Origin of the sequence: Nostoc sp. LEGE 12447, from assembly GCF_015206985.1 — a bacterium.
Lineage (GTDB): Bacteria > Cyanobacteriota > Cyanobacteriia > Cyanobacteriales > Nostocaceae > Nostoc.
Genome location: NZ_JADEXT010000051.1, coordinates 1 through 44,244 on the forward strand (window position 1 = coordinate 1; position 44,244 = coordinate 44,244).

Genomic DNA, 44,244 nt, shown 5'->3' on the forward strand with positions numbered 1-44,244 from the left:
ACTCAGCAGCGATGATTTTAGCGTTTACAACGGCTATCCAGCTTTTGCCCAGCAGAAATGTTTGGCTCATCTACGCCGACACTTCAAAAAACTAATTATTCTTCCAGGTCTTCACAACCAAGCTATTGGCGAAGCTTTTGTTGATTTAATTGATGAAGCTTTTAGGAATTATGCTCGATGGTTTGAGACTCTTGACTCCACCAGTTACAACGATTGGGTCAATCAATTCAAATCTAAATTGTATTCCTCACTCCATCAGTGGATTGACAAAGCAGGAGCTACGGCAGGCCAGCTTTTACGTTCTTTGCGCGATAAAGCAAATCAATGGTGGTATTTTCTTGACTACCCTGAAGTCCCTCCTGATAACAATCTCGCTGAACGATCGCTGCGTTTAGCTGTCACAAAACGTAAGGTTAGTGGTGGTTCTCGTTCAATGGAGCGGTTTCAACATACTGCCAAATTGTTGACTGTGGTGCAAACCTGCCGCCGTCAAGGTAGGTCTGTGATTGAGTTTTTTGCACAAGCTCTAGTTGCTTACTCCAATAATTATCAGTCTCGCCCTTCTTTACTTCCGCAATATTAGACCTGAATCCTTACTAACTACGAATATCACCAAGCCGAAGAAATTTGTTCAATTGGTTCTGGGTCAGTTGAATCTGCCGTTAAACAGATTGACCGTCGAACAAAGATTTCTGGGGCACAATGGAAACGAGAAAATGTCCCTCAAGTCCTGGCTCATCGCTCTGCTTACCTCAATGGATTATTGTCGGTTTGAGCTACTTCAAAAAGTGGGATGCTCCCAAGAATGTTTGCACGGGTTATGCTTCTTGCTTTGTGCTTACCTTTTTTAATTATCGATTGCAGTTGAGAAACTTCATCTTCATTCAAGTCAACAATATACTTTTTCGCCATGTTACACCCCGTTTTTGGCTATTTTACCAATTAGAGGTTTTACTTAGCAAAGTTACCTTGGCAGACTACTAGAGGAATCACGAAAGTGAAAAAACGGCGGAACCAGGGCTGGTAAATCGCTAGAGGATACTGATGATAAAAAACACCATCCAGGATTTGCCGTTTTGTCCAACGAGGCGGTCTAGTTTTCTTCTTTTGGGGCAATAATGGCTCAATGATTTCCCACTCTTTATCACTTAAGCTGCTAGAGTACGGCATTTACTTCTAATCTTAGCTCGTTATCAAAGATCCCAAATGGGTTCTATATGAGAACGCTATAAATTTTCTTTTTGGCGAACAGCGAGGACGGCTAACTGAGCGATGAAAAACGAAAAGTAGGTATGGAGTGGCAACCAAAAACTAACCCCTCCAGAATGATATGATTATTGCTAGATATTTATTATACAACAGAGTATAAATAGATTTTGATCGCGCTTGTTCACTGTTAATTAACTGAAAGTATGGTTAACTGGAGTCGAGTCATAATGAACCGTGAAACGGCAAAGCTACTAGATAATTTGCCGTACCAAAAATGGCGAGTAATGGAAATTTCGGGAAATTCTTGGCACAATTTTGGCTTCCAAGAGTATAAAAATATTAACTATCCAGAATATGATATTTGTTCTGCACCCTTACGAGAAAATTTTGATTTAATTATTGCCGAGCAAGTTTTTGAGCATCTGTTGTACCCCTATCGAGCTTGTAACAACATTATTTCAATGCTTTTCCCTGGAGGATATTTTCTTATATCGGTACCTTTTCTTGTGAAAATTCATAACCGCCCCATAGATTGCACTCGCTGGACGGAAACTGGACTCAAATACTTTCTCCACGAATGTGGCTTTCCTCTAGATAATATTCAAACTGGCTCTTGGGGAAATCGCCAATGTATCATTGCTAATATTGCGAACTCCTCTGAATGGGTCAAATATGATCCTCTCTCTCATTCTCTAGAAAACGAAGCTGAATTTCCCTACCACGTATGGGCATTGGCTCATCTAGATTTTAGTCTGGCTTAGGCTGAAAAATTTAGCTTAAATGAGTGTCAAACAATTTATCAAATCAAGCATAGATTGTTGTTAAATTATTTAATTCAAAAACTAAAACGTCCAGATGTTCCCATGTTTATCGTTTACTTTTTAATTACTTGGTGAGAGAGCGAGTATCATTTTTTTGGTAGTTGCGTAAGTCGGGACCAATCATCTCCCAATGATGCAACGCCTTTACAAGACGAGTCATACTTGCATTTAAGTAAGGTAAGTCTGTGTTAAAAAATCAATTTATGCAACAAAGAGTAAACTCAGTAAAGAGCTTATAAATGAATTGTTCCAGGGTTTTTACAAAACTCAACACACTTTCGTTTTATCGAGTCACAGTTCAAGAACTTGATACCATTGCCATTGAGCGAAACTCTTTTCATGGTGAGTGGAACTATATTATCAAACCCCAAATTTCTCCCTAATTGTTCAAGTTATTTTTACATGATGCCTTAGTTCCACTGCGAAAAGAGAGCCGGGAAGTTTTAGTAAAGTATTTACAATTGCGCCAACAGCAAGGAGAGGTGTTAAACAGCCTTAGAGCCTGTCAAGAAACAACTTTTACAATTTATTATCTAGAAAGCTTACTGAGAAAGCATTTTTAGCTCAAAAGAGGCAAGGTTGTTACATGACTTGCTCTTAGCCCACTGATGATTTCACACCATGCTTCATACAAGGGTGAACGCTTGAGTTATCACGGCATTTACAACGCTTTGGAAAAAATCGGTGAAATAGCTCACATTGAGGATTTGCATCCTCACTCCTTTCGTCACACCTATGCCACTGACTTATTGCTATTGGGAGTTGACCCCAGCCATGCACGAAAACTAACAGGACATCAAAGTGAGAAAGCGTTTCGGCGCTATACCCTTCGCAGCGAACAAGAAGCCGCGATCGCTGCCTACTATCGTGCAATCGGTGAAACTCAAGTGGAGTAAGGTATGCCCAAGCCACTTGATCCCAAGTGTCAGCTATGTTCCAAACTACCAACTGCCCAAGCCAAAGTTTTACATGGAACAGCAGGGGATGGGTGTTGGAATCCAAAAGTCTGCCACAATCGCCGCTCATTCTATCGCCACCGCTCCTTTCATAATTCAGCAGAAATTGATTCAGTAACAGTCGAACCACCAGCAACATATTTTGCAGTGCTGTATTTGTATAAAGAACCAGGGGATAAACCATTACACGCTATGTCGGCAGAACTCTGGCTGGGGCAAAAGCCTATTTGTCGCCTGGAACCAATTCACTGCTTTGGGCTAACGGCTGTCAAGATCCGCGCCTATACAGATCAGGTGTTGCAGGCTTTTGCAAAACAATACAGTGTTTCACTATATCAATATAAGGATATGTTTGAGATTAGCTCAAGCTACTGCCCAGTGCGCCCTTGCCCCTTGCATCCACAATCTTAGAGATGACTACATATCGTCAATTAACAATCTGGGATGTGCTTGATGAGTTGTCCGAATCTCCAGCGACATCAACACTAGCACCGATGTGGGAATGTTTAGATGCGGAGCTTGAAAAATTACCCTTGGAGGCACAGTTATCAACCGCAGCGCTTGCCTTCAGTCAGATTGCAGATATTCTCAAGTCTCGTGCCGAAATGCTGTTGCAAGATACCCGCGATCGCAATAGTCTTTTGGGGCCAGTTGTTAGCACCGATCTCTTTGCTGGTCTAGTGCGGACAACAATGCACCTAGATTTAGATGATTTGATTGAACCGCAAACACCACAAATCTTTAAACCACACGGCCCACACCAATTTTCATATCCTACTGAGTCGGGCGATTCTGTAGTAGCACCCGTTGAGAAAGCGAATGTTTTGGCAATGCTCGATGAGGTGACAACTTTAGAAGATGTCCGCAATTTGGCATCAGATGAGGATGTAGAAAAATGGCAGAGCGCGATCGCTAACCATCTGATAAATGTCAAAGATGAGATTTCTTTAGTTAAACTGCAACGTGTGTTGCAAATGCCAATGGTAGAAGTATGGTTGGGATTATTGCTGGGTGGGTTTACCTTGGAGCAACGTGGAGATTTTTATAACAGTCGGAATATTTGGGTAAAAAGTTCTCCAATTGTGGGTTTGCAGATGTGGGTTTGCAGATAAGATGAAATTTGAACAACGGAGTTACAGGAGTTCCAGGCGACGGAATTCGCACATAAAGTGAAATCAATTGTGGGACAAGGGTTTGAGGAAGCTAGCGAATTCGCACATAAAGTGAAATTTTGCATCTACTCACAGAAATTCATTATATTTTGTTCAATATCAATTACAATTTATACCTAAAATCCCGAATTTTTCATAGTCAAGCTGCTTGGCTACCTATGACACGAGGCGATCGCCTGGGCGTGGGGCGTAAGCCTATCACACTTCAAAAGTACGTTTTTAAAAGCATTCGGGCTGTCGTTAAATCAAAGTCGGAAAATTTCAATTTATGTGCGAATTGAATATTTGGCTCAAACCCAGACTCCACAATGAATTTTACTTTATGCGCGAATATCGGTACCTGGAACCCTTATAAATTCGTTGTCAGAATTTCATCTTATCTGCGAACCCACAAAAGTGCCATGCAAACCATAGGGGACGTGATGCTTTAAGTGCAGGCGAGCTATGGGTCCTTGGCTGAGGCATTTCCCATCCAAAATTACAACATCAGTGCGGTGGTGGGCGGCATCATAAACCAGGGTGATAATCCAACCATCATCCTCTGCTAAGGGTGTAGAGCTTTCTTTTACACTTGAGCGCGGTACAAAAACAGGTTCTCCTACAAACCCCTTGGGAGCCGCACTCCAAAACTCTTGCTGTCCCGATTCTGGGTTGATTTTCAGTATCGCTTGCAGAGGCGCATTGCCCCCAGCTTGATCAGCAGCACCTAAAAAAATCCAGCGATGGGGTTGTCCAATTCGCTCAGAACAGACTTGGGGAAATTCTACACACCGAGAATCAACCAGCTCCCGTCTAGCAGTTTTCTGACTTAAATTCAGGTGAAACCGCCAAAGTTGACCAGGAGGTAATTGGTCAAAGTCAGTATTATCTGGGTAACTACGTTTGTGGTCAAGACCAACAAAGTCTTGATAACAAACGGAATCTACAATTATCTCATCTCCCTGTTCAAAAGCATTGGCGTGATGAAAGACAAAGCAAGAATCAGTTTCTATAACCTGCACGGCTTCCCCTTCGTGGCGAGGAATTATCCAGACTCGCGTGGGTCGATCTGGCTGAAGCTTAATAGACTCCGCCGCCCCCCGAAAGCCGAAAACGTAGGGGAAGGGATTGAAGGATACCGGAGGCTGAAAAAACAGGCAATAGTTAGGGGTAATTGCAAAGTCATGAATAAACAGAAACCCTGGAACTCGATGTGTCAAGTGTTGAACTACAGTTCCAGCAATATCCAGCTCATAGGTATGAATTTTCGAGAATAGGCCAGCATTAATAGCAAACGCTACCAAACGAGGAGATTGAGTGGAGTTCCCTGGAGAAATCTTCGGATGAGCGGCAATAGGAGAACCTTTACGGAGCAGTCCATCAAAAGTTTCAATACCCAAAGTCTCCAGAGTTTTGGCGTTGAGGCGGTAAGGATTTGCAGCTTCCCACAGCGCCAGCAGTTTCTCTCCCCAATATATTACTTGCGTATTAGCAACATTTTTTAACCGCAAATCAAAGATATTAGCTAACCAACCACCTGGTTTTTGTGTGCCAAATACGCCTCGATAAAGCATACGTTTAGCAGTGCGTTCTGCCAGATAACCCTCAGTTTCAATAAATCGATTACGAAAATGGGCTTGTCCTTGGGAAAAAGTAATGGCGCAAATCATACCATCTCCATCCCAAGGATGATGGAGTTGCTGACCATTCACATCTAGCAGTCCAGGCCCATTGCGAAATAACGTACCATTTAGCTCTGGTGGAATTTCTCCCTCAATATCATCAATTAAGTAGTCAAACTCTTGCTGAAGAGAACGCGCCCCTCCCTTCCAATCTTCAAAAGTGTAAGGTCTGTCTTTATGCAATAAAAATTTCTCAAAATTCTCCTCTAAAGTCTGCTCGGTAAAATAAGGAAAAACTATATCATAAAACAATTCTTGAACTGCTTTGCCTTTCTTCTCAATCAAATGTAGATAATCTTGCTTAACAGATTTTTGTCGTCTTTGACGGCGTTCCTCTGCTGAACACTGCTGCTGACGAATATCAGGTAGCCAAGTGGAATGTATTGTCATGGCAAGATTCAAAGGTTCCTTGTTTGAATCTTCACTAGCACTCAGTCGATAAATTGGTTTATTCTTTAAATCATCGGCATGGAAAATCCAAAACTCATCTGTAGCACGGTCAGATTGACTAGGGTCTGGGTCTAACATTACCGCGCATACAAGGAAGCCATGAATCGACTCATCTATATCTTTAGGACAGGGAAGAGAACTAGGAATAAATTGCGTTGAACTTACATAAGTTCCAGAGGGGAATTGATAAGAATCAACAATTTCCATTTGCTGTGTATCTAAACGCAGTAGAGTAATTGGTTTGTTCTCCTCTTTCCGTGGTAATTTTTCAACCGGAACAACTCTACGTGGATCTGCTTTATAAGCATCATAGATGCGCTGAGGTATCAGTTCCCATGTAAACCCTAAAGATAACCAGTAAATATTTTTAACTTCTTGGGCTGTTTCTTGTAGCGAATCGCGGTTGAGTTCCCGATGGGTATATAAAGATAGCGCCCAAGTTGATTGAATATCTTGAACAGTTTCGCAACTTTCTATTTTTCCTGTTTCGCCATCAACCACATATCGTCCGAGAGAACCTAAATCAGTTGAACCAACCATCATTCCCTCTAAATCTTCACGAAATGGCTTATCAGGAACAGGCATATCATGGCGCGTAATCCATTCTGTAACATCCCAACCGTTAACATGACCAACGTGAAGTGTAATTTTATTTTCAGGATTACTATAGTCAGCTGTAAAATGCGAAATCTCTCTAGGTAGTCTCACCTTTTGAACGGTAATTGTTGTTCGATTACCAGGTAAATCTGCTATAGAATATCCTATATTTCCCTGATCTAAATCTTGACGATTAACAATATATAAGCTGGCAAATGGAAGAGGTTTAATTGCCTGGAAAAAGACGGCATAAATCCAACTACCTAGTGAATAAGTTCTATTAAATTTCCACAATCTTAAAAATCCAAACAAAAAAGGAGTAAATATTTGTGAAAACTCCATTTTGAAGGCGATATCAGCAAGAATAATATATTTCTCGGTTATTGCTAATTGATGAAGAGATTGGTCAACCAGTACTGGCTCACCATCAGGCAGTACCAATCGCCAACGCTCCATAGTAGCCTGTAACCCTTTTTGCTCGTCTGCAAATCTATAACGAATTAAATGAGTAAAACGTCCTAACTCTTGCTTGGGATTGAACTCTATTTGTAACAAGGCATAGAATGATTTTACTACTTGGCGGAAACAATTACTATCTAATACCCAATTGACAATTTTTTTAAAATTTCCATTGTAACCTGTTGAATAATTTGTTGTAAATAGCTCATCTCGCTTACCATTTAAGCTATTTAAATCTGTAACATAATGAGCTGAACTAATATAAGTCTCAAAAATATTAATCCATGTAAGCTTAGAAATAACCGGAAAAATGCCGCACCATTCTTCAGTGGAACCTACTGGTTCTAATAGTTCCATACTGTCTGGGTCAAGTTGGTAGGCGCGACCCGCATCCATTGTTAGTAAAAGATGATCTCTAGTCTTTAAAAAAGCTGTATTTAATTGATTTCTCGATCCCAAAACAATACTATAACGACTAGGCCCGCCATTGCGAAAAGCTGAGAAGTAGGAGAAACACTTATATTTTTTAACAAAATATGAAAGTATTTTGTTTCTAAAAGGGGTAAATGGTATGGGTTCTATCGCATAATCTCCTAGATAGAACTGCGTAGCAGGATCTGCATAGTAGCAAGGAGTTTTAGCGATTCTGGTTTTGAGTATTGCTTTGCCATCTTCAAAGCCCAAACGATAGACCATACCATCGCCTGTGTAAAGTTGCGTTCCATCTTCTTGAGGTTTCTTTTCAGATTGAAACAAAGCCCCAACGATAAAAGCATAGCCATGCAACCCTGCGGGTAATTCGGCTAATTGTAGCTCTGCTAGAGGAATGATTTCATTTTGCCTATCTTGATTTTCTTGTTTACGAATTTCAAGATGCCAACAGCCTTCATGACGACTAGTTTTGATAACAGATTTCGGAATATGAAAACTCTTGGAAGGTTGTCCTTTAGAACTAACGTCTTTACTCACCATTTAAATATCTCCCCCAAAATTGTTAAAAATAATCATTAAAATAGCCATATACAAGATGGCAGCCTTTAATGACAGATAAGACCGGATTTTTTGCCAATTCGTAATTATTTTGAAGATGAAATTAAATATATATCGAATTTACATTATTACTAGGTTTTTCGAGGAAATAATGAATGATGCGTAGATGCAAAGAAAGCGGCTTGCTTTTGCCATCACCTGCCTCAAAATTTTGTTTAATACCCCAATTTTTGACAAAAATTAAAGTATAATTACTTATTGACAGAAAAACTGTGATTTTACCTTGTAACTGACAAGTAGTTTTACTACTTTAAAATCGCACTGATGTAAATTAGCATACTATAGCTCTGTAATCTTATTAAGGAATTATAAAGAATTGTTACCACGGTTGTCGTACTCCAAAAGAGAACCCATTCCCCGCAGTCCAGGGTAGGTATCAGAACTTTTTTGATTTCTTCAAGCCGCACACTCGTAACTTCCAGTCATGAGTTAGGCGCTCTATCTTAGGTGTCACTTTCTGTTAAAATTGAAAGGTATTCAGCAAATTTAAGAAATTGTCATCCATCCAAAAAGCATTTAAAGTTACTCTCATACCCACACACAATCAAGAAGTCTTAATCAACAAGACGATCGGTTGTGCCAGATATGTATATAACCGCTTTTTGGCATTAAGACAAGAGTTATATGCCACTGAACAGAGGACTTTAAACTACAACGCTTGCAGTCAGCAACTAACTGTACTAAAGAAAGAAATTTTATCCATCATCTCAGACTTGTAACTGTTGTGGTTTTGTAAACCCATTAGTTAAAGATTTAAATCTGCGCGAATGGGATTGTCCTGGTTGCAATAGTCACAATTTGAGAGATAAAAATGCTGCCCTCAACATACTGAGTGAGGGATTGAGATTACTAACCGCCGTCGGTACGCCGGAGGTTATAAAAAGCGCCTGTGGAGAACTCGTCAGTCCTGGAGCAATTCAGGCAGAGATCGTTGAAGCAGGAATCACGCGACTTCAAGTCGTGTGAGGTTCAAGGATTTGTTCTAAGAATAAATTAGACATCTCCTAAATCTATCAAAAAGACCCGACCTTTTTCCGACCATCAAACTTTATACCAAGTAGTATGATATTTAAATAAGCAGTATTCTTATCGCCAACTTCTTAGAGGGTATATAGGAGAACCAATGCCTGCTGAGTTTCGTAGAAGCGATCGCAGAATCTTATGCAAGTTAAATGTGGAATAGCTTACTTAAACCTCAGCCGTGCCCCTACATTTGGCGATATAATTTTGTACTGCATCTGAATGGGAATCGTTATAAATCACTAGTAGTTCGCTTTCCCCAAAATTGCGCTTGTGGAGGTCGGCGCTTGTGCAAGGGAGCAGAGGAGAGATTTGTACAAGTTCTTTCCCCCTTGCCCCTGGGCACCTCTGCCCAAGAGCTTGCCACCACGCAAAGTTTGTGTGGCAAAGCACTAGACTGCACCTAGTTCTCTTAACATTGCTAACTGAGCTTGGGTCAAACCTTTAGCTCCTGTAATTTTCATTTTTTCGTATGGTCTTTTGGCTTTCAGTATCCGCAGACAATTTCCCAATCGCATCTCCCATAGTCTAATTGTTTCATCCTCACTAGCACTAGCCAAGATTGAACCATCTTGAGAGAAAGCGACTGACCATACCCAATTTGAGTGACCAGACAGAGTGTTGAGACAACTTCCTTTTTCAATATCCCAGATTTTTATAGTTTGGTCGCATGAAGCGCTAGCAATTTTTTGACCATCTGGACTAAAGCTAACAGCCATTACCCAGCTAGTATGTCCTTTTAATGTCTGCAAACACTCGCCTGTAGTGACATCCCAGATTTTGACTGTTTGATCCATACTTGGACTAGCGAGTAAGCTACCATCAGGATTAAATGCGATCGCTCCTACTCTTCCTGAGTGTCCCTGCAATACTTTGATACATCGGTTGTCTGATATATCCCAAAGTCTAATCGTGCAGTCATCGCTGCCACTAGCCAGAATTTGTCCTAGAGGGCTAAAGGCTACCGCCGCTACTCGATCTGTATGTCCATGTAGAGTAAAACGACACTCACTAAGACTGAGATCCCATATTTTGATAGTATGGTCAAAACTGCTACTAGCTAGCACCTTACCATCTGGACTAAAGGCGAGTGACCAAACTTCATCTGTATGGCCGATGAAAGTATGACTGCATTCACCACTTTTAAGATCCCAAAGTTTGATCGTGGCATCTTGGCTACCCCCCGCAACTATCTCCAAGTTTGGGTGAACAGCCACTGCTGGCAAACCTTGAGAGTATGCTTTCAACTCGTGCAGACATTCACCACTCTTCATATCCCAAATTCTTAAAGTATTATCTCTGTGCCCACTGGCTAGCATTTGAGCATTGGGACTAAAAGTTACAGTCTTAACCCAGTTATTATATCCGTGGATGCAAGCAATACACTTGCCGTTACTAACTTGCCACAGCCTAATAGTTTGGTCTTCACTGGCACTGGCAAGAGTTTGGTTATCTAGACTGAAGGCAATACCCCAGATTTGATGGTTGTGACCTTTGAGAGTATGAAGGCAAGTACCAGTCTTTGCATCCCAAATACGGATAGTCTGGTCTGCACCACAACTAGCAATTAGCTGGTTGTCCGTACTCCAAACTGCATTCCATACCCATCCGGTGTGACCTTTAAGAATTCCTAAACACTGATAATTTTCAGCGCTCCAAATTCTTACCGTATTATCACAGCTGGCACTGACTAGGAATTCGCCATTAGGACTGAAGTAAGTTGTCCTAACCAAGTTCTCATGCTCCGTAATCGTATAAAGGCATTCTCCAGTCTCAACGTCCCAAATTTTGATCAGACTGTCAAAGCCACTGCTGACCAATTGTTTGCCATCTGGACTGAAATGAATAGATGTTACGCTACCACTGTGTCCGTGCAGAATTTTTAGACAATAGCCCTCTGATACCTGCCAAATCCTAATGGTGAGGTCGCTACTTCCACTGGCAAGCATTGAACCATTTGGACTGAAGGCAACTGAGTACACACTGCCCGTATGCTCGGATAAAGTATACAAACATTTACCAGACTGTAGTTGCCATACTTTAACGGTTGAATCTTCACTAGCACTAGCAAGCATCTGTCCATTTGGGCTAAAGGCAATCCGGCGTACCCAATTAGTATGTCCTTGCAAGGTTAAAAGACGTTGTTGATCTGCAACTTGCCATAAATGAATCTCACAATTGGCATTACCACTTGCTAAGGTTTTACCATCAGGGCTGAAGACAATTGACATCACCCCATTGAAAGATTGAGTGAAAATAGATTTAGAAAAATAGCAGTGGGAAAAATTAACATTTTGTAAATTTACATCCTGTAAATATGCTTGACAAATTGTTAAATCAGAAAAATCATAACTACTGAAATTAGCTTGAATTTGTCTGAGAAGATTCAGGATGTTGCCTGCTGCATATCCTGAATGGGTTGAAGCCTCTTGTTTCAATTTTTTGAGGAGTTCCTGCACCTGAAGCTGAATCTGGTTGGAACTACCCAGAGCTAATATTAAATTATCAATAACAGGGGCTAGGATGAGACGAATTTGTGCTTGTCTTACATAGTCTTTGCTCTGAGCTTTAATTAGGGCATAATTTCTCAAAAGTTCATGGCTTTGATTGACGATTTCCTGATAAGCGAAAGCTACTAATTGATCGGTAACGTACTCCATCAACACAGGCTGAAGCGTAAAGCGATCTCCTGTACGCTCTAAGGGAATCTTGCGTTGCAGCACTCCCAAAGTTGCAGGTAGTGCTGCCTTAGCAGTTGATAACATCAAATCTTCCCGTAACTCTGCTAGGGACACTGGTTCCCGATTGATTGCTAACCAATACAGTACTTCACAGCACTCTTTGGGGAGCCGTTGAAAGTGCCAAGATAGGAGTTCTTGCAGGTCGTGAAACACTGGCTTGCCTTCCCTTAAAAATTCGGCAATACTGCCAAAAAATACTTCCAGTATGTGTTTACTAACCAATTGCAGTGCTAGAGGATTGCCATCATAAAGCTGAATCAACTGCTGCCAGTCTTCTTCACTAGCTGTAAAATCGCCAAGCTCTGCAATAATCTGTTTTCCAGCTTGGATATCTAACCCCTGTAACACCAAAGAGCGCACCGGACGACTTGGCCCATCCATTAAAATGAGTTCTTGGGGTTTTTCGCGGCTTGTCAGCAGTAAGCAACTTTGATGTGCCACTTCCCCAACCTGTTTAATTAACTGTCCATAGTCTTCATAATCAGCTCGATACCGACCGATGGGATCTCCTGCTTGCAGAAGAGTTTCGGCGTTATCTAGGATTAAGAGACATCGGTGGGTTTTCAGGTGATGGAGCAACAAAGAGATGCGTTCGCTAATTGTCTCTGGTAGTGTTGTCTGCTGTTGTCTGGAAAGTACTTTAATTAAGTCTGCAAGTAGGTCAGAGAGGAGAGGGGCATTGAGAAGCGATCGCCAGATGACAAACTCAAACTCATCCTGGATACCCTTGGCTAACTGAAGTGATAGGTCTGTTTTGCCAATCCCACCCAATCCCAGTTTTAGTGAAAGATGGGTCTTTCCAATCCCCCGCATTCCGACAATCGCCACACATCGAGTGCGATCTCGAATAATCCAGTTTTCTAGAGTTTCTAGTTCTTCTGTTCGTCCAAAGAACACTTGCACATCAGGAGCGTCTCCCCAGTCTGCGTGGAAATTAGAGGGTTGGCAATTTAGAGTCGATGAGGCGGTTGTACCATTTTGTTGCTGTGCAGTTCGTTTTAGTACTCCGTGCAGATTATTCTTGGTAACTTTTTCTCCTAAAGCTCTCGAGAGCGATCGCCATAATTCAGAGCCAACATCTTTAATGTGACCATGATCGTAATCGGAGTCTACAGCCATATCTAAGTATGTCTGTCCTGCCCATGACTGACTGAAGACAATCTTTTGAACTTTTGTTAAGCATCCCCCTTCCAATAATTGCTCGATTAGTGCGATCGCCTCTTCTACTGTCATTTATCTTCCCACGTAAAAATACCAGGTTAACTATGATATTCCCACCATAAACTTGATTTTCTCAAAAAATTTACGTAAATCTACTAAAAAGATCCGACTTTTTCCGACTTTTTTCCGACCTTTTCCCGACCGTAAATTATTACACTTACAGCTACAGTTATGGAACAATATGCCTTGGACGAGAGTACATGTATCGTTACATACTGCCAACATTCCCTTTTATTTATTTTCTTGCCAGCTTGACTGCATTAATGACACAACCAGCTTTTGCAGCTAATTTTACTCTCACAAATGGGAACTCTACAGCTGATTTTGACAATAGTTTAGGGACTGGCTTTGTCAGTTGGAAGATAGATGGTGTAGATCAAATTGATAATTCTGTTACAGCCGGTCAAACAGCCACTTATTTTCGCATTGGTGATAGTACCGAACAAACACTGGTGGAAGAATTTAGTCCAGATTTATTTGAAGAAGTCCTTTCTCTTAGTGGAAATAAAGCATCGGTAAAATACACAGATTTTGCTGAGAATTTTACGATTAATTTTGATTTTCTTTTGAAAGGTGATTCGTTAGGAACTAATCGGGGTAGTTTGAGTCAAACTATGACCGTAACTAATATCAGTAATGCGCCTCTTGACTTTCGTTTGTTTCAATATAACGACTTTAATATCAACGGGACTGTAGCCCCAAACAAAGTAAAAATTGATGAAGACACTTTTACTGCTACACAAACTTCTCCTTTGGGTCGAGGAATTGCCACTTTCGTCACACCTACTCCAACCGCAGCCATAGCTGCTTTAGTACCAGATTTAGTTGATTTTTCACCCTTAGCTCTCAATAATACAGTAGGCAATCCCGTTAACTTGTCCGGCCCTCTAGTTTTAAATGGTGGCGATGCTAGTTTTGCTTATCAATGGAACTTTAATCTAGCACCCAATCAATCTGTTGTAGTTATACAAACTGCTACTACAATCCCTGAACCATCAATATCTTTAGCTACCTTGATTGCGTTTGGATTTGGATTTCTTAAGTCACGGAAACGCAGCTAGGCAATATTTTGGTTGGTATTTGACGAAATCATGGGTCAATTTAGAATCTAAATCACCTCTCAGTTCACGCTCAATATTTTAGAGATTATCCCAAATATGGAAACAGATTTATTGAAATTAAATCGAACGAATTTAGAGACTTTAACGAATAATCCAGAAACTTTATTATCTAAAACCTTTTTGGCAGATTCTACTCTTTCCTCACTAGCAAATACCAAAACAGGTAGTATGCTACCTTCATCTGCTCAGTTTATTAATCAATTATCTGCATTCACTCAAGCAACTCAGGTAGGTTTGATACTGGAAGGAAATGAAAGTAATAACGTCTTGACCGGAGGTAACAGTAACGACTTCTTACTGGGATTGGGTGGAAATGACAAACTGACTGGAGGCGATGGCAAGGATCTCCTTATCGGGGGTGATGGTCGAGATTTGTTAGTTGGTGGTTTGGGACAAGATGGCTTTGTTTATGAAGCATCTACCGAGTCTCTTGCCGATCAACCTGATCGCATCGGTGATTTTAACTTGACTGAAGGGGACAAAATTCAATTATTCGATTTACCGAATAATTTTTATTATCTAGGTAATCTCACTGGAAATAGTCTACCAAATGTATTGTCTACAGCTTATGGGGATAAGGATGTAATAACCCCTGACAAGCAAGCTTTACAGGTCAATGAAGCAGTAATGTTTAGTTGGCGTAGTCGTTTTTATGTATCACTTAACTACAACTCTCCTGCTTTTGACCCTCAAAATGATCTAGTAGTTGATTTGACTGGAATCAAGGGAGCTTTGCCCAACAAAGGATTGGTTTATGAGGAAGATTTCTTTACTACTCAAAATCCCTCTTTATTGGAACGAGTCTCTAAACGTTGGTTTGAACAGGTTAGTGAAGATGCTTACCCCTTAATCGGAATTATTGATAGTGGCTTTAGTGCTTCTAATCCTGATATTGACTATAGCCGTCTCATTCTTGGTAGCGATCGCATTGATGGAGATGACAATCCTCTGTTTATCGACGGGTACATGTCTGACGCAGATGAGCATGGTACTCGCATTTTAGGAATCATTGGAGCAATCCGAAATAATAATATTGGGATTGATGGCATCAATGACCGCGCACCAATTTGGCTGGGTCGCGCCTTGGGAAGTGGAAATTGGGCAGAGTCAGTCATTGAGTTTGTGGACAAAGCGAAAGAGCTTGGTAAGGAAGATGCAGTTCTCAATCTCAGTTTTGATCTGACTCAGATAAATCTCGATGGAAGTGTAACTACTCGCTATCAGTTGACTGCCGCAGAACGAGCCGCTCTGGATTATGCAGAGCGCAATCAGGTGCTGGTTGTTGTGGCATCTGGTAACGAACGAAGTGAATTGTCGGCATTGGGTCAGGCAACAAAAGAATTTGACAACGTGATTACAGTAGGTGCTGCCGATGGAACACAACGCGCCTACTACTCTAGCTACGGTGACGGTTTAGATATTTTGGCGCAGGGAGGTACACCGCAAAATCCTCTCTATTCACTAATTGATACAGCTTCCTATTCAACTTATGGTTCGTCTCTGGCAGCCGCTAAGGTTACTGGAGCTATATCTCTTGCTTGGGCGGCAAATCCTGATTTGAACTACACCCAAGTTTTGGAAGTTATTAAGCGCAGTGCAAAAGACATTAGTACGCTTGGTTGGGATGAGGAGACGGGTCTAGGGTTATTAAATATTGGGGCATCAGTCGATTTAGCAAAGGCGACTGATGCAAAGCCTTACCAATCGGTAGGAATCTCAATTTTGATGGAATTCCTGAATGAATATCAAATTCCAGAAAGTCTGAGGACAGAATTTATCAGCCTCTACAACTTTTACGATCAGGAGTCTAGTTTTACAGCTTCAACCTTTCAAAATTCATTTGGCGTTATTCCTCAAGAAAGATCTGCCAATATTGTCGATGACTTCAAGAACGTTTTCAATAGTTTTATAAATTATGGAAAAAATAATTTGGCAAGTCTCGATAATGACTTCAACTCTTGGCTAGATTATGGAAATCGAGGCTTAGGGAACATCAGAAATTCTATCAACTCTGCAATCAAATACGGTACTGACTATGTAGATGATATTGAAGCAGGTTTCAACTCTTGGCTAGATTATGGAAATCAAGGTTTAGGAAATATCAGAGGCTCTATTAACTCTGCAATCAAATACGGTAATGACTACGTAGATGATATTGAAGCAGGCTTCAAATCTTGGCTAAAGTATGGAGGAGAAAGGTTAAATGGTATTGAAGAAAAACTAGGCTTTGTAACAGAAACTGGCTGGCTTGAAGTAAGTAACTTTAGGAATGTTCTCACTTCCTCAGTTAGTAACGGTAGAAACACTTTGAACACTTTAGTAAATAACGGATCTCTGGCAGTAGAGAATGCTCAAAAACAAATTAGTCTTCCTGGAGATTTGCTCAGTGGAGGTAGCCAGCTTCTAGATGTTTGGAACAAAGTAGCGATTCTTGAAAGCCAAGGTTATTTGAAGTTAAAAACTGTTGAAGGTAGTTTTAGCCAGGTAGAAAAAGCTGGAGCTAATGCGCTCGACAACGTTCGGATGGGTATCAACGAAGCTAGCCAGGTTGCAAATCAAGTATTGAATGAATTTGCAAATGGATTGAATGGGGTCAACAACTTCTCTAATGAAGTACTTAGGACTGTCCGAGCTAACGTAAATAACATCAATAGCTCTGCGGACAAGTTGCTTGATGAGGTTTTTGACGGACTAAATAGAGTTAACAACTTTGCCAATGAAGTACTTAGGACTGTCCGAGCTAACGTAAATAACATCAATAGCTCTGCGGACAAGTTGCTTGATGAGGTTTTTGACGGACTAAATAGAGTTAACAACTTTGCCAATGAAGTACTCGATGAAGTTGTAAACGGTATAAATAGTAATATTGATGCACTTCCATTTGGGATTGGAGATGCATTAAACAGTTTTATAACTTCTATCAACAACCAATTTAAGAGTTTTAATGATTCTGTCGTAAGAAGTTCAAACTCTGCTTTTGGAAAAGCTAGGCAATTTAATACTGTAGTCAACAATGCTGTAGACTCTGGCTTTGGCAGGCTCGAAACTCTCAATAGCTCTATTGTAGGAACAGCAAACTCTGCTTTTGGAAAAGCTAGGCAATTTAATACTGTAGTCAACAATGCTGTAGACTCTGGCTTTGGCAGGCTCGAAACTCTCAATAGCTCTATTGTAGGAACAGCAAACTCTGCTTTTGACCAATTTAGGAGTCTCAATAGCTCTATCGTAGAGCAAACAAAATTTGCGTTCAATGAGCTTGACAGACTCAATTCTTTTGTTAATGACAGTCTTGTTACTGCACGTCAGGAACTGGGATCTTTTAGAGACTACGTTTTTAACGAATACAGCGGGACAGTAGATGACTGGCGAGCTCAGATTGCTGGGTTAGCCAATCGTTTAGAAAGCAAGTTTGAGGAAAAAGTTGTTGACAAGATCGCAGACATTTGGAAGGATGACATTTCAAGATTTGCAGAAGAGGTTGACGACAAACTCACTGAAGGCAATCGTAAACTTGACCAGTTCGTCGATTTCATCAAGGAAAATCCAGAAGTTCTGACAGGTAATCCCCTTGCTTACGTTATTGCTCACCCAGAAGAACTCCGCCATGCTTACGAAACTGTCCAAAAAGTTGGTGTAGCAATCAAAGAATTCGCCAATAAAGCATTCTCGCCATTAATTGATAAAGCACTTGACCAGCTAGAACGATTTAATCCAATCTCTAACTTGATAAACCAAAATCCTTTGGGACAGATAAAGGGTTTTGTAGAGGATCGTCTCAACAGCCTGAGTTCAACTATTCATGACGTTCTTGAGAAAGTCGATAAACCTCAAACTGATGGTGCAAATGCAGTGTTGTATGTCCTGGAAGGTGACTTCAAAGAAGCCTGGAATGCTTTTTCCGGTAGCTCAACAATTCAGAGTTTGCTGAACGCTGGTAAATCAGTGTTGGATGGAAATTGGGAAGAAGCAGGCAAATCATTCCTCACAGCAATCGGCGTTGACCTGCCACCAGCAATTGAGAAAGCAGTTGACCGCACTCTGAAATCAAATAAGGTTCCGAAAGATGAAATTTATGAACTCCTTTCAACTAGCGGGCTAAGTGTCAAAACGATTAAGGCAGCAGTAGAGGGAGAAAAAGCTGGATTTACCCAAGATGACCAAATTCATGCCATCTTCAATATCTTGGCATACCCGAATATTCCTATTGTTAGTCAAGTCGCATTAGCAATTGACTCTGGCTACTACCTTTCTGAAGCTGTTAAGCAATTTGATCTCGGCATTAAAGATCAGGCCATCAAGGATTTACTGACCGGAGCAGTCTCCGCTGCCAAGGTTCAAAATGCGGCTGATTGGGTTGATGCAGCTTGGGCATTGAGAGATGTAGACCTAAACAATCCTGGTTCAGAAAAAAGTAAAGGCGCTTTTGAAAGAACAATAGGGTCAGCTTTAGAAGCAATAGATGTTGACAATGGTAAAAAGTGGGTATCTGGTGCGTTTAATTTAGCTGATGCAATCAATGGTCAAAAGGACAAGTATGACGATGCCCTATCCTCACTGGTTATTGCGGCTGCCGATATTGATGACCCAACCGACCAAAAGGCACTCGATACTTGGGCACAGTTCGTCTTTAATATCTCAGAAGGCAGTTCTGGAACTGTCTTGAGACAGGCGATTACAACAGAACTCAAGAAACAGAATAGTTCGCTGGATGAAGAAACCGTGAAAGCCTTAACGGATATTGCGCTAAATATTAAGGAAGGTAAATTTGTTGAGGCGTTAAAAGCAGGCTTCTCCTTTGCAGGATTTGATGACAATTCAACTCAACTTGCTGATGCTCTCCTTTCCTTAAAAAGTGGAGATTATGAGAAGACACTAACTGGACTACTTGCTGCGGCAAATGCTCCTGACGCAGCTGACCTTATCAACGCTGGCAAAGCTTTAGCAAAAGTTGACTTCAGCACCATCGATTTTGATCAGACAAAGAAAGATGCCTTAGTTGCAATTCTGAAGGCAGTAGGAAGTGGTTCATAAGTATAAAAAAGACAAGTCGTTGACGCTGCCAGCGAAAACTGAACCAAAAATCATAACTCTAGCTTATGTCAGAACTCTCAGGGTGTCTTAGTGGATATGAATAGCCGTGTTTGATTAGCACGAAGCTATGAGCCATTCTCCTGACCACACTACTTTGCACTAAAATGTGAACCAATGGAATCAAACCCTCTTTTTGTCATTGATGGTGAAGCCATTTCCCTAGAACAAGCTTTACAATATCTGCGTATTGCTGGTGAGCTTCCAAAAACACTGCGAGAAATTACTCAGCAGCACGTTTTGGAAAAAGAGATTCAGATGCTAGGTATCGAAGAACCTTCTACTAATATAATGGAGCAACTCATTCTAGAATTTCGGCTCCAAAAACAACTGACTACTCCAGATATTTTTCAACTTTGGTTGGCTAGCCAAAGACTGGCTTACTCAGATTTTCGTCACAGTATTATCTTTCGGCTTCAACTGGAATCCCTAAAATCAAAAGTGACTGAGCCAAAAATCCAAAATTATTTTGAGGAAAACAAGGCATTACTTGATCGCATTGTTCTTTCTCGAATCGTGGTCGAAACTGCTGAAACGGCACAAGGCTTGAAGGAAAAAGTTGAACAGCACGACGCGGATTTTACTCAACTCGCTAAACAATTTTCTATCGTAGATGATTCAGTTGTGGGTGGAGTCATGGGGTCTGTGATGCGCGGACAGATGCCGAAACCTATCTATGAAGCTACAGAAAGCGCTCAACAAGGGCAAATTGTTGGCCCGCTTGAGATAGAGGGACTATACTGCCTTTTAAAGATTGAACAACTCTTGCCTGTAAAATTAGAGGGAGAACTTAAACAAGAGCTTGAAAACCGTTTGTTTAATGAATGGCTGAGGGAGAAGATGAGAGAAGTCAATATTCAATTCGTCAATCTTTAAGATGCCATTGATTTTTTTTTAAGTTAGCACGGCTAAAAGCTTAGAGAAAATTGAGGTCAGCGAACTGCAATATCGTTACACACGCACATATCTGAAGCAAAATGAACAATGGTAAATTATTGCAGCCCAAGTAACGGACATCTCTGTATAGATCACCTTTTTAAGGAGTCACAGACTCTGGGTGTGTGGATTACACGTTGTTAGTCAAACGTGGAATAGACGATTGAAAGTGCTTTTATCTCTGCCAATACCTTATGGCAGAGGTAGAAATTATATTGTTCGCGCCGCCCCTGTGTCCTTTGAGCATCTGTCAACGATTCTTCATCTGAAGAAGGCGGTTTTTCTATTTCTTGCCACTACAGTTGTGTTTATCTGTCTTCATTGAGGTAGTTAAGCAGAGTTTCGATTTGGTGAACAGAATAGACATTAATCGGGAGCATGGGAGAAGAGGAGCCACCAAGGAGAGCTATTACTCGATGAGTATTGTAGTCTATATTTTTGAGCTTTTGTATCAGGCGTAAGCCCAGAACTGGAGTATTACACCGGGATTTGATAAAAGTTTCAATGTCGGAGCGGAATGTAACTTCGACACCGACCCCACCGGAAAACTTTAGAGCTTCAGAGAAAATAATTCCTGGCTCAACTATAGTTTGAGCTTTTGTTAAGGCGATGAAAAAGGTGGATTTAAAATCTTCAGGCATCCTATGCAGTTGACATTTTGTGGTTGCCAATGCTTCATCACTCACATATCCAAGACTAATTTCTGAAGGTATGGGGCATTTTTCTAAATTAACTCGTGAACCGTAGACATCACCCAAAAGCATCCTCAGTTATTAATTACCGCTTTGTGATTAATTCGGTGTCAAATCGTTGTAGGCTGTGGATCACAGAGTAAACAGTCTGGCAATTAAACAAGAGAATCATTGCAGAGATATTGTTAGTTTCCATGTTGAATTAAGCGACAGGCTGCTAAAAATTCGTGTAAGACAGCAGAAGAATTATCAGACCGCCAAGCAGCTACAATCTTGAGCATTGGTGTCTGTTCTTTAATCGCTCGGTAAACAACTCCCTGACGTTCTATAGTTTGTACATTAGCAGGTAGTAAGCTGATTCCAAGCCCTCCAGCAACTAAGCTCAGGATTGTCAGCATTAAAGTAGCTTCTTGTGTCACCTTGGGAACGAAACCGATTTGCTGACACAAACTAACAATTTGCTGGTACAAACTATAAGACAGATGGGAGGGTGGTAGGATAAAGGATTCATTAGCGAGAGATTGTAAGGAAATTTCTGTCTGAGCAGCCAGAGGATGGCTTGATGGCAGAACCAAAACTAAAGACTCTTCCTTAATTGGCTCAACACATAATCCTATGTCTTGGCGATTCAAAGCTGACCAGTGCATCAAACCAATATCAATTTGTTGGGTTTCCAGTTCCTTAATTAAACTGTAAGCAGTGCGTTCTTGTAAAACAAGTTTGACTAAAGGGAAGCGAGTACGAAAAGCTATCAAAATATCGGGGAGAACGCTATTGGAGACTGAGCTATTGAATCCAACTATTAATCGTCCAATCTGACCCTGACTAGCGAGTGTCGCTGTCTCAATAGCACGGTCAACTTGAGCCAGGATTAAACGGGCTTCTTTAAGAAACTCAAGTCCTGCAACAGTTAGCCGTAGTGGGCGTTTCTTGCGCTCAAACAGAGTGACATTACCTAACTTTTTTTCCAAATCTTTGATTTGCTGGCTGAGGTTAGACTGGGCCATGTGTAATTCTTCGGCTACCTCACTAATGCTACAGTTTTCTTTCTCAGCTACAGCGATAAAGTAACGCAAGTGTTGTAATTCAAAGTTATGTTCGCGTCCAAGTGCCATTGAGCATTAAATTCCCGATGATATATGATTTTTTATATAGTATTATCCAAATCATATAGTAGCGGTGAATTTAGCTTTCCTTTAAGCTGTTCTTAACATCCTAAAGGAAAAAATTTTATGTCTCATCCATTAATCAAAAAAGTTGCTATTGTAGGCGGAACTCATGGAAATGAGATTACAGGAGTGTTCCTAGTCAGGAAGTATGAACAATATCCTAATTTAATTAGACGTGATAGCTTTGAAATATTGACTTTATTAGCAAATCCCAAAGCTATTGAAGAAGGGCGACGGTATATAGATGCTGACCTCAATCGCTGCTTTAAAGCTCAAGATTTACAAAACCCAAAGCTGATTAATTATGAGCAATTACTGGCTAAACAACTCGCATTTACTATTGGGCAATCAAAGATTAATTTAATTATTGATTTGCATAGTACAACCTCTAACATGGGTCTGACAGTAATTTTGCACAATAATCATCCCTACTTGTTAGGTTTGGCTGCTTATCTAAGTACTATTAATCCTTTAGTCAAAGTTTTGCAATACCCACCTAATCAAGACCATTCTTATCTAAGAAGCCTTTGTGAATTAGGCTTTGCTATCGAAGTCGGGCCAGTAGCTCAAGGGACTCTCAATGCCGAATTATTCTTGCAAACAGAAGCTTTGATTAGTTCAATTCTCGATTTTATCGAACTCTGTAATCAGGCAATAACACCTGAAATTCCTAAAACTTTCACCCTATACCAACAAGTGAAAGCTGTAGATTATCCCAGAGATGAACTTCAGCAAATTCGGGCAATGATTTACCCTCAACTTCAATTTAAAGACTATGAAATTTTGCATACTGGCGACCCGTTATTTCTCGGTTTTGATGGTGAGGTGATTGACTATCAAGGAGAATCTTCCATTTTTCCAATCTTCATCAATGAAGCTGCGTATTACGAGAAACATATCGCTATGAGCTTGGCTATCAAACAAGAAGTAACTCTTTAAGAGTGAGTGAAATTTCAACTTTTTTCTTTACGGCACTTATAGCTGTTGGCAGTTTTGCGCTTTGCTGACTGACAATACAAAACTGCTCTCAAGTTTTGACAAGAGAGCAGTTTTAGCTCACGCCAGAAATTTACATGGGGCTTCATAGATTCAATGCCCCGGTTACTGTATAAGTGATTCGGTATTGTTAGATAGACAGCTTGTATGGTAGCAAGTTCCGAAAAAAATCATGTTCTTTACCAATAATGTTTCCTTTTGCTGCCATCACAAATTAATCAACCCAAAAACCCAAAAGCGATCACTTTTTACTGGCTGCACCATCATTTCTGTTGCTTCCACTCGATTTTGTACTCCCGTTCCACAGTCGCCAGCAATTTTGCCTGCAACGAAGATAAATAAGGTTTAGCTTGTTTCCCCAACCCCTGCAACAGCCAATCCACAGCCTCGTCACGGTTGGTTACTTGATGCAACTGCCGTAACCTCAAACACAACTGCTGCATGAATCTACAATCTTCATCAAGTAATTCCAGTGATTTCAGGTGTTCGATTTTTACGGTATAGTCACCGTCCCATATCTGGAGTGTACAACTGTATTCTCCAACATGGCTAACTACGCCCCAATAACCCGCTTTACCTCTCAAGTCTGGATTATCTTTGGGCAGAAGAACGCATATCTCCCCAACGTGGTAAGGATTGGGTACTTTCGGACTTTCGCGTATCCTATCTACAACATCTTTCACTATGCGACCAGATGGAATCTTATTACCAGCTTGCTCTACTGCCTGCTGCCAGACATCCGCTTGCACAGCCGGTTCCAACTCGGCTTTCGCCAAAAAGCGCAGTTGTCGTTCGTTGGTCGGCATTGGAATTTGCCGACCATTGGTCGGCAAAAACTTTTGAAGATTCTCATAAACCACAGTAGCCGAAATCTTCAAGTAAGCTGCGTCACGACTGTAATTGAAGCGTTCGCGGCAGTATTCTTCAAAAGTCTGGTGCGTGGAACGGTATAGCCGTCTGTCTCTCAACTCCATCAGCGCCTGACCTGCTGACAAAAATGCCCTTTCTACCTGACGTTCCAATTGCAAGCGTAAGCTTTCTTCTTGGTCGGTCAACTCTCTTATTTCAACAGCCACAACCTCGATGGTTGCTAATGCTGGCTTATCTTGGGCAGAAATATTTTCGGCAGCAGAGTCGGTTGCTAGCTTTGGTTCATTAGATGCCCCAGGGATAACTTTCTTGCGTCTGGATGGTGGTTTGTTCATTGCCCCACCTCTAGGCTGACAGCAGTCGAACAAATATTGAATTGTGTCATCATGGAATATATGTTTTTTATCTATCCCCCCAACCTGTATGAAGGATGGGGTTTTTCGTTGCTTTTTATATTTTGCAGCCTTAAAGCACTACCAAATATAAAACTCATTAAAAAATCTCATAGAGCAATTATCAAAAAAAAAAACACCACACCAGAGCCACCACAACAACAAAATACTGTTTGGGTGTATTCTAGAAATACCCTCTTCAACAGACGTGTAAAACAACGGCTAAAGCTTGATTATTTGACAGAGGGTATTGGATTTGGTGTGACTATATAAATTTCATCTAGGTTTAAACCCGTAGTTTTTCCGTATCGGGTTTGAGATGAGTTGTAACCGATACTCGACATTGAGTTTTATTTAGAATGAAGGGGCTGATTTAAATTTTCTGAGCAAAGAAAAGAACAGATAAATAGGGTTTAGTAACATATCCTCCGTGAGCATTTAATATCTGTATAATAGCATCAGAAAAATCCTGCTTTTCAGTTCCAGTAAATTTTTGATAAGCAGTTTGAGTTTTCAGAAGACCTAGATATCGTTCTGCATCATAATTAATAGACCAAGGATATTTTTTGACCACTAGGTTTTTGAAACAAAAGCTATTTAATATCCAGTTTTCTCTTTTTTTTATTAGTGATTCAACTGAGGATGGTTTAGCATTAGATATTGTAGGTACATATTTTTGAAACGTTTCTTTGAGCGCCTGAAATATTGAAGTATCTGGTAAAATAGAGAAATTCCAAAAAAACGCAATATAACCTTTTTCTTTTAAAGCTTGTGCAACTTTTGGATACCCTTTTTCACGATTTACCCAATGAAAAGCTTGGGCAGATATTGCTAAATCAAAGGCGCTTGGGCGTAAGTTCCAATCCTCTAAAGTAACTGTCTCAAATGTCACCTTTGGATATAAGCGCATATTTTGAGATGCTATTGCAATCAGTCTTTCACCTGGCTCTAAACAGTAGATAGCGTAGCCCTTTTCAGCAAATGGAACAGTCCCCTTACCTGTCCCGGTTCCAATATCTAAAATTGAAGCTGAATCCGTAAGATTAGCCATCTCAATTACATCTTCAATCAATTGAGATGGATAACTAGGGCGTGCTGCATCATAGATTTCTGCAACTTCATTAAAGGACTCACTACGTTTTCTGTTCATCACTGATAAATCCACAAACGTATTTTACTCCCGATCACTTTCGCTCGGATTTTAGTAAATATTAACAGTTTTACTACTAGAGAAAAGCCTCTGTCTCCAATCCAATTTGACAAGACGCTACCGTTACTATTAATCTGTATAATTGGTAATCATTCGGGTGCAGGGTGCAAGTCTGTACTAAAAATAATTCAGAGACCAACCGAGAAACTTTTACCATGATTTATGACAAAAGCTTTATCCTGGCTTATCAAGGGCAGCACCTTGTTTTGTCTATTGCCTTGGGAGCCAATTGCGGCACAAATTGTTCCCGATGCAACCCTAAGAGTTAACTCCAGCGTCACACGAGAGGGTAATAATACCAGTGCGATAACGGGAGGAACCCAATTCGGAAGCAATTTGTTCCATAGCTTTGGACAGTTTTCTGTGCCCACAGGAAGCACAGTTTACTTCAAAAATGCCCTAGACATCCAAAACATTTTCACAAGAGTGACGGGTAGCTCAATATCTAATATTGATGGTTTAATTCGAGCTAACGGCATAGCCAACGTATTTCTTATTAATCCCAATGGGATTATTTTTGGGCCGAATGCTTCACTGAATATTGGCGGCTCGTTTTTCGGCACTACTGCTAGTAATATTAAATTTGCTGATGGCATCTCCTTCGATGCTAAACCCCTTAGTGGTGCAGAACCTCTGTTGACAGTGAGCGTGCCTGTGGGATTAGGATTTGGGACAAATGCTGGAAATATTCACGTCTTTGGAGACGGTCAAGGTATAAGAAAAACTTCAGACCTCATAGATACTAGTTCTGGTCTACGCGTGCAGCCAAATCAAACCTTAGCTTTGGTGGGCGGTGATATATTACTCTCACGTGGAACGCTTAAAACAACAGGGGGACAGATTGAATTAGGCAGCGTGGCTGGAGCGGGTTTGGTCAATCTGATTCCTACAGATAAAGGCTGGACGTTGGGATATTCAGGCATCTCAGCCTTTGGAGAGATCCAGTTGTCTGGAGCAGCAGCAGTTGATGCCAGTGGTGATGGTGGTGGCAATATTCAAATACAAGCCAGCAAGCTAATGCTAGACAGTGGTTCTCAGATTGAGTCCAGCACATTAGGAGCAGGAACGGGAGGAACATTGAAAATCAATGCTTCAGATTCAGTGAACCTGGTGGGATTACCAGAAGTTGATTCGTTTTTCAACACTGGTATATCGAGCCTAGTTTACCCAAGAGCTACCGGATCGGGTGGCAACATCAATATTGAAACTGGGCGGTTAAATGTCCGGGATGGAGCAGGGATCGCTGCTGGTACGTATGGCTTCGGAAATGCTGGTTCCATAGAGGTCTTAGCTCATGATTCAGTAGAAGTGCTGCGAAAACCAACAGCGAATGCAGGCAGTTCCATAACAAGTTTGGCCCAACGAGGATCTACCGGTTCTGGCGGTAACATCAAGATTGAAACTGCGCGCTTGAGTCTACGCTCTGGAGGAGTGATATCATCAGGCACATTTGGGCAGGGTTCGGGAGGCAACGTATCTATAACTGCTGACCAAGAAGTGCAAGTAACCGGAAAGTCATTAACTGGTAATTCTCCTAGCAGAATATCAGCTCGAACTGGAGGAACTGGAAAGGCCGGAAATCTGACAATCGAAGCAGAACGATTAACTGTCACTGATGGTGGGAGAGTAAATATTGGTGGTGAAAAAATTCCAAAAAATCTCAACTTTCAGCCAGGACAAGGAAATGCAGGAACCCTCCGAATCAACGCAGACAGTATCAATCTAGACAGAGGTACTATCACAGCTGGCACAGAAGGCGGCACCAAGGGCGAAGGAGGCGACATTTTCTTACACTCTGGTGACTTACAATTACGTGACAGTATCATTACTGCGACTGCTGGGGGTAATGGCGACGGCGGCAACATCACTATCAACACAGATATCTTAGTTGCAATAAAAAATAGCAGCATCACCGCAAATGCCTTTGAGGGCCGTGGTGGGAATATCACAATTAATGCTAGGGGACTATTCCTTTCCCTTAATAGCTTAATAACAGCTAGTTCCAAGTACGGAATTAACGGTACTGTTAAATATAACATCGCTGATACTAACATTTACCCTACTCAACTAAAAGCAGAAGTAATTCCAATAACTCCTGAAATCACCCCAGTTTGTCAGGCACGAGCAGGCACAGAAGTAAATAGTTTTCGAGTTAGTAGTACTCGCAATCTCCAATCTAAACCTAATAACCTGATGTCTAACAATGTTGAGCAAAGTAACTCTGTTCCAGTTCCAGCTTTGAATAATTCACATAATCCAAAATCATTAAGAAGTAACCAAGCTACACAAATCATAGAAGCCAACGTTTTGATTCGGGATTCTCAAGGAAATTTAGTTTTGACAACAGACCAAGCAAATCCAACCTGGGATAATGCTTCACTGTCTGCAAGTTCTTGTTTTTCAGTATTTCAGTGATAAAAAGATATAAAAATGATCTCACTTCAATGTTGCTTTAAATATCTTTTCTCAGGCATTCTAGGGCTGTCTTTAATTTTAATTCAATCCTCCTCCCCTGCCCAGACTGTAAAAAAAGAAAAAGAATTTCTCAAAAATCAAGCGGCATCCCTGACTTCATCAGGTCACGAACAATTAGCTCTAGATCAGGCGAATGAAGCTTTAAAAACTTGGCAGGAATCTACCAAAATATATCGCCAACTAAACGACCAAGAGGGAATTACGGAAAGCCTGATTAATCAAAACCTTGCTTTCCAAGCATTAGGATTACATAAACAAGCTTGCAATACACTTTTAGAAGCTTTAAACTTTAATACAATTTTAGGTATTTGCGACACGACTTTGCAGCAACCTGCTCTTACTCAAAAAGAGCAACTCACGACATTAATTGGTAAGCAGGAAGCAACATCGGTTAACTTACTTGGATTACAGAATCTCGGAGAAGTCTTGCGGATTTTGGGAAAGTTAAATGAATCTGAAACAGTTCTACAAGAAACGTTAACGCTAGCAAAACTTGTATCTTCATCAAAGATTAGTGGGATTTATCTGTCTCTAGGTAATATTGAACAGACAATTTATCAGCAATTACAAGATAAATATTCTTGGATAGAGGAACCACTTTTTCGAGAGCAGATTGCTAACATTATTCCACAAAAAGCGCAAAAATCACTCTGGTATTACCAAACACTAGAAAACATCCCAAATATCTCAAAATCAGCTAAACTGCAAGCTCAGTTGAATCACTTAACTTTACTGATCAGTTGGGAAAAATTGCTAAGTCATCAACCAAATCAAGCGAACCTCCATCAGAAAGTTAATCAACAAATTAGAGTATTGGTAAATCAAATAGATGGCAATTCTTCTGCCTTTTTGGAGTTATCACCTGAGCCATCTATTCATGCTCGGTTGAATTTTGCTAATAACCTCAGCCAGATCCCAGATGAACAATTGAAATCAGTAGCGATTCGATATGCTAAATTAGCATTGAAAATGGCTGAAACTATTAATAGTATCCGATGGTTATCCTATAGTTTTGGTACTTTGGGTAAAGTATCAACTCAAACAGAACAAAAACAGGCATATTTTACGAAGGCTTTAGGATTCGCTCAATCAATTCGGGCTTCGGATATTGCTTACGAATGGCAGCAGCAGTTAGGACTAATTTACCAAAAGCAGGGAAAAACTGAGTTAGCGATTCAGAACTATAATGCTGCGATCGCAAACATGACTGAAGTGCGTGATAGTCTTTTGTCAACTAACGGAGATTTGCAGTTCTCTTTTCAGTCAGAAATGGAGCCGACATATCGTAATTATATGCGATTACTCTTAACATCACCTAATCCTGATTTAAAAAGAGTAATAGAGATAAATGAAGGATTGCAGATAGCACGCTTAGAAAACTTTCTCAGATGTGGCAAGCTTGACCTTGTTGCTTTGAATCAGCTTCAGAACCTCAAGAGCGCCCCAACAGTAATTCACATTATTGATTTAGGGGATACTATAGAAGTAATTGCTCAGTCAACAGATGGCTCACTTCACCACCATTCTATTGAATCTAAACTAGTTCGATTCCAGATAGATCATCTTTTAGAAGCTTTACAAAATGAAAATTTTTCGGAAGTAGGCGAAAGTAGCATTACTACTTCTTCTCAAGGAATTTATGAAAAGCTAATTGCACCAATAAAAACATATCTACCCCCATCAGGAACACTCGTATTCACTTTAGATAAATCTTTCCAAAGCATACCAATGGCATTGTTATATGATGGAAAACATTATTTAATAGAGCGTTACAGTATTGCAGAAACTTTAGGTTCCAGAATTAGACAACCTAGAGTCTTACATGAAAACCAGATGATAGCTTTAATAGCTGGACTATCAAAACTAAGCCCCAGTTCTATAGATCCAAATGCACCTAAAAATATGGAGAATTTGCTCCCATCTAAACAAGAAATAGAAAATGTAGAAAAACAAACTAAATCGTCAGTTGCCTTGTTAGACAATAAGTTTACCCTTAAAAGGTTTAAAGAAGAACTAACTCAAAATAATTTTCCTATTGTACATATTACTACCCACGGTCAATTTAGTTCTGACCCACTCAAAACAGTACTAGTAGCCTATGACAAGCTAATTAATATTAGGGACTTTGACAGCTTAATCAGAGGTAAAACTGAAAATAGTCAAGATGCAATTGAGTTACTTGTTCTCAGCGCCTGCGAAACAGCTAAAGGCAACAAGCAGTCAGCAATGGGTATTGCAGGAATGGCTGCACAAGCTGGAGCGCGTAGTACTGTTGCTACTTTGTGGCGCGTGGATGCCGATTCTACCGCTTTGCTTATGCAAGAATTTTATAAAGGTTTGAACAATGGCTTGCCAAAAGCAGAAGCACTACGTCAGGCGCAATTAAGTTTACTGTCAAATCCTAAATATAAGAAGGCTTATTATTGGGGTGGGTTCCTCCTGGTTGGAAGCTGGTTGTAAAATTCCACTACTTGTAGCCCTGATTGGGCTTTTTGGAACTCTTTGGAATTATTGCTGCTTTTCGCTAACTCAGATGCCTTGATGTATTCGGATTTCGCCGACTTTGGCAACTTGGCCTTCAGATAGCGATCGCCCAGTACTCTGTAAAGAGTCGGATTTTGGCTGTTAGTTGCTGTTGCCATTTTTAACATCTCAATTGTTTCATTTAAAAGATTTTCTGCCGTATAAATAGCATCTATGTCAAGAATAGTTTCATCTGGAGGTAGCCCTAAGTCTTTGATGCGTTTAATCTTTTGTGCAATTTGTTCTTGCTTTGCTACAGACAATACGTCCACAAACGTTTCATCATAGCTAAAAGCTTGACCATCAATATATGCAAAGACATCTATTGTATATGGAGTACCCGGTTGAAATTCTTTTTCATCACTTGGGTAGGCAAGCCGAGTTTGATTTACAACTTTTTCCCACCCAAACTCGTAACTTTTTACTTTGACTTTGTAAGAAGTAGCACCCTTAACAGCAGTCCAAGTTATTTCTGGACGGGAATTCAATGTTGATGTGCTATAAGGAGAAATGATTGTTGGCTCATCGCTCCCTTCTGTGCCACCTTTTCGTATGTGACACGCATTAGTATTGGTTGGATTGCAAGTGGATAAGGCTTCGTCAGGTTCTGCACATTTATCAAGAGGAATAGTTCCACTAGATAATTTTAAAATGTTTCCAGAACTAAAGCATAAAAATTCTACATAATCACCATTCGCAACTTCTATAGTATCTCCCTTACAAATTAAACTCCCTGCTGACAAGTGCATGTTACCCTTACTTATTATCCTTCCCATTTGTGGATCACAATGAACCTGATTTCTTCTTACTCTTATGAGCGGTACATTTGCTAGCAATGGTAGATGAATTAGTATTAGAGAAGTTAAACAGCACATTCCCCCAAAAAACATCAGCTTTTTCATTGTTTTACAAACATAATTTGTTTGAGCATCTTATCATTTATCAAGTATCCGATCTAGCAGTTCTTGTCTCCAGCGAAACACTTCTGGTAGGCTAGATTTAGTCAAGATACAAGCATCTATATAAGCTCTGGCGTAATTAAGTTGACCTAATGATTCTTCTATTTGAGATAGCAAACAATATGCATCTGTTCTTTCGCTATCTAACTTTGTTGCTTTTTCTAGATATCTTTCGGCTTCAGTTAACTTATTTTCCATTAACCTTGCCCATCCTAAATCTTTATACAGCGATGCTTGTAATTCCCGATTGTTAGTTTTCTGCAAACCTTTTAAAGCTAAAGTAGCTGCTGCTCTATGATCCCCTTTTTTATTTTTCAATCTTGCTAAAGCCGCAACAGCAAATATAGCTTGATCGCTACTTCTAATAGCAATTTCATATTGCTTTTCTGCTAAATCATATTCTCCCTGTCCATCATAAAAATCACCTAATCCGTAATGTGATTCCCATTTATTAGGTTTTAACTTAAAAATTATTTCGTAAGTTTTGTTAACACAATTATAGTCATATAACTGCTGACACGCAATTGCTAAATTATTATACGCAGTATCGTCTTTCGGGTTGTACTTTATAGCTAGCTCGTAATTTTTTCTAGCAATTTTAGGGTTATTTTGATGCTGTAAACCCTTCTCAAAGTAAAAAAATGAGACTGAATTATTTAAATTATGTCCATACTTTATTGCTCTTTGAAAGTCTTTTTCAGCATCAGCAATCCTATTTTCTTTATAAGCTTCTTTACCTTGATTTAAAAAATAATCTGCTACTGTGTATTTTAAGCTAGTATTCAAATATACTGCTTTTTGAAAATCGTTCTCAGCTTGGTCAATTTGATTTTCTTTATAAGCTTTTTTACCGGAATCTAAATAATATTTTGCTACTAGAGGTAGGGATGAATATATCAAACCAACAATACTTAATAAACCTAATACAAACACACTCAGTTGAAACGGCTTTGATTTAATTACTCGATTAAACTTTGATTGATTAGGTAAGCGCTCCAAACGCTGTATTATTATTTGAGTACTTTGTGGGCGCTGCCCAACAAAAGGAGCCATCATATCATCAAGTAAATCAGCCAGAAATTTATCTATGTGAAGTGCTTTATCTCTCCAAATTAGTCTTCCTGTCTGCTCGTCCATTTTGATTTCAATTAAAGAAATACCTGTGACTAAGTAAACAAAAGTTCTACCTAAAGCGTAAAAGTCTGACTGTGGTACGGCTTGTCCATGAATTTGCTCTAAGGGAGAGTAACAAGCTGTCCTAACAGCAGTTATTTCGTAACCATTACCGAATCCTGTAGTAGTTCCTCCACTGGTACTGACTTTGGCAAAGTAGGTTCTACTAAGCTGTCTTGCTCCACCAAAATCAACAAGTGCTAAATTCCCGTCGGGTTGATGAACAATGTTTTCTGGTTTGATATCTCTGTGGAAGAAACCAGACCGATGAACTAAATCAAGAATCTCCATCAACTGCAATAACCATTCATAAGCCATTTCTTGGCTAATTCGTCCATAAGATTGTACCCACTGAGTTAAATTCTCTCCTTCAAACTTATGCATAACTAGACAATGTAGTTCTAGAAGATTATCATTCAGCCTAAATGTGAAATAATCTTCCCTATTAGACTTGGGAATTCCAGGATGGTCTAAGATTTGTAATATGAGTGATTCTCTTTTAAGTAGCTCAACTAACTTAGAATCATCAATCCATCTTAATACTTTCATTACTCTTATTTGAGGCTGAGGATGTTCTTCTGTGCCAATATCCTCAATTTCAAAGACATCTGTGTAAGTATATGGATTTTGCTCCAAAGAACGCAACGGGCGTAGCAAACGAATACGCCCGTTTATTATCAATGGATTTCCACATACTAAACAATTTTCAGCGCTATCAGGATTATAACGTTGGGTACAAAGAGGATTTATGCAGTAGCCCACAAGGTAACTTCCCTTGTTTGTATTGTATCTGGTATTTTATGCACTAATCCCAATGGATCAACTAAAATATACTTCTTAATAGATGCTTGTAAACTATAACTAGCTTCTCGTTTGTTTGATTTACCAGCAATTTCAATTAACGAGCGTTGTTCTAAAACTTCTATTGCTGTTATTAGTTCAAAAACTGACAACTTGAAATCTACTCGCTCTTTTAAATTATCAATGAGTTTAGAGAATTGAATAGGAGTCGAGTTTTCTGACATTTCTTCTGCCAAATAAATCATTATTTGCCTTTGAAGATTACTTAAAAGTCCAACTTGTCCAAATTGCTGATGTAGCATTGTTTCAAGTTGAGGATCAATCATAGTAGTTTGATATCTAAAAAATGTTTTCACACTCCCCTCAAAAAAACGATTAATTCTATCAGCCAACGCTTCTAAACTTGATGGATTCCCAGAGTAATTTTCAATTAATCGCTTACATTCCTGTCCAGTCAAACCTTTTTCTTGTAATATTTGCATTCCAGCGTTTACATCTAAACCTTCTAATTTGAAAGAGCGAATAGGTAGTTTTGTAGTCACAGAAGCAAATTCTTTTAAAGGCAACTGACTTGTTATAATAATGCAGCTTTCATGCTTCCCTTCTGTAAGTTTTAAAAGGAATTTTTCATATTGTAATCTTTTTCCAAAATCATCGGCTAACAATAGCTTTTCAAATCCATCAATTACTAGTAGACAACGATGTAAGTGAAGTTGTTTTGATAGTAAAGATATGCTATCTATAAAAGAGTTTTCACTTGCTTCTATGTCTACTTGAAAAATTTTATTTAAATCAATGACTAACTCATCAATTGACAAAGAATGATTAATTGTTTTCCAGATTATACATTCATATATACTACTTAAAGAATCAAAAGTTATTTCTTCAACCAATCTAGAGGCTAATAAAGTTTTTCCTATTCCTCCAACTCCAGTAAAAACTATACAGCGTTCTTTAAATAGAGTAATTTGTTTCTTAAAATAGTTAATTTCATCCTTTCGTCCATAAAAAGATTTTATTTTAGGTAGTTCCCCATAAATTCTAATATTGCCAACGAAACTATCGTTATCCAATCTGGATGCCTCTTCCTTCCGATAATCGCTCTTTGCTAGCTTAAGCAAAATAGATTTCAAAGATATTTTTGTTACTTTCACTCCATCACCAATAATTACTGAAAGCATACTCCATAGTGGTGGAGCTACTTTCTGCTGCAAATAGTATGCGTTATACCCCGAATCACTTGCCATCTCTTTATAATCTTTACTATCCCAAACTCCCTTAATAAGAACTTTTTCTACTTCTGTTAAATACCTTCCCGTAGATTGAAATACTTGTTCTTCTAATACAGCTAATACTCTTTTTACGTCTAAAACTTGGCTTGAATTCATGCCGACTTTTCCTTACGTAAGTAGGTATACATAAAGTTACATTTTACTCCTTAGTACTTAAAATATCTACAAAATTCACAATTATTAACTGAAGCTAGGTTCTCAAATTACCTTTCTAGGCTATATTGATTTAAATGCTACATCTTAATAGGGAGATTTAACGCATCTCTAGTACATTATCCGGTCTAGCTTGAGCATAAAAGTGTGAAAGAAGTTGACCAACGTCAACCAGGGAACACCGCCTGCGGGTATTTTTGATCACTGATTAATTCAATGGGTTTGTTTTGAAAAGCTTGTGTTTAGGTATCTTAACCTAAACCAAATATCTTCTGCGAATACATTTGAATGAAAGCTCTTACCTCGACCGAGTAAGACGACCAGAACTTCTGTAAAATCAAGCTAATTGAAAGGAGGCATGGAGGTGAAGATACAACAGTACGACTGTTTAATGCAGAAAGCGCCACTAAGGAGTCGCGCTTTCTACGTATTGCAAATTTCATATTGATCTAGAGCGGGTTTGATCTCGAAGGAACAAAAGAAGTTGTCGCTAAAGTTTGGCCACTGGTGCGACTACTAAATTGTCCGAGAGTTTTTACCGCGCTACCAGATCCATTATAGGGTCTGCCGCCTGGAAAGTCCATTCCCTGCGGTGTGTTTTTGCTGTCGAAATTCATAAATTTTAGGTAAAGTTAAGTTTGGTTAAGAAACATCCCGAATTTTGTAGTTAAAAGCAGTAGTAGCGCGAATAATAGTTACCAGTTATCAGTTGGGAGTAGAGTCCAAGATTAGATAACTGATAACTGATTCAACCCCCTCTGAACTTGTCAACCGAGTTATCAGGGGAAAATATCGTGAAAAACAGAGAACGCCCCAAGAGCGCAGTGTTAGAGCGCATAGGGTCGAGTACAGCTTTCACATGGCAATTTTGTGCTGTGACGAAGGGAAATTTTCGGAATATGCAGGCTAATAGTCTGGCAAGTCAACTTTGCATGGTGGTTAGCAGAGGGGCAGAGGGGCAGAGGGGCAGAGGGGAAAGAACTTATATAAGCCTCTCCTCTGCTCCCCTGCTCCTCTGCTCCCCTGCCGACCTCCACCCAGTAATTTTGGGTTGGCGAACGGCTAGAGCAAGGATTTCGCAGCTTGAAAGCGTTCTTTCCAAGGGATTCCGAGGAGAGAACCGATGAATGCCTCTTCAACTGAATATCCAAACAATCTCACGGCTGCGGAATACCATGAGTTGTTAGCTGGTAGCGCCATTCATCCGGCGTTGATTAAGCGCAACTTCTTCCATGTAGAGGGAGAATCAGTTTATGATTTCCTGTTCATATCTGATAAAATCCCACGTAAGAATGCGGGTCGGGTAACAGATGGATACTTAAAGCTGTATCAGCATCTATTACTGGGTGGGACGTGGATTCAGTCACTTGACCCATTCAAAAACTGGCAACCGATGGAATGGGGAAGAATTAAGCCCAACTTCCCGCGCTTTGATTGGCAAACAGGCAAACCAGTCAAATACGAGTCACCCCCCAAAACCCCCAATCGCGTTACTTACTTTGATGTCGCTAACCCCATCTGGGACAAAGTTGCAAAGCGTTATTTAATTAAGCGCTATCATTCGCTTTTGGCGCTACGCTTGCTGGATCAACTCAATCCACTAATATTTTGGGAGTGGGTAAAACAGCATCCAGAGATTCCAGTTATCTTATGCGAGGGCGAAAAAAAAGCGGCCTGCTTGCTCTCTTTGGGGTTTGTAGCGATCGCACTGCCGGGAATTTGGAACGGGCGCGTCGGCAAACAGGATTTTGATGAACGGTTGCATCCTGACTTAGTACCAATGGCTCAGGCGGGACGCAAGTTCATAATTCTTTTTGACCACGAAACAAAAGCTAAAACCAGGTGGTCAGTGTTTCAAGCCACTGTTCGCACTGCAAAGGCAATTGAGTCTGCTGGTTCTGAATGTGAAGTTGCATTACTGCCGGGGCCAGAAAAAGGCGTTGATGATTTTGTAGTTGGTCGAGGTGTTGATGCCAATGCACTACTAACTGCAATTATAGACGATGCTAAATCACTCAAAGATTACCAGCGCTCATATCGGGCTAAGAAATGGGGACTTAGCAAATACAAACCAGATGTCACTGTTAATGTCAAGTATCTCTCTGAGGCTTTGTGCATTCCTGAACTTGAAGAAAAATGCTTGAGAGTGCCTGAGCTTTATGAACTTGAAAAGGAACAACTTTTCACGCCATCTATAAAAGGACATTGGAGAAAGAAGGAGTCTACGGATTCTGGCGGAGTTGATTCAGACAAATCGAAGAAATCCCCTACCTTCAATTTCCCAAAATCAGGACTGGTCGTACTCTGGAGCGACATGGGTACAGGCAAAACTGAACTTATGCGCTGGTGGCGTGACCAAAATCCTGATGCCAGATTTCTCAACAATGGACATCGGGTTAACTTGCTGAAAAATCTTGCCGAACGCTTGCGGACGGCGATGTACTCCGACTTGGGTTACACAGGTTTAGCCCAAGCCCAAGCCCTTAGTATTACTATCGACAGCTTGCATAAGCTGAATACTCAGTCTCTCACCTACGGTTGCATATTTATAGATGAAGCTTGCCAATACCTTACCCACTTACTACACAGTAATACTTGCAAACAGCACCGTGCAGCAATCCTAGAAGTACTGGAATATATAGTATACAATGCGCCACTGGTCGTCATCGCTGATGCACACATGGACGATTTAACGGTAAACTTCTTTCTTGCGATGCGACCAAAAGGTGAAGTCCCGTACATCATTAAAAACGAGTGGCGAAACGGTTCACGCACAATTTATTGGTACGAGGGGGATAATTCAAGCGCCATAGTCGCCCAAATCTCGGCAGCGCTGATGCTTGGTGAAAAAGTTATGGTTGCCAGCGACAGTAAGCGTTTTATCAAAAAACTTGACAAATCCTTTACTATCAAATACGAAGAATCTAGTAGTTCGCCAAGTGAACTTGGCTCTTTAAAGGTTAAAGGGGATACAACTCTTGGAGAGGCTACGCCAACGACTACGCTCAGTAACCGGGAAAAGGAAGAATTAACAGATTCCTCCACCCTTTTTTCCCCCTTACCCCTTACCCCTTGCCCAGTCCGTAGGACTTCATGGCGTATCTGGTCGGTTCACTCTGACAATTCTGGCAGTGATGAGAATGTCGCTTTCATCAAAGATATCACCAACGCCGTCAAAAACTTTGATGCCTTGTTCACCTCTCCCAGTCTCGGTACTGGTGTCGATATTTCTGAGTATCATTTTGATTTAGTATTTGGTGTGTTTCACGGCGTTTCCCAAACTGCTACTGAATGCGCCCAGCAGTTGTACCGCTATCGCCCAAAAGTCCCGTTTCATATTTGGGTGGCAAAGCGTCCTCCCTTTGGTTACAAGGATACAAACGCATCCAAGATTAAAGAGCGCTTACTCCAAACCAATGAAATGACCGCTTTTCTGTTGCGAATTGACAGAGAAACGGGTAAGCGGGGAGCGGAGAAAGATTGGGCCTTAGATGCCTATTGTCAAATTATGGCTAACCGCCACTATTCTCTCAATAATCTGCGTGATGATTTGCGATCGCTCCTCACCGAAATGGGCAATACATTTATATATGTGGGCAGTGATTCAGATCCTCAATCCCTTGAAAGTCTAAAAGCAGCAGCACAAGCTTTGGATAGTGCCCACAATTCGGCTGTTGCCAAGGCCAAGAATATTACTTTGAGTGAGTACCGTGCCCGTCAGAGCAAAGATTACCTTGACCCTAATGAAATTTTTGAATGTGAAAAGTTCCGCATTTCTGATTCTTACGGCATTGAAGTTACCGAATCACTCGTAGAAATGGATAAAGGTGGCCGCTTAATTAGAGCTATCGCTGGACTTGAGGCCATTTTAGCCCCACCCGAAGAATCTTTTACTGACCCAAAAACTGGGCAAACTTATCCTACACCACCAACAATTGTCACCCAAAAAGACCGCAATGAGCGGGACAATTTACCTTTGTGCATCGACTGGGGTAATTATTCCGCACGCTGGCTGGCTAGATTTAACCTGGGACTGCATCAAATTCTCACTTCTTTAATGAAGGGTGATGAAGTTACTGCCGACGATTCCACCTTACTCAAGATGACGGAGATCGCTAAAAACTGTGCTGCTCACGTCAAAGCAATTCTTGGATTTACTATTCCCCTAGACTGTAAACCTATTTGGTTGCTAGCTACTTTAGTAGAGCAGCTGGGGCTAAAGTTGACTTTCCGCAAGCAGGGCAAGCGCGGTCAACAGGTGAAACTTTTCTCTTTATCTAAAGAGGAATTAGAATTTGCAATGCATGTAATTGCTCATCGCGTGGAAAAGCGTAATCAAAAAGAAAATCGAACCTATTCTGCTGCTCAAACCCTTGCTGCGTATAGTGTAAACCCCAATCAGCAGCCCGTATCCACACCCCCCCTTGATGCTATAGGGAACTCCCATTGCCAAGGGGAGGATACTACCGAATTTGAGTCGCCTCCGACAGATCGCGTTACACTACTCCACTGCGTAGAAACACTTCGCTCTGGTATTAAGCAGGGGGTGGACGCGATTAAAGGCATTCTCAAGCGATGGGTTGAGGATTTGCGCTGGGATACGGTGCTGGAACTTGAAGTGATCGCCGCGAGTGAACTGCGACTTGTGGAATCTCTTGTCCCGGAATTTTATGCCTTGCTAAGTGAAGAGGTGTTGCCGATGGAGTTCTCCTAAACTTTCGTCATAACTAACCGCATCATTGAAGCAATTTCTACTTTTGCTTTCAGCAATTGCGCTGATGCTGCTTTGCGAAATCGATTTTTTGGTAAAATGGGGTCAATGCCTTTTCTTTACTGAATTATCGGTCACTTCGACTAACTGGGGTTTCCCGAAGTCGTCTGACGAAACCGGAGCAAGTAGTGCTAAAGATGATACCGCTCCCAATACTTGATCTTCTCTCACCTCCAGGTACTTGTACAGCTCGTCCAACGTGCGATGCCCAGAAATTTCCTGAATCACTCTTAAGGGAATTCCGGCATTACTCATCGAGGTGAGTGCTGTGCGCCGAAAGCTGTGAGAGCTTATGCCTTCAACTCCTACTTTTTTGCAAGCGACTCGCAATATCCACAATGCCGAATCCCGGTGCAGGTGGTTATTCGCTCTTGAGTGGTCAGCATTTCCAGGGAACAGCCAAGGAGAATCATCACGCGGTTTATATGCTTGCAACCTGACTCGCAATTCTTGAATTACCGGGATAGCACGGGTAGCCAGTTTCCCTTTCGTGTTACCTTTGCGAAAGATGATTTTGGCTCTGACTTTTCCTTTGGTATCATATACGTCGCGCTTAAGCAACGTCACTGCTTCATTCACCCGACACGCTGTGTAAAGCATCACCGCAAACAGCGCTTTATCTCGCAGTGAATCCACCCCCTCCGAGAACAGAAGTTGGATTTCCTGCAAAGACAAAATCTTTGCTCGACCATGCCTATCAATTTTCAAGGTTGCTGCCCCATCAACACCCCGCCCTGTTCTTATTATCCCAGTCCACGAGACAGGTTTTGCCAGGGGTGCAATTTTCGCAGCTATGCAGATGAGCAGTATGGGTATTTTCAGCAATTAACGTGACAAATAATTCTTTAATGGACAGTTGCGCTCCGTGCAATCGCCGCAGCTTTCACCTGAAAGCACCAGTTGTTGTGGTTAGGCAATATCAATATTGATTGATAACAATGCAGAAACGACCGTTGGGACTTTACCGAATGGCAAGTTAGTTTTTGATGTCTGAAATTACAATGTGTTTTCAACGTGTAGGTACCTACCCAAGTAAGTGATCGGTTCGTCTTCAGGCAAGTCAATTTTCCCGATTTGGGTGGTAAGGCACTTAACCGCTCATAAAGATACGAAAGTACGATCCAGATCCACGCCACACAACGAGCAATTAAGAACAAGGCTGGTATCTTTTTTTGCGGTTCCCCCTAAAAATACACTTCTAAAAGAAAAACCTAAAAATCGATGAAAAAAACAAACTAAAAATGACTTTATAGTTAATAAGTAATATAACAGGTTAAAGAGCATACTCTTAACAGTTAACTACACAAATATTACAGGTGTAGGTTTGGGTTAGAGAAAACGGGCAAAGGTGCTTATTTTAAGAAACTTGTACAAAATTCTTTCCTGCATCTGTTGTTTTCATGCCAAATCAAGCTTATCGGAATAGCCCGCTATCTAATCGCTATCACGCCATAAAACTATAGAGTCATTTTAAGTTTATTTTTTGAGAGTGCTTTGATTCCTCTATAAAAAATTCTTCAAAAAACGGACGGGTAAAACTTGCTCCCCAAAAACTCAAACTTTTCTCCGATGCGTTTGGACACTAATTATTTAAAACTGACAACTAATTCTTTAATGGACACCAGGGCTTAAAAGCAGGGGCAACTTTTAGAGACGCTATGCGTAGCAAGATCCCCATAGGGGTACAGACTTACTGTACTGGATGCAATTATTGCTTTCTTACTCAGCAATCTAACTAGGTACTCAGCACTGTTTCGATGAGCAAAAATTAGATAAAGCAATCCTGCAAGTGTTTAAGCCTGAGATAATTTTTGATCGCCAATGGTAGCCGTTGGCAGTAGCATCTCTTTACAAAAGCCATCGCTTGAAGAATGCGCTGACACACTTGGCGATGATAGCATCAAGGTAATTCATCATGATGAATTACACGATTTAATAAGCGTGGGCAATCCAAGTTTACCTAGATGATACGTGAACATGAGCAATACAGGGCGGAAAAAAAAATTAGCATCTTTCAACTGTGACCAAAGGAAGTGGGAGCAGTTTATCGCCTGTTGCAACTCGAAAGGGACGACCGCAACAGCCACGCTGCTCGAATTTATCGAACTTTACTTAGACGATTCTCAAGATCAGCTTGATGCAATAGATGGTAATAATTTAGACAAACGCTTAGATTCTCAGATTAAGGCAAGTGTTGAGAAGTACTTAGTTACGAGTAACAATAGTAACGCCAGTCCGACCAACGAAACAATAATAGCTATTTGCGAAAGACTTGATAAGCTGGAGTCAGAGTTTTCAAATGAATCTAATAGCAACCAAACCACAGTAATTGATAATCTCGCCAATTTAGAACAAAAAATTGAAAAGATGACAGCCCGAATGACACAGTTGGCTGAGGCGATCATTAAAATACAAGACTATCTCAACAACCAACAAAAGCGAGGCCAAAAATCGTACTACAACAATTCATCCTATTCTGGGCAAAGTCCGCGAATGCAACCGTTAACTGAAGAAGGTTTGGCCAAGAGGCTTGGTGTAAGTGAGGAAACTGTACGCAAAGAGCGAATTAATCTTCCCCCACCGCTTTTTGTAGCATGGTGTAAGAACAAGGATAGAGCAGGGCTAGGGTGGGAATTTAACCAAAATACGGGATTCTATCAGCCAGCAAGTTAGTATCAGGACACATTCTGTTCCCTGTTCCCTTTCTTTGTAAGAATAGGTCGGGTATTGTGTGGGAATTTAATGAAACTTCGGGATTATGTGATCTGGGAAGTTAGTCAGGAGTATCCAAATGTTTTTTCAAAGTGTAGGGGCAATCAGGAGTTTTGATTCCACTGGCGTAAGGTAATTTATAGGATGCCCAGATTTGCCACCGCAAAACATCAACTCCAATAGTTGAACTACCAAATTGTACTCGACAGTCTTTGTCTGGGTTTTGTATAACATTTTTGATGATGGTATTTATGGCTTCTGTCTTGAGATTATTCGGTATGCCCATTAGTAGCTTTGTAAGCCACTGTCTGATTTGTGGTGACTGTAGCCAGTCTTTGATTTGGTCATCAGTAGGAATTAGGCGATTGAGTAATAGCGTGGGATTTTCGTTATCTTCATTAACTTGGCTTTTGGGTTGAAAGAGTTGATGAAAATTAGTATCTGTGTTGGACATAAAGTTGATTGGTTAAAAGAGAATATCTCTATTATAGATAAATTGGATAAATTCGATAATAGCTAATATATTTTATCAAGATATTAAGATAAATAAATATAAGAAGATTATTTATCCTTTGACACAAAATTATAAAGATTTGACTAATTAATTATGTTATAAATATTAAATAAGTTCCTTATGCAAGTATCAAATAAATACTATGCACCCAATAGAGTTTAAGAAGAAGTGGAAGTTAACTTATCAAGAGATGGCGTTCGTATTAGGATACGAAAGTGATTACACTGTTCGCTGCTGGGGAATGAAAGGAAGATTTAAGCGAAACCCTCAAAACGTTGTTCACGTAGCTTGCAGCCTTCTAGATGAAAAATGGGCAAGTCAGGGTAAGAAGCTAAATTCTTGTCTTTGAACAAAATTTTTCTCTTGTAGTTGCATTTGCGACTTGCCCGCCACGAAAAAGGCGGGTATTTTTATATGTAGTTAGAAGTTCCAAGAAGTTCTCAGAGTCATGGGGATAGGGAGGTTTACCTGGCAAAATGAAGAACTAACAAGACCAGAAGTTGCGGCGATGTTAAAGCCAAAGGTTTCTGCAAGACAACTACAAGCGTATTTGAACATAGCTCGAAAGTACTTGCCAGAGTTCCAGAAATTCACCAACGAAAAAACAGGTGGTCTAAATGGCATGAGCAAGCTCTACAAGTATCATATTGCTCCCCTTCAAGAAATTCGCTCACTAGCTAGAGAGCATACTTTAGCTGATATAGAAAGTGAATTTCAACAACGAGCATTAAGCAAGTCAGAAGTAGGAAGCTGGAAATAGATTTTTTGTTACTTTTAACTTTGGTAATAAGGTCAAGAAAAAGGGGGTAGGGTGTGGGGTGTAGTGAGGACAACATTGGACGTAGCTATGAAACCCCGACCAATGCAATTGCCTTAAAATGCAGGACTTAAACCAATTCGCAATTCGCAATGGGCTAACGCCCCGCTCCGCTAACGCAATTCGCAATTACGTTTTGTGACGTGGATTTAGCTGAGGCATCAAAACGCGCTGCCGTCATTAGGCAGGGGGACTTAAACCCCCAAAGTTTGTTAAACACAAA

Annotated in this window: 30 protein-coding genes and 3 pseudogenes; 19 read left to right on the forward strand and 14 right to left on the reverse strand. The window is 40.5% G+C overall.

What is annotated here, in order from left to right:
- Together IQ274_RS30995 and IQ274_RS31000 are read left to right on the forward strand one after the other, a co-directional pair.
- Positions 1-583 (forward strand): IS66 family transposase (locus IQ274_RS30995; protein ID WP_194144527.1); only part of this gene is annotated, 583 nt, incomplete at its 5' end.
- Positions 584-592: 9 nt separating this feature from the next.
- Positions 593-775 (forward strand): annotated as a pseudogene (locus IQ274_RS31000) (ISKra4 family transposase); the annotation flags it as partial.
- Here the strand turns inward: IQ274_RS31000 and IQ274_RS31005 are convergent.
- Together IQ274_RS31005 and IQ274_RS36910 are read right to left on the reverse strand one after the other, a co-directional pair.
- Entirely contained in the window at positions 748-912 is a 165-nt protein-coding gene (locus IQ274_RS31005) for a hypothetical protein (protein ID WP_194144528.1), read from the reverse strand. The pseudogene IQ274_RS31000 and the gene IQ274_RS31005 sit on opposite strands and share 28 nt — an antisense overlap.
- 39 nt (positions 913-951) lie before the next feature.
- A complete protein-coding gene (locus IQ274_RS36910; protein WP_228058481.1) occupies positions 952-1,170 on the reverse strand; it encodes a transposase in 219 nt (72 codons plus the stop codon).
- 266 nt (positions 1,171-1,436) lie between these two features.
- Here IQ274_RS36910 and IQ274_RS31015 point away from each other — a divergent pair, with 266 nt between their 5' ends.
- From IQ274_RS31015 to IQ274_RS31035, 5 genes and pseudogenes are all read left to right on the forward strand, one after another.
- Positions 1,437-1,970: a class I SAM-dependent methyltransferase gene (locus tag IQ274_RS31015; RefSeq protein WP_228058482.1), complete on the forward strand. Its 534-nt coding sequence runs from the start codon at positions 1,437-1,439 to the stop codon at positions 1,968-1,970.
- Between the two features lie 299 nt (positions 1,971-2,269).
- Complete coding sequence (locus IQ274_RS31020) at positions 2,270-2,413, forward strand: hypothetical protein (RefSeq protein ID WP_194144553.1); 144 nt, start codon at positions 2,270-2,272, stop codon at positions 2,411-2,413.
- 213 nt (positions 2,414-2,626) lie between these two features.
- A pseudogene (locus tag IQ274_RS38160) lies at positions 2,627-2,926 on the forward strand (tyrosine-type recombinase/integrase); the annotation flags it as partial.
- Between the two features lie 3 nt (positions 2,927-2,929).
- Positions 2,930-3,397, forward strand: a complete 468-nt coding sequence (locus IQ274_RS31030; protein ID WP_194144530.1) for a hypothetical protein — start codon at positions 2,930-2,932, stop codon at positions 3,395-3,397.
- A gap of 2 nt (positions 3,398-3,399) precedes the next feature.
- Entirely contained in the window at positions 3,400-4,098 is a 699-nt protein-coding gene (locus IQ274_RS31035; protein WP_194144531.1) for a hypothetical protein, read from the forward strand.
- A gap of 431 nt (positions 4,099-4,529) precedes the next feature.
- Here IQ274_RS31035 and IQ274_RS36915 read toward each other — a convergent pair whose 3' ends face one another.
- Complete coding sequence (locus IQ274_RS36915; RefSeq protein WP_228058487.1) at positions 4,530-6,002, reverse strand: carotenoid oxygenase family protein; 1,473 nt, start codon at positions 6,000-6,002, stop codon at positions 4,530-4,532.
- 198 nt (positions 6,003-6,200) lie between these two features.
- Positions 6,201-8,297, reverse strand: a pseudogene (locus IQ274_RS36920) (carotenoid oxygenase family protein); the annotation flags it as partial.
- 572 nt (positions 8,298-8,869) lie between these two features.
- Here IQ274_RS36920 and IQ274_RS36925 point away from each other — a divergent pair.
- Together IQ274_RS36925 and IQ274_RS37575 are read left to right on the forward strand one after the other, a co-directional pair.
- The gene (locus tag IQ274_RS36925; RefSeq protein ID WP_228058483.1) at positions 8,870-9,094 is read left to right on the forward strand and encodes a helix-turn-helix domain-containing protein; all 225 of its coding nucleotides are present in this window, start codon (positions 8,870-8,872) and stop codon (positions 9,092-9,094) included.
- A 121-nt stretch (positions 9,095-9,215) separates the two neighbouring features.
- The gene (locus tag IQ274_RS37575) at positions 9,216-9,341 is read left to right on the forward strand and encodes a hypothetical protein (protein ID WP_265578589.1); all 126 of its coding nucleotides are present in this window, start codon (positions 9,216-9,218) and stop codon (positions 9,339-9,341) included.
- Between the two features lie 446 nt (positions 9,342-9,787).
- On the opposite strand, the gene IQ274_RS31050 is transcribed toward IQ274_RS37575, so the two are convergent.
- The gene (locus IQ274_RS31050; RefSeq protein ID WP_194144533.1) at positions 9,788-13,369 is read right to left on the reverse strand and encodes a WD40 repeat domain-containing protein; all 3,582 of its coding nucleotides are present in this window, start codon (positions 13,367-13,369) and stop codon (positions 9,788-9,790) included.
- Positions 13,370-13,620: 251 nt separating this feature from the next.
- Here IQ274_RS31050 and IQ274_RS31055 point away from each other — a divergent pair, with 251 nt between their 5' ends.
- The 3 genes from IQ274_RS31055 to IQ274_RS31070 all read left to right on the forward strand — a co-directional run bounded on the left by IQ274_RS31055 (position 13,621) and on the right by IQ274_RS31070 (position 20,442).
- Positions 13,621-14,418 (forward strand): hypothetical protein, encoded by a 798-nt coding sequence (locus IQ274_RS31055; protein ID WP_194144534.1) that lies wholly within the window; start codon positions 13,621-13,623, stop codon positions 14,416-14,418.
- 96 nt (positions 14,419-14,514) lie between these two features.
- On the forward strand, positions 14,515-19,509 hold the full coding sequence (locus IQ274_RS37580; protein ID WP_265578590.1) for a S8 family serine peptidase: 4,995 nt from the start codon (positions 14,515-14,517) through the stop codon (positions 19,507-19,509).
- 174 nt (positions 19,510-19,683) lie between these two features.
- Positions 19,684-20,442, forward strand: coding sequence for a peptidylprolyl isomerase (locus tag IQ274_RS31070; protein WP_194144535.1), 759 nt, complete (start codon positions 19,684-19,686; stop codon positions 20,440-20,442).
- 368 nt (positions 20,443-20,810) lie between these two features.
- On the opposite strand, the gene IQ274_RS31075 is transcribed toward IQ274_RS31070, so the two are convergent.
- Together IQ274_RS31075 and IQ274_RS31080 are read right to left on the reverse strand one after the other, a co-directional pair.
- Positions 20,811-21,260 carry a hypothetical protein gene (locus IQ274_RS31075; protein ID WP_228058484.1) on the reverse strand — a complete coding sequence of 150 codons (450 nt, stop codon included), beginning with the start codon at positions 21,258-21,260 and terminating at the stop codon, positions 20,811-20,813.
- A 119-nt stretch (positions 21,261-21,379) separates the two neighbouring features.
- Positions 21,380-22,309, reverse strand: coding sequence for a LysR family transcriptional regulator (locus IQ274_RS31080; RefSeq protein WP_194144537.1), 930 nt, complete (start codon positions 22,307-22,309; stop codon positions 21,380-21,382).
- Positions 22,310-22,426: 117 nt separating this feature from the next.
- Between IQ274_RS31080 and IQ274_RS31085 the strand changes: the two genes are divergently transcribed.
- Positions 22,427-23,302 carry an aspartoacylase gene (locus IQ274_RS31085; protein ID WP_194144538.1) on the forward strand — a complete coding sequence of 292 codons (876 nt, stop codon included), beginning with the start codon at positions 22,427-22,429 and terminating at the stop codon, positions 23,300-23,302.
- A gap of 320 nt (positions 23,303-23,622) precedes the next feature.
- Here the strand turns inward: IQ274_RS31085 and IQ274_RS31090 are convergent, their stop codons facing one another.
- Complete coding sequence (locus IQ274_RS31090; RefSeq protein ID WP_194144539.1) at positions 23,623-24,564, reverse strand: hypothetical protein; 942 nt, start codon at positions 24,562-24,564, stop codon at positions 23,623-23,625.
- A 51-nt stretch (positions 24,565-24,615) separates the two neighbouring features.
- Here IQ274_RS31090 and IQ274_RS31095 point away from each other — a divergent pair, with 51 nt between their 5' ends.
- On the forward strand, positions 24,616-24,894 hold the full coding sequence (locus IQ274_RS31095; protein ID WP_194144540.1) for a hypothetical protein: 279 nt from the start codon (positions 24,616-24,618) through the stop codon (positions 24,892-24,894).
- 100 nt (positions 24,895-24,994) lie between these two features.
- Here IQ274_RS31095 and IQ274_RS31100 read toward each other — a convergent pair whose 3' ends face one another.
- On the reverse strand, positions 24,995-25,771 hold the full coding sequence (locus tag IQ274_RS31100; protein ID WP_228058485.1) for a class I SAM-dependent methyltransferase: 777 nt from the start codon (positions 25,769-25,771) through the stop codon (positions 24,995-24,997).
- 222 nt (positions 25,772-25,993) lie between these two features.
- Between IQ274_RS31100 and IQ274_RS31105 the strand changes: the two genes are divergently transcribed.
- The gene (locus tag IQ274_RS31105) at positions 25,994-28,246 is read left to right on the forward strand and encodes a filamentous hemagglutinin N-terminal domain-containing protein (protein WP_194144542.1); all 2,253 of its coding nucleotides are present in this window, start codon (positions 25,994-25,996) and stop codon (positions 28,244-28,246) included.
- Positions 28,247-28,261: 15 nt separating this feature from the next.
- Entirely contained in the window at positions 28,262-30,766 is a 2,505-nt protein-coding gene (locus IQ274_RS31110; RefSeq protein ID WP_194144543.1) for a CHAT domain-containing protein, read from the forward strand.
- Here IQ274_RS31110 and IQ274_RS31115 read toward each other — a convergent pair.
- The 3 genes from IQ274_RS31115 to IQ274_RS31125 all read right to left on the reverse strand — a co-directional run bounded on the left by IQ274_RS31115 (position 30,727) and on the right by IQ274_RS31125 (position 35,150).
- On the reverse strand, positions 30,727-31,578 hold the full coding sequence (locus IQ274_RS31115) for a hypothetical protein (protein WP_228058486.1): 852 nt from the start codon (positions 31,576-31,578) through the stop codon (positions 30,727-30,729). The genes IQ274_RS31110 and IQ274_RS31115 overlap by 40 nt on opposite strands.
- 186 nt (positions 31,579-31,764) lie before the next feature.
- Positions 31,765-33,723 carry a protein kinase domain-containing protein gene (locus tag IQ274_RS31120; RefSeq protein WP_194144545.1) on the reverse strand — a complete coding sequence of 653 codons (1,959 nt, stop codon included), beginning with the start codon at positions 33,721-33,723 and terminating at the stop codon, positions 31,765-31,767.
- Complete coding sequence (locus IQ274_RS31125) at positions 33,708-35,150, reverse strand: NB-ARC domain-containing protein (protein ID WP_194144546.1); 1,443 nt, start codon at positions 35,148-35,150, stop codon at positions 33,708-33,710. The genes IQ274_RS31120 and IQ274_RS31125 overlap by 16 nt, the downstream gene beginning before the upstream one ends.
- Positions 35,151-36,330: 1,180 nt before the next feature.
- Here IQ274_RS31125 and IQ274_RS31130 point away from each other — a divergent pair.
- Positions 36,331-39,921 (forward strand): DUF3854 domain-containing protein, encoded by a 3,591-nt coding sequence (locus IQ274_RS31130; protein WP_194144547.1) that lies wholly within the window; start codon positions 36,331-36,333, stop codon positions 39,919-39,921.
- Positions 39,922-40,023: 102 nt separating this feature from the next.
- Here the strand turns inward: IQ274_RS31130 and IQ274_RS31135 are convergent, their stop codons facing one another.
- Positions 40,024-40,686, reverse strand: a complete 663-nt coding sequence (locus tag IQ274_RS31135; RefSeq protein WP_194144552.1) for a tyrosine-type recombinase/integrase — start codon at positions 40,684-40,686, stop codon at positions 40,024-40,026.
- 1,269 nt (positions 40,687-41,955) lie between these two features.
- Between IQ274_RS31135 and IQ274_RS31140 the strand changes: the two genes are divergently transcribed.
- Positions 41,956-42,651, forward strand: a complete 696-nt coding sequence (locus IQ274_RS31140; RefSeq protein WP_194144548.1) for a hypothetical protein — start codon at positions 41,956-41,958, stop codon at positions 42,649-42,651.
- Between the two features lie 100 nt (positions 42,652-42,751).
- Here IQ274_RS31140 and IQ274_RS31145 read toward each other — a convergent pair whose 3' ends face one another.
- Positions 42,752-43,144: a hypothetical protein gene (locus IQ274_RS31145; RefSeq protein ID WP_194144549.1), complete on the reverse strand. Its 393-nt coding sequence runs from the start codon at positions 43,142-43,144 to the stop codon at positions 42,752-42,754.
- 508 nt (positions 43,145-43,652) lie between these two features.
- Between IQ274_RS31145 and IQ274_RS31150 the strand changes: the two genes are divergently transcribed.
- Positions 43,653-43,964 carry a hypothetical protein gene (locus IQ274_RS31150; protein WP_194144550.1) on the forward strand — a complete coding sequence of 104 codons (312 nt, stop codon included), beginning with the start codon at positions 43,653-43,655 and terminating at the stop codon, positions 43,962-43,964.
- The last annotated feature ends 280 nt before the right edge of the window (positions 43,965-44,244 follow it).

What these genes read in the sequence shown, in the direction of transcription:
- IQ274_RS31105 (WP_194144542.1), top strand. Translation starts at nt 25,994, where the DNA reads ATGACAAAAGCTTTATCCTGGCTTATCAAGGGCAGCACCTTGTTTTGT.
- IQ274_RS31150 (WP_194144550.1), top strand. Translation starts at nt 43,653, where the DNA reads ATGGGGATAGGGAGGTTTACCTGGCAAAATGAAGAACTAACAAGACCA.
- IQ274_RS31005 (WP_194144528.1), bottom strand. Translation starts at nt 912, where the DNA reads ATGGCGAAAAAGTATATTGTTGACTTGAATGAAGATGAAGTTTCTCAA.
- IQ274_RS31070 (WP_194144535.1), top strand. Translation starts at nt 19,684, where the DNA reads ATGGAATCAAACCCTCTTTTTGTCATTGATGGTGAAGCCATTTCCCTA.
- IQ274_RS31015 (WP_228058482.1), top strand. Translation starts at nt 1,437, where the DNA reads ATGAACCGTGAAACGGCAAAGCTACTAGATAATTTGCCGTACCAAAAA.
- IQ274_RS31145 (WP_194144549.1), bottom strand. Translation starts at nt 43,144, where the DNA reads ATGTCCAACACAGATACTAATTTTCATCAACTCTTTCAACCCAAAAGC.
- IQ274_RS31080 (WP_194144537.1), bottom strand. Translation starts at nt 22,309, where the DNA reads ATGGCACTTGGACGCGAACATAACTTTGAATTACAACACTTGCGTTAC.
- IQ274_RS31020 (WP_194144553.1), top strand. Translation starts at nt 2,270, where the DNA reads ATGAATTGTTCCAGGGTTTTTACAAAACTCAACACACTTTCGTTTTAT.
- IQ274_RS31055 (WP_194144534.1), top strand. Translation starts at nt 13,621, where the DNA reads ATGACACAACCAGCTTTTGCAGCTAATTTTACTCTCACAAATGGGAAC.
- IQ274_RS36910 (WP_228058481.1), bottom strand. Translation starts at nt 1,170, where the DNA reads ATGCCGTACTCTAGCAGCTTAAGTGATAAAGAGTGGGAAATCATTGAG.
- IQ274_RS31050 (WP_194144533.1), bottom strand. Translation starts at nt 13,369, where the DNA reads ATGACAGTAGAAGAGGCGATCGCACTAATCGAGCAATTATTGGAAGGG.
- IQ274_RS31095 (WP_194144540.1), top strand. Translation starts at nt 24,616, where the DNA reads ATGGAATATATGTTTTTTATCTATCCCCCCAACCTGTATGAAGGATGG.
- IQ274_RS31130 (WP_194144547.1), top strand. Translation starts at nt 36,331, where the DNA reads ATGAATGCCTCTTCAACTGAATATCCAAACAATCTCACGGCTGCGGAA.
- IQ274_RS31085 (WP_194144538.1), top strand. Translation starts at nt 22,427, where the DNA reads ATGTCTCATCCATTAATCAAAAAAGTTGCTATTGTAGGCGGAACTCAT.
- IQ274_RS31035 (WP_194144531.1), top strand. Translation starts at nt 3,400, where the DNA reads ATGACTACATATCGTCAATTAACAATCTGGGATGTGCTTGATGAGTTG.
- IQ274_RS31100 (WP_228058485.1), bottom strand. Translation starts at nt 25,771, where the DNA reads ATGAACAGAAAACGTAGTGAGTCCTTTAATGAAGTTGCAGAAATCTAT.
- IQ274_RS31140 (WP_194144548.1), top strand. Translation starts at nt 41,956, where the DNA reads ATGAGCAATACAGGGCGGAAAAAAAAATTAGCATCTTTCAACTGTGAC.
- IQ274_RS31115 (WP_228058486.1), bottom strand. Translation starts at nt 31,578, where the DNA reads ATGCACTTGTCAGCAGGGAGTTTAATTTGTAAGGGAGATACTATAGAA.
- IQ274_RS31110 (WP_194144543.1), top strand. Translation starts at nt 28,262, where the DNA reads ATGATCTCACTTCAATGTTGCTTTAAATATCTTTTCTCAGGCATTCTA.
- IQ274_RS31030 (WP_194144530.1), top strand. Translation starts at nt 2,930, where the DNA reads ATGCCCAAGCCACTTGATCCCAAGTGTCAGCTATGTTCCAAACTACCA.
- IQ274_RS31090 (WP_194144539.1), bottom strand. Translation starts at nt 24,564, where the DNA reads ATGAACAAACCACCATCCAGACGCAAGAAAGTTATCCCTGGGGCATCT.
- IQ274_RS37580 (WP_265578590.1), top strand. Translation starts at nt 14,515, where the DNA reads ATGGAAACAGATTTATTGAAATTAAATCGAACGAATTTAGAGACTTTA.
- IQ274_RS31125 (WP_194144546.1), bottom strand. Translation starts at nt 35,150, where the DNA reads ATGAATTCAAGCCAAGTTTTAGACGTAAAAAGAGTATTAGCTGTATTA.